This window comes from Brevibacterium sp. HMSC22B09, from assembly GCF_001806795.1.
GTDB classification, from domain to species: Bacteria; Actinomycetota; Actinomycetes; order Actinomycetales; family Brevibacteriaceae; genus Brevibacterium; species Brevibacterium ravenspurgense.
The window spans coordinates 1-56,571 of the sequence record NZ_KV786032.1; the positions used below are offsets into that span (position 1 = coordinate 1).

Annotated in this window: 52 protein-coding genes and 1 pseudogene (1 of these 53 only partly in view); 25 read left to right on the top strand and 28 right to left on the bottom strand. The window is 63.6% G+C overall.

The window, feature by feature from the left end:
• Positions 1–103 precede the first annotated feature (103 nt).
• Entirely contained in the window at positions 104–907 is an 804-nt protein-coding gene (gene uppS, locus HMPREF3087_RS09690; RefSeq protein WP_070428960.1) for a polyprenyl diphosphate synthase, read from the bottom strand.
• A 165-nt stretch (positions 908–1,072) separates the two neighbouring features.
• On the opposite strand from uppS, the gene HMPREF3087_RS09695 reads away from it, so the two are divergent.
• Positions 1,073–1,858 carry a PAQR family membrane homeostasis protein TrhA gene (locus HMPREF3087_RS09695; RefSeq protein ID WP_062019785.1) on the top strand — a complete coding sequence of 262 codons (786 nt, stop codon included), beginning with the start codon at positions 1,073–1,075 and terminating at the stop codon, positions 1,856–1,858.
• Positions 1,859–1,930: 72 nt separating this feature from the next.
• Here the strand turns inward: HMPREF3087_RS09695 and HMPREF3087_RS09700 are convergent, their stop codons facing one another.
• Entirely contained in the window at positions 1,931–2,254 is a 324-nt protein-coding gene (locus tag HMPREF3087_RS09700) for a hypothetical protein (RefSeq protein WP_141738929.1), read from the bottom strand.
• The gene (gene mca, locus HMPREF3087_RS09705; RefSeq protein WP_083272141.1) at positions 2,254–3,252 is read right to left on the bottom strand and encodes a mycothiol conjugate amidase Mca; all 999 of its coding nucleotides are present in this window, start codon (positions 3,250–3,252) and stop codon (positions 2,254–2,256) included. Before mca ends, HMPREF3087_RS09700 begins: the two co-directional genes overlap by 1 nt.
• A 141-nt stretch (positions 3,253–3,393) precedes the next feature.
• Between mca and HMPREF3087_RS09710 the strand changes: the two genes are divergently transcribed.
• Complete coding sequence (locus tag HMPREF3087_RS09710) at positions 3,394–3,753, top strand: DUF4307 domain-containing protein (RefSeq protein WP_141738930.1); 360 nt, start codon at positions 3,394–3,396, stop codon at positions 3,751–3,753.
• A 90-nt stretch (positions 3,754–3,843) separates the two neighbouring features.
• Complete coding sequence (gene greA / locus HMPREF3087_RS09715; protein ID WP_062019779.1) at positions 3,844–4,335, top strand: transcription elongation factor GreA; 492 nt, start codon at positions 3,844–3,846, stop codon at positions 4,333–4,335.
• A gap of 147 nt (positions 4,336–4,482) precedes the next feature.
• Here greA and HMPREF3087_RS09720 read toward each other — a convergent pair whose 3' ends face one another.
• Positions 4,483–5,790, bottom strand: a complete 1,308-nt coding sequence (locus tag HMPREF3087_RS09720; protein WP_070428963.1) for an AI-2E family transporter — start codon at positions 5,788–5,790, stop codon at positions 4,483–4,485.
• A gap of 105 nt (positions 5,791–5,895) precedes the next feature.
• On the opposite strand from HMPREF3087_RS09720, the gene HMPREF3087_RS09725 reads away from it, so the two are divergent.
• From HMPREF3087_RS09725 to HMPREF3087_RS09735, 3 genes are all read left to right on the top strand, one after another.
• The gene (locus tag HMPREF3087_RS09725) at positions 5,896–6,855 is read left to right on the top strand and encodes an SGNH/GDSL hydrolase family protein (protein WP_070428964.1); all 960 of its coding nucleotides are present in this window, start codon (positions 5,896–5,898) and stop codon (positions 6,853–6,855) included.
• The gene (locus HMPREF3087_RS09730; protein WP_070428965.1) at positions 6,852–7,544 is read left to right on the top strand and encodes a Maf family protein; all 693 of its coding nucleotides are present in this window, start codon (positions 6,852–6,854) and stop codon (positions 7,542–7,544) included. Before HMPREF3087_RS09725 ends, HMPREF3087_RS09730 begins: the two co-directional genes overlap by 4 nt.
• Before the next feature lie 204 nt (positions 7,545–7,748).
• Complete coding sequence (locus tag HMPREF3087_RS09735) at positions 7,749–9,536, top strand: acetyl/propionyl/methylcrotonyl-CoA carboxylase subunit alpha (RefSeq protein WP_070428966.1); 1,788 nt, start codon at positions 7,749–7,751, stop codon at positions 9,534–9,536.
• A gap of 316 nt (positions 9,537–9,852) precedes the next feature.
• Here HMPREF3087_RS09735 and HMPREF3087_RS09740 read toward each other — a convergent pair whose 3' ends face one another.
• Positions 9,853–11,277, bottom strand: a complete 1,425-nt coding sequence (locus tag HMPREF3087_RS09740; protein ID WP_070428967.1) for an NAD(P)H-quinone dehydrogenase — start codon at positions 11,275–11,277, stop codon at positions 9,853–9,855.
• Positions 11,278–11,553: 276 nt separating this feature from the next.
• Between HMPREF3087_RS09740 and HMPREF3087_RS09745 the strand changes: the two genes are divergently transcribed.
• A complete protein-coding gene (locus HMPREF3087_RS09745; RefSeq protein ID WP_019175610.1) occupies positions 11,554–11,802 on the top strand; it encodes a WhiB family transcriptional regulator in 249 nt (82 codons plus the stop codon).
• An 87-nt stretch (positions 11,803–11,889) separates the two neighbouring features.
• Here the strand turns inward: HMPREF3087_RS09745 and HMPREF3087_RS09750 are convergent, their stop codons facing one another.
• Both HMPREF3087_RS09750 and HMPREF3087_RS09755 read right to left on the bottom strand, forming a co-directional pair.
• The gene (locus HMPREF3087_RS09750) at positions 11,890–13,368 is read right to left on the bottom strand and encodes a sensor histidine kinase (protein ID WP_070428968.1); all 1,479 of its coding nucleotides are present in this window, start codon (positions 13,366–13,368) and stop codon (positions 11,890–11,892) included.
• Positions 13,365–18,275 (bottom strand): NAD-glutamate dehydrogenase, encoded by a 4,911-nt coding sequence (locus HMPREF3087_RS09755; protein WP_083272147.1) that lies wholly within the window; start codon positions 18,273–18,275, stop codon positions 13,365–13,367. The genes HMPREF3087_RS09750 and HMPREF3087_RS09755 overlap by 4 nt, the downstream gene beginning before the upstream one ends.
• Before the next feature lie 75 nt (positions 18,276–18,350).
• Here HMPREF3087_RS09755 and HMPREF3087_RS09760 point away from each other — a divergent pair, with 75 nt between their 5' ends.
• Positions 18,351–18,818, top strand: coding sequence for a DUF2505 family protein (locus HMPREF3087_RS09760; RefSeq protein WP_083272142.1), 468 nt, complete (start codon positions 18,351–18,353; stop codon positions 18,816–18,818).
• 48 nt (positions 18,819–18,866) lie between these two features.
• On the opposite strand, the gene HMPREF3087_RS09765 is transcribed toward HMPREF3087_RS09760, so the two are convergent.
• The 3 genes from HMPREF3087_RS09765 to HMPREF3087_RS09775 are packed head-to-tail and all read right to left on the bottom strand — an operon-like array spanning position 18,867 to position 21,179.
• Positions 18,867–19,283 carry a DUF6912 family protein gene (locus HMPREF3087_RS09765; RefSeq protein WP_070428971.1) on the bottom strand — a complete coding sequence of 139 codons (417 nt, stop codon included), beginning with the start codon at positions 19,281–19,283 and terminating at the stop codon, positions 18,867–18,869.
• A 4-nt stretch (positions 19,284–19,287) separates the two neighbouring features.
• On the bottom strand, positions 19,288–20,562 hold the full coding sequence (locus HMPREF3087_RS09770) for a CpaE/TadZ family protein (protein WP_070428972.1): 1,275 nt from the start codon (positions 20,560–20,562) through the stop codon (positions 19,288–19,290).
• Positions 20,559–21,179 carry an SAF domain-containing protein gene (locus HMPREF3087_RS09775; protein WP_061944054.1) on the bottom strand — a complete coding sequence of 207 codons (621 nt, stop codon included), beginning with the start codon at positions 21,177–21,179 and terminating at the stop codon, positions 20,559–20,561. The genes HMPREF3087_RS09770 and HMPREF3087_RS09775 overlap by 4 nt, the downstream gene beginning before the upstream one ends.
• A gap of 146 nt (positions 21,180–21,325) precedes the next feature.
• Between HMPREF3087_RS09775 and HMPREF3087_RS09780 the strand changes: the two genes are divergently transcribed.
• Positions 21,326–21,544 carry a helix-turn-helix domain-containing protein gene (locus HMPREF3087_RS09780; RefSeq protein WP_061944051.1) on the top strand — a complete coding sequence of 73 codons (219 nt, stop codon included), beginning with the start codon at positions 21,326–21,328 and terminating at the stop codon, positions 21,542–21,544.
• 19 nt (positions 21,545–21,563) lie between these two features.
• On the opposite strand, the gene HMPREF3087_RS10565 is transcribed toward HMPREF3087_RS09780, so the two are convergent.
• Positions 21,564–22,055, bottom strand: a complete 492-nt coding sequence (locus HMPREF3087_RS10565; protein WP_141738931.1) for a hypothetical protein — start codon at positions 22,053–22,055, stop codon at positions 21,564–21,566.
• Between the two features lie 128 nt (positions 22,056–22,183).
• On the opposite strand from HMPREF3087_RS10565, the gene HMPREF3087_RS09790 reads away from it, so the two are divergent.
• Together HMPREF3087_RS09790 and HMPREF3087_RS09795 are read left to right on the top strand one after the other, a co-directional pair.
• Positions 22,184–22,990: a LysM peptidoglycan-binding domain-containing protein gene (locus HMPREF3087_RS09790; protein ID WP_062019759.1), complete on the top strand. Its 807-nt coding sequence runs from the start codon at positions 22,184–22,186 to the stop codon at positions 22,988–22,990.
• A complete protein-coding gene (locus tag HMPREF3087_RS09795) occupies positions 22,987–23,427 on the top strand; it encodes an Rv3235 family protein (protein ID WP_070424645.1) in 441 nt (146 codons plus the stop codon). Before HMPREF3087_RS09790 ends, HMPREF3087_RS09795 begins: the two co-directional genes overlap by 4 nt.
• A 101-nt stretch (positions 23,428–23,528) precedes the next feature.
• Here HMPREF3087_RS09795 and secA read toward each other — a convergent pair.
• The 6 genes and pseudogenes from secA to mtrA form a co-directional block, all read right to left on the bottom strand.
• Positions 23,529–26,201, bottom strand: a pseudogene (gene secA, locus HMPREF3087_RS09800) (preprotein translocase subunit SecA).
• 219 nt (positions 26,202–26,420) lie between these two features.
• Positions 26,421–27,089 (bottom strand): ribosome hibernation-promoting factor, HPF/YfiA family, encoded by a 669-nt coding sequence (gene hpf, locus HMPREF3087_RS09805; RefSeq protein ID WP_070429029.1) that lies wholly within the window; start codon positions 27,087–27,089, stop codon positions 26,421–26,423.
• Between the two features lie 50 nt (positions 27,090–27,139).
• A complete protein-coding gene (locus tag HMPREF3087_RS09810; RefSeq protein ID WP_141738932.1) occupies positions 27,140–27,904 on the bottom strand; it encodes a ComF family protein in 765 nt (254 codons plus the stop codon).
• Positions 27,853–29,541, bottom strand: coding sequence for an LpqB family beta-propeller domain-containing protein (locus HMPREF3087_RS09815; protein ID WP_070428975.1), 1,689 nt, complete (start codon positions 29,539–29,541; stop codon positions 27,853–27,855). The genes HMPREF3087_RS09810 and HMPREF3087_RS09815 overlap by 52 nt, the downstream gene beginning before the upstream one ends.
• Positions 29,538–31,256 (bottom strand): MtrAB system histidine kinase MtrB, encoded by a 1,719-nt coding sequence (mtrB, locus tag HMPREF3087_RS09820; RefSeq protein WP_070428976.1) that lies wholly within the window; start codon positions 31,254–31,256, stop codon positions 29,538–29,540. The genes HMPREF3087_RS09815 and mtrB overlap by 4 nt, the downstream gene beginning before the upstream one ends.
• Positions 31,253–31,933: an MtrAB system response regulator MtrA gene (mtrA, locus tag HMPREF3087_RS09825; RefSeq protein ID WP_070428977.1), complete on the bottom strand. Its 681-nt coding sequence runs from the start codon at positions 31,931–31,933 to the stop codon at positions 31,253–31,255. Before mtrA ends, mtrB begins: the two co-directional genes overlap by 4 nt.
• A 120-nt stretch (positions 31,934–32,053) precedes the next feature.
• Here mtrA and HMPREF3087_RS09830 point away from each other — a divergent pair, with 120 nt between their 5' ends.
• Genes HMPREF3087_RS09830 through HMPREF3087_RS09850 form a run of 5 tightly spaced genes read left to right on the top strand, consistent with a single transcriptional unit; the run spans position 32,054 to position 37,437 of the window.
• Complete coding sequence (locus HMPREF3087_RS09830; RefSeq protein ID WP_070428978.1) at positions 32,054–33,112, top strand: hypothetical protein; 1,059 nt, start codon at positions 32,054–32,056, stop codon at positions 33,110–33,112.
• Positions 33,109–33,783 (top strand): DUF4129 domain-containing protein, encoded by a 675-nt coding sequence (locus HMPREF3087_RS09835; RefSeq protein ID WP_070428979.1) that lies wholly within the window; start codon positions 33,109–33,111, stop codon positions 33,781–33,783. Before HMPREF3087_RS09830 ends, HMPREF3087_RS09835 begins: the two co-directional genes overlap by 4 nt.
• Positions 33,780–34,982: a DUF4350 domain-containing protein gene (locus tag HMPREF3087_RS09840; RefSeq protein ID WP_070428980.1), complete on the top strand. Its 1,203-nt coding sequence runs from the start codon at positions 33,780–33,782 to the stop codon at positions 34,980–34,982. Before HMPREF3087_RS09835 ends, HMPREF3087_RS09840 begins: the two co-directional genes overlap by 4 nt.
• Complete coding sequence (locus tag HMPREF3087_RS09845; protein ID WP_070428981.1) at positions 34,979–36,145, top strand: AAA family ATPase; 1,167 nt, start codon at positions 34,979–34,981, stop codon at positions 36,143–36,145. The genes HMPREF3087_RS09840 and HMPREF3087_RS09845 overlap by 4 nt, the downstream gene beginning before the upstream one ends.
• Positions 36,145–37,437 (top strand): DUF58 domain-containing protein, encoded by a 1,293-nt coding sequence (locus tag HMPREF3087_RS09850; protein WP_061944011.1) that lies wholly within the window; start codon positions 36,145–36,147, stop codon positions 37,435–37,437. The genes HMPREF3087_RS09845 and HMPREF3087_RS09850 overlap by 1 nt, the downstream gene beginning before the upstream one ends.
• A gap of 77 nt (positions 37,438–37,514) precedes the next feature.
• Here HMPREF3087_RS09850 and HMPREF3087_RS09855 read toward each other — a convergent pair whose 3' ends face one another.
• Complete coding sequence (locus HMPREF3087_RS09855; protein ID WP_061944008.1) at positions 37,515–38,510, bottom strand: stage II sporulation protein M; 996 nt, start codon at positions 38,508–38,510, stop codon at positions 37,515–37,517.
• 53 nt (positions 38,511–38,563) lie between these two features.
• Here HMPREF3087_RS09855 and HMPREF3087_RS09860 point away from each other — a divergent pair, with 53 nt between their 5' ends.
• Positions 38,564–39,385, top strand: coding sequence for an RDD family protein (locus tag HMPREF3087_RS09860; RefSeq protein ID WP_070428982.1), 822 nt, complete (start codon positions 38,564–38,566; stop codon positions 39,383–39,385).
• Between the two features lie 67 nt (positions 39,386–39,452).
• Here the strand turns inward: HMPREF3087_RS09860 and manB are convergent, their stop codons facing one another.
• Together manB and HMPREF3087_RS09870 are read right to left on the bottom strand one after the other, a co-directional pair.
• Positions 39,453–40,910, bottom strand: coding sequence for a phosphohexomutase domain-containing protein (gene manB, locus HMPREF3087_RS09865; protein WP_070428983.1), 1,458 nt, complete (start codon positions 40,908–40,910; stop codon positions 39,453–39,455).
• Positions 40,907–41,224: a DUF3499 family protein gene (locus tag HMPREF3087_RS09870; protein ID WP_019175635.1), complete on the bottom strand. Its 318-nt coding sequence runs from the start codon at positions 41,222–41,224 to the stop codon at positions 40,907–40,909. The genes manB and HMPREF3087_RS09870 overlap by 4 nt, the downstream gene beginning before the upstream one ends.
• A gap of 64 nt (positions 41,225–41,288) precedes the next feature.
• On the opposite strand from HMPREF3087_RS09870, the gene HMPREF3087_RS09875 reads away from it, so the two are divergent.
• Positions 41,289–41,645, top strand: a complete 357-nt coding sequence (locus tag HMPREF3087_RS09875; protein WP_070428984.1) for a hypothetical protein — start codon at positions 41,289–41,291, stop codon at positions 41,643–41,645.
• Between the two features lie 77 nt (positions 41,646–41,722).
• Here the strand turns inward: HMPREF3087_RS09875 and HMPREF3087_RS10775 are convergent, their stop codons facing one another.
• Complete coding sequence (locus HMPREF3087_RS10775) at positions 41,723–42,166, bottom strand: WhiB family transcriptional regulator (protein ID WP_280512867.1); 444 nt, start codon at positions 42,164–42,166, stop codon at positions 41,723–41,725.
• A gap of 351 nt (positions 42,167–42,517) precedes the next feature.
• On the opposite strand from HMPREF3087_RS10775, the gene HMPREF3087_RS09885 reads away from it, so the two are divergent.
• Genes HMPREF3087_RS09885 through HMPREF3087_RS09905 form a run of 5 tightly spaced genes read left to right on the top strand, consistent with a single transcriptional unit; the run spans position 42,518 to position 46,446 of the window.
• On the top strand, positions 42,518–43,306 hold the full coding sequence (locus tag HMPREF3087_RS09885; protein ID WP_070428985.1) for a 2-phospho-L-lactate transferase CofD family protein: 789 nt from the start codon (positions 42,518–42,520) through the stop codon (positions 43,304–43,306).
• Positions 43,303–44,334 (top strand): coenzyme F420-0:L-glutamate ligase, encoded by a 1,032-nt coding sequence (locus HMPREF3087_RS09890; protein WP_141738933.1) that lies wholly within the window; start codon positions 43,303–43,305, stop codon positions 44,332–44,334. Before HMPREF3087_RS09885 ends, HMPREF3087_RS09890 begins: the two co-directional genes overlap by 4 nt.
• 29 nt (positions 44,335–44,363) lie before the next feature.
• A complete protein-coding gene (locus HMPREF3087_RS09895; protein WP_070428987.1) occupies positions 44,364–44,966 on the top strand; it encodes a hypothetical protein in 603 nt (200 codons plus the stop codon).
• 42 nt (positions 44,967–45,008) lie between these two features.
• Complete coding sequence (locus HMPREF3087_RS09900) at positions 45,009–45,779, top strand: CoA transferase subunit A (protein WP_070428988.1); 771 nt, start codon at positions 45,009–45,011, stop codon at positions 45,777–45,779.
• Between the two features lies 1 nt (position 45,780).
• Complete coding sequence (locus HMPREF3087_RS09905; protein ID WP_062019719.1) at positions 45,781–46,446, top strand: CoA transferase subunit B; 666 nt, start codon at positions 45,781–45,783, stop codon at positions 46,444–46,446.
• Positions 46,447–46,606: 160 nt separating this feature from the next.
• Here HMPREF3087_RS09905 and manA read toward each other — a convergent pair whose 3' ends face one another.
• From manA to HMPREF3087_RS09930, 5 genes are all read right to left on the bottom strand, one after another.
• Positions 46,607–47,839: a mannose-6-phosphate isomerase, class I gene (manA, locus tag HMPREF3087_RS09910; protein WP_070428989.1), complete on the bottom strand. Its 1,233-nt coding sequence runs from the start codon at positions 47,837–47,839 to the stop codon at positions 46,607–46,609.
• Between the two features lie 104 nt (positions 47,840–47,943).
• Entirely contained in the window at positions 47,944–49,392 is a 1,449-nt protein-coding gene (locus tag HMPREF3087_RS09915) for an LCP family protein (protein ID WP_070428990.1), read from the bottom strand.
• A gap of 14 nt (positions 49,393–49,406) precedes the next feature.
• On the bottom strand, positions 49,407–50,552 hold the full coding sequence (locus HMPREF3087_RS09920) for an acyl-CoA dehydrogenase family protein (protein WP_070428991.1): 1,146 nt from the start codon (positions 50,550–50,552) through the stop codon (positions 49,407–49,409).
• 11 nt (positions 50,553–50,563) lie between these two features.
• The gene (gene purE, locus HMPREF3087_RS09925) at positions 50,564–51,085 is read right to left on the bottom strand and encodes a 5-(carboxyamino)imidazole ribonucleotide mutase (protein WP_062019711.1); all 522 of its coding nucleotides are present in this window, start codon (positions 51,083–51,085) and stop codon (positions 50,564–50,566) included.
• Between the two features lie 14 nt (positions 51,086–51,099).
• Positions 51,100–52,248, bottom strand: a complete 1,149-nt coding sequence (locus HMPREF3087_RS09930; RefSeq protein ID WP_070428992.1) for a 5-(carboxyamino)imidazole ribonucleotide synthase — start codon at positions 52,246–52,248, stop codon at positions 51,100–51,102.
• A gap of 97 nt (positions 52,249–52,345) precedes the next feature.
• Between HMPREF3087_RS09930 and HMPREF3087_RS09935 the strand changes: the two genes are divergently transcribed.
• Positions 52,346–52,894 carry a GtrA family protein gene (locus HMPREF3087_RS09935; RefSeq protein WP_070428993.1) on the top strand — a complete coding sequence of 183 codons (549 nt, stop codon included), beginning with the start codon at positions 52,346–52,348 and terminating at the stop codon, positions 52,892–52,894.
• Here the strand turns inward: HMPREF3087_RS09935 and HMPREF3087_RS09940 are convergent.
• Positions 52,853–54,016: an alkaline phosphatase family protein gene (locus tag HMPREF3087_RS09940; RefSeq protein WP_070428994.1), complete on the bottom strand. Its 1,164-nt coding sequence runs from the start codon at positions 54,014–54,016 to the stop codon at positions 52,853–52,855. The two genes, HMPREF3087_RS09935 and HMPREF3087_RS09940, sit on opposite strands and share 42 nt — an antisense overlap.
• A gap of 90 nt (positions 54,017–54,106) precedes the next feature.
• On the bottom strand, positions 54,107–54,694 hold the full coding sequence (locus HMPREF3087_RS09945) for a DUF5998 family protein (protein WP_070428995.1): 588 nt from the start codon (positions 54,692–54,694) through the stop codon (positions 54,107–54,109).
• Positions 54,695–54,764: 70 nt separating this feature from the next.
• Between HMPREF3087_RS09945 and HMPREF3087_RS09950 the strand changes: the two genes are divergently transcribed.
• Positions 54,765–56,571, top strand: the 5' portion of a protein-coding gene (locus HMPREF3087_RS09950; RefSeq protein WP_070428996.1) for a bifunctional acetate--CoA ligase family protein/GNAT family N-acetyltransferase. The gene runs 863 nt beyond the window's last position; 1,807 of the gene's 2,670 nt are visible here — the first part of the coding sequence; the start codon lies at positions 54,765–54,767; its stop codon lies off the right edge, out of view.

Genomic DNA, 56,571 nt, shown 5'->3' on the forward strand with positions numbered 1-56,571 from the left:
CCCGCCGGCTCCACACGGAGTCGGCGGGCGCCCGTCTTTTAGCTGCCTTATAGCTTTAGGCGCCACGCCCCGGTGGCGCCACGCCCGGTGCGCATTCGGCCCGTCAGCGGCCGAAGCGGCGTGAACGGTTCGAGAAGTCGCGCACCGCGCGCAGAAAGTCGGTTTTGCGGAAAGCCGGCCAGTAGGCCTCACAGAAGTAGAACTCCGAATAGGCGCTCTGCCACATAAGAAAGCCTGACAGACGCTGTTCGCCCGACGACCGGATGATCAGATCGGGGTCCGGCTGTCCCTTCGTGTACAGGTGCTCTGAGAGCTTCTCTTCGGAAACATCGTCAATTGCACAGCTGAGGTCGCGTCCGGCTTCGAGTTCTGCCTTCAGGTAGGACCGAACCGCGTCGATGATTTCAGCCCGTCCTCCGTAGCCGACGGCAATGTTGACCGCGACACGCGAAGCTGTTTCAGACGCTCCGGCAGACCGTTCCTGTGCCGCCTGCAGTCGGCTGCGCAGATCACCGGGAAGAAGTTCAAGATTGCCCACAAGGTTGACGGAGTACCACTCAGTGTCGGCGATTTCGTCAACAAGGTCGCCGATGATTTCGGTCAGCGCCGCAACTTCTTCTTCGGCACGGGCCAGGTTTTCCTTCGACAAGACGTAGAGGGTAACCATTTCGACGCCGATTTCATCGCACCAGCCCAAGAACTCGATGATCTTCTGAGCTCCGGCCCTGTGGCCCTGTTCGGTGGTTGCGCCGAATTCGCGCGCCCAGCGACGATTGCCGTCGGTGATGACTCCGATGTGACGGGGAATCGCGGTGTCCGGCTGCAGGGATTTGACCATGCGCAGGTTGTACAGCCAGTGCAGCAGGCCCGTGGATGAACCAGCACGCGGTATTCTCGGTGCTTTCATCTTTCGGCCTTCCTCCCGTGCGGACAGTTGACTCATGTGAGCCTTCAGCCCATCGACTTCCGCATCCACCGTGTGCTTGTGGGTGCATTCCTAATCTAATAGATAGCAGGGGCCGCCCTGTGGAATGCCCACGCTTCTGTCAGTCCCAAAACATACACTTCACATATGGAGCACCAAACCGCCGCCTCGGCCCTTGTTCCGGACGATCGGCCACGTGAAGAAACCACTGCCCCCGGCCGCAGGGTCTCTGTGTCGCGCAGCCGCATGTCACGCCGCAGGCGAGCCTTTCTTCGCACTGAGCTGGGCCGTATGGTCGGGCAGAAGAAAACATCGTGGCGCGGGTGGATTCACGTCGGCGCATTCCCTCTGGCCGTCATCGGCGGACTCGCTGCCGTCATCCTCGGTCCGACCATCCCGGTGCGCCTGGGTGCTGCTGTTTTCGCCCTGACCGGCATGCTGCTGTTCGGCACTTCGGCTGTATATCACCGTGGACCGTGGCGCATGCGCATTCGCCTGCTGTTGCGCAGGTTCGATCACGCCAACATCTTCCTCATCATCGCCGGCACCTACACTCCCCTGGCACTGCTCCTGCTGCCGTCTGACGAGGCACTCATCCTCTTGACCGTCATGTGGGTTGGGGCGGCTGCCGGTGTTGCCTTCCGGCTCATCTGGACGTCCGCCCCGCGTGCGCTTTTCGTGCCGGTCTACATCGGCATCGGTGTGGCCGGGGTCGGCTATGTGCCGCACATGTGGGTGGCGAACCTTGCCGCGGGAATCCTCGTGGTGATCGGCGGGGCTTTCTACATTGCCGGTGCTGTCATCTACGGGCTCAAGCGCCCCAATCCGGTGCCGGGAGCCTTCGGCTTCCACGAGATCTTCCACGCCTGCACCGTGGTGGGCTACGGCTGTCATCTGGCGGCTATGCTCACCGCCTCCGCTATGGCCATATAAAAGCGGGGCGACTGCCCTGTCAGGCAGTCACCCCGATCTTTTAGCATTCCTCTTAAAGGCGCCGATCAGCTTTCAGCTGTCTGTGCGGGTGTCTTCGGGTCCGGTTTGTCCGCTGTCGCCGTCCTGCCTCTCTTCCGGCCCCTGCCAGTCGGGGCGGGCTGACTGCTGTCCTTCGAGGTCGCCGTCTTTGCGCAGCGGAATGGTGTATTCGACCCGTGCGCCGTCGCGTGCGCGAATGCGGCGAATGCGGCGTACGGCGTCGCGGATGAGGAAGATCGTTGCAACCACAACAAGCGCTGTGGCGACGAACCCGATTGTGCCGGGGGTGACCAGCACGGGGTCCGGCATTTTCGGCGGCTGTTCCTGTGCCACGGCGAAGACGATGGTGTCGAGCATCATTCTCCTTGGAGTTTCTGGGCGGGTTCGACGATCTCAATTCCGGCTGTGCGCATGGCGGCTTTCAGGTCTCCCGGCGCTACGACGGTGCCGTCTTCGAGTGTGATTCCCTCAAACAGGTCATGTTCGGAGAACTCGCCGAAATCGCCGTCCCTGCCGGTGTTGTCGACGGCGAGTTCGAACTCTTCTGTGGGCCAGTACTGTTCAGCCATCATCTGCACTTCCGAGAAAAACCCGCTGCTGGGGTCGATCTGGGTTGCGTGAGCGCGCAGCGCTTCTGCCGCGGTTTCCAAGAAGGCCCCCGCGGGGATTGATGCGGTCAGCTTGTAGTCGCGTTTGTTCGCCGAGGTGCGGATGCGCTCCTGGCGTTCAGCGCTCAGGGGCGATTCAGCGCCCAGTTTCGCCATGATGCCGTGAATGTGCATCCACTTAGCCGGCGTGAGGTCCATGTTGTAGTAGACCTTCGGCACCTGCCAGGCCTCGCCCAGTTCGGGGTTGCAGTCAGCATCAGCTGCCATCTGGACTGCGAGCATCGTGGCTTCGTGAGCGCGGATGTGGTCCGGGTGAGGGTACCCGCCGAGTTCGTCATAGGTCGTCACCACGTGCGGGCGCAGTTGGCGGATGAGGTGGACCAGCGGCCGTGCCGCGACTTCTGTCGGAGCGGTCCAGAACGTTCCGTGATCAATATCGTCGAAGCCGCCTTCGGGCAGGCCCGAATCAACGAAGCCGATCCACTTGTGCTGGGCACCAAGACGCTGTGCGGCACGCGCCATTTCGTCCCGGCGCAGACCCGCGATGTCGCGAATGGCCGCGGGGCTTCCCTCGAGAGCAGGGTTGAGAATCGAACCCGCTTCCCCACCGGTCATCGTGGCGATCGTGACCTGCGCTCCGAGTGTCGTGTAGAGCGCCGTCGTCGCACCTCCCTTAGACGATTCGTCGTCAGGGTGAGCATGCACTGCAAGCATGCGCAGCTGCGAATACGGCGCGGTTGGCTTCACGTGGACCTCCATGAGGGCGCGGGGTCGCTCCCGGCGGAAATGACTACTCTAGACTAGTACGTCGAAGGTAGACGCTTGACAGAAAGGTCGGCTGTGAGCGAAAGATACGGGGGTCGTGCACCCGGCTATCAGGGCACGAAGATGAATAAGCGCCCTCTGCTCATCGTCGCCGGCATCGTCACCGTACTCATTGCAATCGGGGCTGCTTTCTTCGCGTTCCGCCCGGCCGGCGCACCGACCACAGCGTCCGATGTTTCGTTTGAGGCCCTCGACTCCAACCGCGCGGTCGTGACATTCAACATCCGCCCGGATCGCGAACGGGACTCCGTGTGCTCAGTTGTTGCCAAGAACGATTTCGAAGCCGTGGTGGGCTACCGCGAAGTGACGATCCCAGCGTCACCCGACACCGCCTCGTCAGATCTGTTCCATCAGGAAGTCGAGGTCAACACGACCCAGCGGGCCGTACAGGGACACTTAGAATCCTGCTGGTTCGTCAGCTAAGATAGCCGAATCACCATCCCGGGTCCCCTGCGGACCCGGGATTTCACGTAGACAAGCGCTGCACGGTGCAGCGCCTGAGGAGGAAACAGCATGGCTGAGGAAAACGTCGGCGACAAGACGTGGCTGACCAAAGAGGCCCACGAGCGCCTGACGAAGGAACTCGAGCACCTCCAGGGCCCGGGCCGCGCAGAAATCGCCGAGCGCATTGACGCGGCACGCGAAGAGGGCGACCTCAAAGAAAACGGCGGCTACCACGCTGCCCGCGACGAACAGGGCCAGATGGAAGCTCGTATCCGCCAGCTCGAAGAGCTGCTGCGCAACGCAGAAGTCGGCGAAGCCGATGCGGACGACAAAATCGCAGGCCCCGGCAAGCTCATCGTGGTCGAAATGAACGGCCGCAAGATGGAGTTCCTGCTGGGTTCGCGCGAAATCATCTCGGAAGAGGACAAGGTTGAGGTCTTCTCCGAACAGTCGCCGCTTGGCAAAGCGGTCAACGGTGCGAAAGTCGGCGACGACGTCGAATACGAAGCACCCAACGGCCGGAAGATCACCGTCACCGTGAAGTCGGCCAAAGCTTACTGATCACCTGAAACAGCGGAAAGCAGACTTCCCAAAACACTGACGGCGGGAACAGACACACTGTCTGTTCCCGCCGTCTTTGTGTTCAGTCTGAACCCAGTCAGAACCTCACAGACTCAGTCAGAATCAGCGGGCTCAGAATCACTGAGCTCAGTCAGCCGGTTTGCCCTCTTCGAAATCGGAGATGATGACGGTGCGCCGACGATCTTGAGACGACCCCGCCTGGGTCGATGAGTCATTATCCGGCAACTCGGGGCCCTCCCCGGGAGCAATCACGCCTTCACGCCGGGCGTCGGCAAGCATCTGCTGGGAGGACAGTTCGGCAAGATAGCCGATCGCGGCAGACAGCGAGGCGACAACCGGCACGGCGAACAGGGCGCCGACAATGCCGAACTGGTAGGAGCCGACGGCCACCGCGAGAACAACTGCGAGCGGGTGAACAGAAACCGCCTTGCCCATGAGGAACGGCTGGAGCACGTTGCTTTCGACCTGCTGTACAAAAAGGACGATGGCAAGCATGACGATCGCATGGACAAATCCCTTGGCCACCAGTGCCAGCAGAACCGCGATGATGCCCGTTGCAACCGCACCGACAATCGGGATGAAGGATGCCAGGAAGATCAGCACCGTCAGCGGAATGACGAGTGGCACACCCAGAATGAGCGCGCCGATGCCGATGCCCAGAGCATCCACCGCTGCGACGATCACCTGGATGCGGGCGTACTGGCCCAGTGCCACCCACCCGCGAGTGGCAGCTCCGAGCGCAGGTTCGCGCGCCGGCACCGGCAGCAGACGGGTGATCCAGCGGGCGATGGTGGATCCTTCGAGAAGGAAGAAGAAGGTGGCGAACAGCGAAATCAGCATGCCTGCGAAGAAGCTGCCGACACTCGTCGCAGCACCCACAACACCCGTTGCGATTTTGCCCTTCTGCTCGCTGAGGAAGGTGTTGACCTGCTGTGTTCCGTCAGCAACAGCCTGTGCGATCATGCTTGAATCCAGGCCCAGCGGGTTTGACTGAAGCCACGTGGCAATGGCGTCAACACCCTTCATGGTGGTCGATGTCAGATCGATGATGCCGGTGACAAGCTGCTGGCCGACGAGTGCGAGCAGACCGGCAACCACCAGGATGAAGCTCAGCAGCACCGTTGCGGCAGCAGCTGCACGCGGCCATTTGTGCCGAGCCAAGAAGTTCACCAGCGGAGTCAGCAGCGCCGAAATGAGCAGGGCGACAAGCAGCGGAATGAGAACGTACGTGACCTTCCCCAGGAGCCACAGAAGAACCGCAACCGCTGCCAAAACAACAAGCGAGCGCCAGCTCCACGCTGCGGCCAAGCGCAGTCCGCGCGACACAAAGGGCACGTAGCTTCGCGACTGCAAGCGGTACGCGTCAGCCATAGCGGGATCCGTCAGCGGCTTGACAGCTGCTCCCGGCTGTTCTTTGGAGCTCTTCTTCGTCATGAGACCAGGCTATATCCTGCACGCCGTTTCAGCGCTCCCGGCTTGCCGAACGCGAGGTGTGTCCTGTGCGTAGGCCGCCGTGGGCGGGACGGTTAGAGTGGAATTGTGAAGAACAGCTGGAAAGCGATACTCGCAGCCGGAACGACAGCCGGTGCTGCAGTGGGAGCCGGATCGGGAATTCTGCGCGCACAGTCGAAGCGTGTTCGCCGCGCGTTCCGCGCCGATGCACAGCGGCGAAAATATCCCCATGCCGCCGTCGTGAACGAAGACGGCTCGCGCGGCCCGCTGAGCGCTGAGGACAGCGGCCTGCCCGCCGTTGCCGTCATCGGGGATTCGTGGCTGTCCGGCGTCGGTCTGGAAACAGCTGCCGACCACCCGGCTGTGCGCATTGCCCGGGGCTTTGCCGCTCTGGCACAGTCACCCGTGCGCCTGCGCAGCCTTGCTGTTCCCGCCGTCGGAGCTTCCGCTGTTGCCTCCCAGGTTTCGGAGCTGCTGGCCGATGCGACCATGGAGCGCACACCCGGCGGATCGCAGCTTCGCCTGGCCGTTATCTCAATGGGCACAGCCGATGTGGTCCATCCGGTCAAAGGCACAATCGGCCTGCCGATCCTCACCAACGCCATCAACCGACTGCAGGTTGAAGGCCACTACAGGGTCCTTGTTCTCACCACTCCAAACCTCGGTGGGCTGCCGGGTCTGCGCAATCCCGTGCGTACAGTCCTGCGCCGCTCATCGCGCGTTCTTGCCGGATCGCAGACTGTCGCCGCCCTGTCGACCAATGCGGTCCCCATCAGCCTCACCAACCTGCTTTCCGGCACCTCGCGAGTGAGCCTGCTGGCACCCGAAGGCCGCTACCCATCCCGCTTCGGAAGCGCTCAGATCGCCTCGGGTGTCATCACAACAGCCGCCCGCGTCATGGAGTTCCCCACCGCGATCGCCCATCCTTCCCAGCCCTCGTCCACTCCCCCGGCACCCACACAGGCCTTGGAAAGGCAGGCCGCCCGAGCACCTCGGAACCGTGCGGCAGAAGAAGCCGCGGGGGAAGAACAGGAGAGCACAGTATGACCGCAGTGATCCTCGCATCCGGGTCTCCCTCCCGCCTGTCGATCCTGCGGGCAGCCGGCGTCGAACCGACAGTCATCGTGTCCGGCGTTGACGAAGACGCGGCCCTTACCCGGGCAGAAGAGGAGCGCGGCCGCGAGCTCACCACCGCTGAGCAGACCGCCGTCCTGGCCACCGCTAAGGGCCGTGCGGTCATCAGCGAACTGACCGCTGACAGTCTGCCGGGCCGCACCGGTGAACCGGTTGTGCTCATTGCATCGGATTCCATGCTGGAACTTGACGGGCGGGCCGTCGGCAAACCGCACACACCGGAAAGGGCGCGCGCACTGTGGCGAGACATGGGCGGACGCACCGCTCATCTGCACAGCGGCATCTTCATGGCGCGTTTGAGCCGCGTAAGCGACGGCGGTGCACCTTCTGTTGAGGACTCCGCGGAGGCCGTGGGCTCCACGCTGATCACCACCGCTGAACTCACAGATGCTGAGATCGATGCCTATGTGGGAACCGAGGAGCCTCTCGAGGTGGCAGGAGGGCTCACGATCGACGGCTACGGGGCCGCTTTTGTCACCAGGATCGAGGGTGATCACACCAACGTCCTGGGCATGTCGGTTCCACTGTTGCGCGATATGTGCCGACAGCTGAGCATCGAATGGCACTCCCTTTGGAACAGGGCGTCCGGCGCCAGCGTGTGAGCGCTGACGCTGTCGGTGCCGTGTGAGCGGTCACGTGGATGGCCCCAGCACGCACCGGGCTGACAGGTAGGCCAACCCACAGAAGACACGCGCGCACAATGCTTGCGCCAAAAGCTTTTCCCCTGCTTTTGTCTTCAACACACAAACTATTAGTGCCTATCACTAGATTTGCTGTGTCTATCCCCGATCCCCACAGGAGAGCGAATGTCGTCGACCTTTTCCGCAACGGTGAACACAAAGCCGTTCACGCGGGTGCTCATCGCCAATCGCGGTGAAATCGCCCTCCGGGTTGTCCGGGCATGCCACGATCTCGGCCTGACCGCGATCGCCGCATACACGACACCCGACTCCGACGCCGACTTCGTCCGCTACGCCGACGACGCCTGGCTCATGCCCGGCAACGGCGCAGCTGAAACCTACCTCGACATCGACTCCATCCTCACAATCGCGGAACGCTCCGGCGCCGAAGCCGTTCACCCCGGCTACGGGTACCTGGCAGAAAGCCCCGAATTCGCGCAGGCGGTCATCGATGCGGGGCTCGTGTGGGTCGGACCTCCCCCGGCGGCCATCGCCGGTCTTGCAGACAAAGCCAACGCCCGCGCCGTGGCCCGCGAAGTCGGCGCGCCCACCACGCGCGGCTCCAACGGCCCTGTCGAGAACGTCGGCGACGCTTTGGCCGTGGCCGATGAAATCGGCTACCCCGTCGTCATCAAAGCAGTCCACGGCGGCGGCGGACGCGGCTTCCGCACGGCAGCAAGCCGCGCCGAACTGCCGCATGCCTACGAATCCGCCGGCCGCGAAGCCAAAGCCGCTTTCGGCCGCGACGACGTGCTGGTTGAACAGCAGATCCTCCGCCCCCGCCACATCGAGGTTCAGGCAATTGCCGATGCCGCCGGACGGATCCTCATCGGCTCGACCCGTGACTGCACACTGCAGCGCCGCAACCAGAAGATCATCGAAGAGGCGCCGGCACCGTTCCTCAGCGACGAACAGGTCGCCACGCTGACAGAGGCGACTGAAAACATTCTGCGCGCCGTCGGCTACGTGGGTGCGGCCACGTGTGAGTTCCTCATGGGCGACAACGGCACGCTGTCGTTCATGGAAACCAATGCCCGCATCCAGGTGGAGCACACCATCACGGAAGAAGTTGCCGGCATCGACCTGGTCGCATGGCAGCTGAAGATCGCCCAGGGTGAATCGCTGCCCGAATCCTTCCCCGCTCCCCGCGGTCACGCCATCCAGTTCCGCATCAACGCCGAAGACCCCGCCCAGAACTTCTTCCCGGCAACCGGCAAGATCACGGCTCTGCGCGAACCCGCAGGCCCGGGTGTGCGCATGGACTCCGGTGTGGAGGTCGGTCGTTTCGTCACCTCTGACTTCGACCCCATGCTCGCCAAGCTCATCGTGACCGGCGAAGACCGCCAGCAGGCTCTCGCGCGTGCACGCCGCGCCCTGGACGAATACGTCCTGGAAGGCGTGGCCACACTTCTGCCGCTGCACCGCGCACTGGTGAACGAACCGGCTTTTGCTGACGACTTCTCGGTGTCGACCGAATGGCTGCAGACGGAATACGTCCCGAACTTCGACATTCCCGCCTCAACACCGGGGGAGACCGGTCCCGAAACCAGTTCGGTCGATGTTGTCGTCGAGGTTGACGGACACCGCCTGACGGTCAAGGTTCCCAAGGAGCTTGCCGCTGCCGGCAACGGCAGCCCGGTCCCCGCTGAGCGTCCCGCCCGTCGTCTGCGCCGCAAGGGATCGCGCCGTTCGAACGAATCGGCTGAACTGGCAGCTCCCATGCAGGGCACCATCGTGTCCGTCGAGGTGGCAGCCGGCGATTCGGTATCTGAAGGTCAGACGCTGGCCGTCATTGAGGCCATGAAGATGGAACAGCCGCTCAAGGCCACCCGCGAGGGTGTCGTGAGCGACGTGTTGGTTGAGGCAGGCGCCTCCGTAAAATCAGGGACGACGCTCATCACCTTCGCCTCCTAAGGCCTGCCTGCCGAGCGTACGGGCCAGCTTTCGGCACACCCGTTAGACGGAATCTGCGCCTTAGCCGCACAAAAACACCCGATAGCCGGGATGTGCGCCTTAGCAACCACTGCTAAAGCGTGGATCCGTTGCTAAAGCGTGGGCGGGTGCTGAAGACGAGGTGCCGGGCGGGTGCTGAAGGCCGAGGCGCCGGGTGAGTGCTCAAGACCGAGGCGCCGGGGCCGCACGACCAACAGACAGCAAAAGAGCCGCACTGCTCAGTGCGGCTCTTTTGCTGTGCGGCTCTTCTGCTTTTTGTGGCTAGGTTTTCCGTGGTTCAGAAGTCCAGACCTGCCGACTGGTGCAGACGGCGGGCGGCCTCAGTAATAGAACCAGACAGCGACGGATAAACGGCAAAGGATGCTGAGAGCTGATCGACGGTCAGGCGGTTTTCGACTGCAACCGTGATCGGCATGATGAGTTCGGATGCTTTCGGCCCGACGACAACACCGCCGAGCACGGAACCTGATCCGCGGCGAGCGTAGATCTTGACGAAGCCGTCCTTGATGCCCTGCATTTTTGCGCGCGCGTTGGTGGGCAGCGGCTGCAGCAGCTCTTCGACGTCATGACCGGCTTCAGCCATGTCCGCCTGCGAAAAGCCTACGGTTGCGATTTCCGGTGCCGTGAAGACGTTGGATGCGACATTGCGCAGCTTCAACGGCATAACCGCGTCGCCGAAGGCGTGCCACATGGCGATGCGGCCCTGCATGGCGGCAACTGAAGCCAGCGGCAGCACGGGTGTGCAGTCACCGGCGGCGTAGATGCCGGGAACGGTGGTGCGCGAAACACGGTCGACGACAATGTGGCCGGATTCTTCCACTGCGATTCCGACGTCCTCCAGACCGAGGTCGTCGGTGTTCGGGATCGAGCCGACCGCCATGAGGCAGTGGGAGCACTTGACCTTGCGGCCGTCAGCCAGTTCGACAGTCACGCTGTCGCCGTCGCGGGTGACAGAGGCTGCGCGCGAACGGCTGAGAACGTTCATGCCGCGACCGCGCAGAGCATTCTCAAGCACTTCGGCGGCGTCTTCGTCCTTGCCGGGCAGCACCTGGTCTCGCGACGACACCAGGGTCACTTCGCAGCCGAGTGCCTGGTAGGCCGAGGCGAACTCGGCACCCGTCACACCCGAACCGACAACCACGAGGTGTTCGGGCAGTTCGTCAAGGTCGTACAGCTGCTTCCATGTGAGGATTCGCTCGCCGTCCGGCTTGGCGGTATCGAGTTCGCGCGGGTGCGCACCGACGGCGACGAGAATGGTGTCGGCCTTGAGCTGGTATTCCGTGCCGTCCGGTTCGGTCACGTCGACAAGATCCGGGCCGGCCAGACGGCCGCGGCCCTTGATGACTTTGACACCCGCTTCGTGCAGACCCTGCTTGATGTCGGACGCCTGGGCATCAGCAAGCCGCTTGATGCGCGCGTTGATCTGAGCCAGATCAGCGTCGAGGCCGTAGTCGTCGGAATCGCCGGAGGTGACGAGCCCCAGGTGGGAGGCCGATTCCATTTCGACCATGAGCTCGGCCGTTGCGATCAGGGACTTCGAAGGCACAACGTCGGTCAACACTGCCGAACCGCCGGTGCGATTGGCTTCGACGAGCATGACTTCACCGCCCATCTGAGCGGCGACGAGAGCGGCTTCGTATCCGCCGGGACCACCGCCGATGATGACTACACGGTTCTGCGAGGGATCAAGCACATTCTTCACACGGGCATTATCGCAAACTCCCGCGGCGACCGAACTGGCCGGTCCGGGTGCGCCCATCCAACAGCACCGGCCATCACCCTGCGGTCAACCAGAGTTGTCATGGAGTTCACACAAGAAACCCCTTGTGTACGCGTGCCCGGTGTGTGACCCTTAATACAGGCTGTAAACGCAGGCCATTCGAAGCATCGCCGCTCCCTCCATCCACACCCCTGGATCAGGCATGTTTTGGTGCCCTCACCAGCCGCCTGCCTAACGGCAACCGTACGAAAGGACATCATGGACTGGCGCCACCGCGCAGCGTGCCTCAATGAGGACCCCGAGCTCTTCTTCCCCATCGGAAACACCGGGCCGGCCCTGCTTCAAATCGAAGAGGCCAAAAGTGTCTGCCGTCGTTGCGAGGTTGCTGAAACCTGCCTGCAGTGGGCTCTTGACTCCGGTCAGGACGCCGGTGTGTGGGGCGGTATGAGCGAAGACGAACGCCGCGCCCTCAAACGTCGGGCTGCACGCGCACGCCGAGCACGCTGACATCAAGCAAAGCGCAAGCGGGGACTGAGTGACTCAGTCCCCGCTTCTGCGTGTGTACGGGAATTCCCCGGCTGCCCCGGGCTTCAGCTATTCGCCTTCGCGCAGCGGAACATCAATAACAGCTTCCGTGCCGCCACCGGGGCGTGGCCGCCATTCGATGTTGCCTTCGAGGTTGGTGGTGATGAGCGTGCGCACAATCTGGGTGCCCAGGCCGGAACCCGGACCGCGCTCCCCGGAAATGCCCACCCCGGTGTCGGCGACGATCACTTCGAGGCGATCGTCATAGCGGCGAGGGGTCACGGTCACCGACCCCTCAACTTCTTCGTCTTCGTCGAAGCCTCCGAAGCCGTGTTCCACAGCGTTGGTGACCAGTTCCGTCAGCGCAAGAGCCAGAGCGGTCGAATCAGCTGAGCTGATCGGCCCGAAGCTGCCGCGCCTGCTGACGTCCACCCGAATGTTCGGTGAGGCAAGCTCCGGTGTCAGGCGCAGGCCCTTGTCGACGATCTCATCGAAGTTGACTTCCGTTTCGATGCCCTGCGACAGCACGTCGTGGACAATCGAAATCATCTCGACCCGGCGCATCGCCTCCGAAAGCGACTCCTTGGCGTGCGGTGATTCCGTTCGCCTCTGCTGCAGGCGCAGAAGCGCCGACACCGTCTGCAGGTTGTTCTTCACCCGGTGATGCACTTCGCGGATCATGGCGTCACGGCTGAGCAGATCGCGCTCACGCCGGCGGATTTCCGAAACGTCGCGCAGCAGAACAAGCGCACCCGTGCGCACACCACCGCGCGACAGCGGTACCGAGCGCAGCGAAACGGCAACTCGGCCCGCCTCGACCTCGGTGCGCCATGCGGCCCGCCCCGTGAGCACCAGCGGAAGAGCTTCATCGACCGGCCGCTGCTGTTTGATCAGGCCGGACACGATCTCAGCCAGGTAGAGGCCCTCAATGTCGCCTTCGTGCCCCAGTCTGTGCAGAACCGAAATTCCGTTCGGCGACACGTACCGGACCCGGCCCTCGCGAGCCAGCACAACCAGGCCGTCCCCCACCCGAGGTTCACCTCGGCGGGCAGCAGACGGCGCCTCGGTGCCGGGGAAAGAGCCTTCGGCGATCATCGCCAGAAGAGTCGACCCGCACAGCCGGTAGTTCCGCTCCAGCCTGCTGACACCGCCGCGGCGGACACTCTGCGTGTGGCGGGTCAGCAGCGCAATTGTTCGACCATCGCGCTTAACCGGCACCGCTTCGACTTCGGCCAGGTCACATTCGTCCTCGTGAGTGGCGACAATCCGCCCCTCCGCGTAGGCGCGCGCCAGAAGATCGTGTACCAAGGGCTCAGCGCGCTCCCCCACCTGGTCGCGGTGGAACACCGTCGCCCCCGTGGTGGGCCGGCAGTGGGCGATGATGCGGAAGCTCGCCTCACCATCTACTTCCTCTGGAACCCACAGCACGAGGTCGGCAAAGGACAGGTCGGCAATGAGCTGCCAGTCCCCCACCAGCAGGTGGATCCACTCGGCGTCTTCTTCCCCGCGGATCGACGGTGCCGACTGCAGCTGGTCCGTGAACGTCATCGAACCTCAGACTGGAACTCGGTGGAGCGGACAACCGAACGCAGCATGCGCAGCAGAACCGATATCGGGGCCTGACCGGGGTCATCGATCCGGCTGATCTCGTCAATGAGCTCCACCACCTGCTCCATGGTCGTGCGGTTGGTGTACTCCCACTGCTCCATGCGCTCAGCCGCACGGTCTTCCAGCGTCGGCGCTGTTGTGTGCGAAACATCGAAAACAGACACGACGATTCCGTGCATGGCCTGGTAGAACTCGTCGCGCGTTGCCGCACGCGCCAGAGCCTTCCAGCGGCTGCTGCGGTCGAGCCTGCCGATCATCTTCAGCAGCGACGCCGCCTGGAAGCGAGCCGACATTCCGTAGTAGACGGCGGCCACGTCGAGTGCCGGACGGTCCACGCGGCTGGCGATCTGCACAATGTCCAGCAGCGAGAACTCATCGAGCAGCCCGGCTGCGCGGGCGGCGACGTCTTCCGGGACGCCCTCGTCGATGTACGCCTGTTTGTTCGCTTCGTAGTCCGACAGGTCCTTGCCCTGCAGAACTGCGGGCATGAGATCGCGCAGCTGAGCGACAGTGGCCTGGTAGTACTCGAGTGCGCTGAGCACGTCGAATTCACCCGGCGCCTGCTGGATGAGCCAGCGCGATGCGCGGTCAAGCAGGCGTACTGCGTTGTACTGCAGGCGCTTCTGCACATCGACTGACACCCGGTTGTCGAGAGTGCGGATGTCATCCAGGTGCGCCTCAAGGCTGAACAGCTCGTTGACGACCGTGTAGACGCGGGCAGCGTGGGCGACACTAGTGCCGGTCTCTTCCAGCAGACGGTAGAGATAGCTGATGCCGCCGAAGTCCACAATCCGGTTGACGAGGTTCGAAACCGCGATTTCGCGGGCCAGCGGGTGGGAGGCCAGGACCTCGGAGAACTGCTCGGCAAGCGATGCCGGGAAGTAGCTCTCGAGGTACCGGCGCATAAACGCTTCATCCGGCACCGCCGAGTTGTAGATCTGGCTGCCGGCGTCCATCTTGACGTAGGCCAGGAGCACCGCGGTTTCCGGCGTTGTGATGCCGCCGCCGGCTTCGTGGCGCTCCGTCAGCTCTGCGTCGGTGGGCAGCGCTTCGACTTCGCGGTCGAGCCCCGCGTGCTCTTCGAGGTACCCCATGAGGCGCACGTGGGTCTGCGTCATAGCGCGGGCATTCCACGCGGCGTCGCCCAGGGCTGCATTCTGCGCGTAGTTGTGCTCAAGCACCGACTGTGCGACGTCATCCTGCAGTGAGCGCAGCAGGCCGCTGCGGTCTTCGCGGGCCAGGGCGCCTGCGGCGATGGCCTGTTCGAGCAGCAGTTTGATGTTGACTTCGTGGTCAGATGCGTCAACGCCGCCGGAATTGTCGATTGCGTCGGTGTTGATGCGCACCCCGCTGCGGGCGGCTTCCACGCGTCCGCGCTGGGTGCAGGCGAGGTTGCCGCCCTCCACTACAACGCGGGCGCGCACGTCTTCGCCGTTGATGCGGATCGCGTCGTTGGCCTTGTCGCCGACGTCGAGGTCAGATTCTTCCGTGGCCTTGAGGTAGGTGCCGATCCCGCCGAAGTACAGAAGGTCGACGGGGGCGCGCAGGACTGCGCGGATCAGGTCATCGGGCGAGGTGGAGCCCGGTTCGATTCCGAGGGCCTCGGCTGCCTCTTCACTCACCGTGATGGCTTTGGCGCTGCGGGAGAACACGCCGCCGCCTGAGGAGATGAGCTCCTTCGAGTAGTCCTGCCAGGACGAGCCGGGAAGGTCGTACAGGCGCTTGCGCTCCTGGAACGATGCGGCCGCATCCGGGTTGGGGTCGATGAAGATGTCGCGGTGGTCAAACGCTGCGACCAGGCGGGTGTGGGGTGTGCGCAGCATGCCGTTGCCGAACACATCTCCGCTCATGTCGCCCACGCCGACGACGGTGAAGTCGTCTTCGTCCGTGTTGACCCCAAGCTCACGGAAGTGGCGCTCCGTGGACTTCCAGGCACCTCGGGAGGTGATGCCCATTTCCTTGTGGTCGTAGCCGTTCGACCCACCGGAGGCGAAGGCGTCACCCAGCCAGAAGCCGCGGGCGGTCGAGATTGCGTTGGCCACGTCGGAGAAGCGCGCCGTGCCCTTGTCTGCGGCGACCACGAGGTAGGCGTCTTCGCCGTCGTATATGACGGTGCGCTCAGGGCTGACGGCCGTGCCGTCGGCATCGAGGTTGTCGGTGATGTCCAGCAGCGCGCCGATGAACTCCTCATAGGCAGCCTGGCCCAACTGGGCGCGAGTTTCGGGGTCGCCGACCGGCAGGCCCTTCGGGTAGAAGCCGCCCTTCGCGCCCGCCGGCACGATGAGGGCGTTCTTGACCATCTGGGTCTTCGCCAAGCCGAGGGCTTCCGTGCGGAAGTCATCGCGGCGATCCGACCAGCGCAGGCCGCCGCGGGCGACCGCACCGAAGCGCAGGTGCACGCCCTCAACGCGCGGGGAATAGACCCAGGTTTCGATCTGCGGGCGCGGCAGCGGCAGGAAGCTCAGCTCGTCCGGCAGCAGTTTGAACGCGAGCGCCGTCGGCAGGGTGCCGTCGGTCGGATGGTAGAAGTTGGTGCGCACAACAGCCTTGATGAAGGCCAGCATGGAGCGCACGATGCGGTCCTCATCGAGAGTTGACAGGCCGCGCAGGCCTTCTTCGACACGCTCTTCGAGTTCGCTGACCGCGGCTTCGCGGTCACCGGCGAAGTCCGGGTCGAACTTAGCGGCGAACAGGTCGACCAGGCCGCGGGCAAGGTCTGTGTTGGCCGCGAGCACACGCGCGATGTAGCTGTCGGAGTAGGCCACCGAGGCCTGGCGCAGGTAGCGGACGATTGCGCGCAGAATCTCGACTTCGCGCCAGTTCAGGCCCGCCAGCAGCAGGCGGTCGAGGTTGCCGTACTCGCGTTCTTCCATCCACCCGGCCAGGTAGGCGCCTTCCAGACGGCCGAAATCAGCCTGCGTGATGGGTGTGGGGAACTCGATGCCGAAGTCGTACAGGTAGCGCTGTGTGCCATCGCCGAGCGACAGGCGGAACGGGCGTTCGTCGATGATGTCGCCGCCCATGGACGACAGCAGCGGCAGCATGGTCGACAGCGACGCGGGCTTGCGCTTGTAGAACAGCATGCGCACGCGGGTGAGTTCTGCGTCGTCCGGCAGGGTGTCAGGATCGATGCCTGCCTCGCGCAGATATTCGGAGTCCGGTTCAAAGCGCATGAGTGCGCTGCCCAGACGTTCGCACTCTTCAAAGCGCGCAATATCGGTCAGTGCCTCGTGCGGCGTGTAGGACTCTTCGTAGGCGCCGGGGAAGGCGTTGCCCCACTGGGCCACGCGGGCCTGATCGCTGTGGGATACACGAGTACCCGAAGGTGCGAGGAATTCCTGCACGTCTTCGCTCCAGGACCGCACGGCGGCCCGAATCCTGTCGGCCACTTCTGCGGAGTCGACCGCGGGAAGCGGTTCGCTGCGGGCCACCCGGGCGGTGAAGTGCAGGCGGGCGAGCGCGGACGAGCTCAGCTGGACGTCGAAGTCCACGCTTTCAGCCCGGTAGCGCTGACGCAGGACGCGCTCAACGCGCTTGCGCGAAGCTGTGTCGTAGAGGTCGCGGGGCACGTACACGAGCACGGACACGAAGCGTTCGTATTCGTCACGGCGGATGAAGACGCTGGCTTCGCGCTTCTCCTGCAGGTTGACCACCGGCAGGACGACCTTTTCGATGTCTTCGATGGTCGACTGGAGGATTTCGTCGCGCGGGTAGCTTTCGAGCACCGACAGGAGTTCGTCACCGGAGTGCGATTCGCGGGACATTCCGGAGCGTTCGATGATCGCGCGGACCTTGCCGCGGATGACCGGGATGTCGAGGACTGACGAGGTGTACATGGACGTTGTGTACAGCCCGACGAAGCGCTTCTCGCCAACGATCTGTCCGTTTTCGTCAAAGGTTTTGACACCCAGGTAGTCCATGTAGTCAGGACGGATGATGTGGGAGCGCGAATTGGCCTTCGTCAGGACCAGCACGTGGCGGTCCAAGGCATGCGCGGCAACGGCTTCTGACAGCGGTGAGGTGGTGGCGCTGCGCATAGCGGAAATGCCCAGCGCGGTGGCCTCAATCGGTTCGAGGACAGACTGGCCGTCGACTTCTTTCAGCCGGTATTCGCGGTACCCCATGAAAGCGAAGCGCCCATCGAGCCATTCGAGCAGCGCGGCGGCTTCGCTGGCTTCGTCTGCGAGGTCTTCCGCCGGCGGGTTTGCGCGCAGGCCTTCCGCGATTTCCCGGGCGCGGTCGCGCATGGCCGGGTAGTCGCGGCTGGCCGCACCAAGCATGCTGACAACGCTTGCGAGGGTTTCCTGCAGCTGGCCGAACTCTTCTTCCGGGATCCGGTCGATTTCGATGTGGATCCATGATTCGGGGTTCGACTGTCCGCCTTCGCTGAGCTCAGCCGAGATGATCGGCAGGGCCGAGGTGTCGGTCGTGGTCTGTCGCAGCTGTGCGGGGTCGATCACTTCGAGGGTGCCGCCGGTGCGCACGGTGCGCAGGATGGGGTGGTGCACGGCCCGGATGGCGTAGCCGAGGCTGGAGATCTTGTTGACGATCGAGGACAGGAGGAACCGCTTGTCACCGACGACGATGTCGATGATGGTGCGGTTGCCGGTGTAGTCCAGGGCCTCTGCGTCGGGGTTGTGAATGTCAATCTGCGGCGCTTCGCCGTCGAAGCGCTGGGCAACACCGAAGTGGTAGTCGAGGGTGGCCGCGAGCACTTCTGGGCCGTACACCTCGAAATCGCTTTCGGTGACATTCGGGTAATACGCGCTGACAAGGGCGGCTGATCCGGGATTGCCTGACAGCTGCTGCCAACGCTGTGCGATTTCGGCTGTGTACGCCTGCGTCACGCTCATCACCTCATGAATGGTCTAAAGCTTTCGGTACCACTCTAGGACGTGAATGGCGATCGGTATATTTGCCGAATGAAGAAAATTCGCGTGAGTGAACGACTGAGGGTGGAAACCGACTCGATCCGCTCGATTCTGGCCTCCCCGGACAGCTGGCAGACGGCTGAAGGGTCCACTGCGACAGCCGAAGCGACTGGCTCCGGAACCGTCGTACACGCCCGGGCCTCGCTGGCCTCTTTTGACATTCCCGATGCCGCTGCCGCGTTCGTGAGCAAAGCGGCGCACCTCGAGCAGACGATCACGGTGCCGAACGCATTCCCGGATCAACCGGCCGCCTACAGCGCAGAGATTCCGGGCGTACCGCTTGGCATCACCGCCGACATCACCGCTGAGGGGCTGGGTGACGGTCATTCGCTCATCACGGTCGACGCCGAGGCGGAATCCTCCATCCCGCTGCTGGGCGGCATGATCGAAGAAGCCGCGGCAGCCGCGGTCGAACGTGTCTTCCGCGACCGGTTGGCCACCATCGCCGGCTCTGAGTGAGGCGGAGCTGAGCGAGGGTCGCGCGGCTCTGAGTGAACCTCGCGCGGCTCAGCCGCGGAAGTCCCCCAGCAGGTGATCAATTTCAGAAGGCGCGTACCACAGAAGGTCCTGCTGGATGAGATCGTCTTCCGTGCTTTCGTGCCGCAGATGCTCATCCACGTGGAAGCTCACAACCGACGCCGCGGGAACGCTCGCCGAACCCACCGCTATCTGGTCATCCACTTTCGAGGCGCCGCTCACCTCAACATCGGCAGCCGCCACGATCCTGGCAGTTCCGCTGGAAGCCGCAGAAGCGGCTGCCGCTGTCGCCGCGGCCGTCATCGCACGCCACTCGGCATAATCAAGGTCGTCCCCGCGCAGGGCTGCCGCTGAATCTGTCAGGAAGAACACCGTCCGCTCCCCCAGGTTCGGCCAGGCGGCTGCGAATTCTTCCAAATCACAAGCTGTGTAGACGCGCTTCTTCATACGCCTATTGTCCAATGCCTGCGCGCCCACCGGTGCGAGCCCCGCTGTCGCGCGGTGACTTCTTCAGCAGCTTCGCAAAACCGCGCCTGCGAGGCCTCCCCGCTCTCCTGCGCCCGGCCGGGGCGAGCCCGAGTTGCCTTGCGAAATCCCACAGGGCAATGCTCAGGGGATTCTTCGGAGCGGACTCAATGATCGTGGTGCCGGCAAGAACTGCCCTGTCGAGAGCATCGCGCGCATCCGGCAGCAGAACCGGTGATTCGCACGCGACAAAGCGCTGAAGTGTCTGCTGGATGCGCTGCTCGGGATCGGCTCCCACAGCGCCTTCGCGCACCCGGTTGACGACGACGTGTGTCTTCTCCGCATGCCGAAAACGCTCGCTGCTGAGGACATTCATAAGCCTCACGAGCGCCGGCGGTTCCGCCGCACCGACCACGATGACCTCATCAGCGGCATCCAGAGCCGCCCTGGTTGCCGCATGCCGGTCATAGAAGGGATCTGCAAGCGGGTCATCGGGGTCAACGCGGGCGGAAACATCGACGATGACAACCGGATAGCGCTTGGCCAGTTCCTCAAGAACGGCGGTCAGTGCGCCGGCTCGCACCTCCGGCCACCGATCCGCGCGGCTGAGCCCAGTCACCACATCCAAGCCATCGCGGATGCGGGCAATACAGCGAGAAATCACAGTGTCGTCAAGAGATTCTGCGCTGCGACACAAAGCGGCGATCTTCGATGCGTCGTCCAACAGGCCCAACATGACAGCCTGCCCGGCGTGGACCGTGTCAGCATCGACGAGAACCGTACTCGCCGCCCGCGAACTGATGTCGGCAAGAGCTGCCGCAATCGTTGAGCGGCCGGGAGCACCGTCAGCGCCCCACACGGCGACAATCCGCCCCGGGCTTCCAGCTTCGACCGGTGCGACTGCGGGCGCTTCAGAAACCTCCGCTGGTTCAGCCTGAGCACAGGCGCGCACAGCCTCACACAGGGCTTCCGCCGAACAGCCGGCCTCCACCTCGACAGCCACACCCCAGTCCGCCACCAGCCCCGCGCCATAGCCCAGAATGCGCACACCCAGCCGGCGCGCGCGATCCCGAAACTCAGCATCGACTCCGGGGAAATAGCGGCTCAGCACATAGACTTCCGCGGCACCGGCCGACATCGCGGCAGCAAGTTCAACCCCATCGGCGGGCCGAGAGCGAACCGCTATATCGCCGGCAGCCGAAAGTGCAGCTGCGGCGGAGCTTTCGAACTCAACATCGACCGCCAGCACAACCGAAATCATGGACGGTCCTTCGGAATCGACACGACCGACAGATGGTCTTCAGCCGCAACGGCCTGCAGAACCTTCTGCAGACTGTCATTGGGCACGAACACCTCAACGCTCACACCCGAACTGACAGTGAATCCCCCACCGTCGCGATTCACGGCAAGAACCGCAGCATTGCGCAGAACAGGCTGCGGTTCTCCCCTGTCCTCGCGCATGTCAACCGCCCACACATCGACCCGGGAACCGGCCTTGACATCTGCCGGCAGAGACCGCTGCAGCGGAAGCGAAACTCGTCGACCGCCCAAGCTGTCACCCGAACCGACCTGCGATGCCGGTACAAGGTCGCCGGCCGCAATGGGGCTGAGGACTGTCTGGCCGATGAGGTCGTCATCGGACGCCCGCTTGTATCCGCCGCTGTCCTCCGGCAGTCGCACTTCGACCGGCCGGACGTTCTCGCGCGTAATGACAGTGCCCGGTGCCAAAGGCTCCGCTGCTGCCCACACCGTCGTCGTCTTCGCAACGCTCGTGACCACCAGCCAAGTGGCGACAACGGAGGCGACAAGTAAGAGAACAGCTATGAGAACGCGCGGATCACGCAGCTTGGGAGTGCGGAAACGGGGTGCAGTGTGCATCAGATCTCCATTGATCGATTTATCTGCCGTTAGGTGTACTTTGCTATCATTTGATGCAGTTTGCGGAATATTCTTCTTTGAATATACACGGATACGCCACCCTCGCCCACCCCTTTGCGGTTGGCCGCCAGACCAAGGAGCTCGCAATGGTCGTCGAAACACGCTTCCTCCCCCTGACCGATGTCGCCGAAATGCTCAGCATCTCGACCGCAGGGGCTCGCGCACTCGTCCGCTCCGGCGAACTGCGAGCCATCAAAGTCGGCGGCCGCGGGCAGTGGCGCGTCGAAAAAGCTGAAATCGAAAACTACATTCAGCGCATGTACGCCCAAACCCAGCAGGAAATCGAAGCCGGCACTGACGTGTGAGCACGTCCGCACAGCGGCACTATTGCAGCACCCGGACCACAGAAATCCTGCGCAAAGGCACCAGCTCAAAGGCACCTCGTCTGCGAAGCTGCAGATAGTCACGCGCAACAGCGTGCAGCGTCCCCTCCAGTGTTGTTCCTGCAGTTTCAACCCGTACCTGCTTACGCTCAGCACACCACTGCCCCAGAATTGAACGCGCAGACCTCCAGCGCTCCTGCACCGCGTGCTCACGAGGCTTCAATGCCACACCTTCGACAGCTGCAAGCATCACAAGAACTCCGCCGTCAATACAGCAGCACCCTTCGCCCACCGAGGTCAGCACGCCGGAAACAGCTCCAGACACAGTGCGCAGATCGACGCGCTCACCGACTGCGCCGGCCAAGCGCTCCACAAAGGTGACCTCATAGAAGTTCTCCGCAACAAGGTCACCGAACTCGCCCTCGCGTTCGCGCGCTCTCTCGGCCGCAGCCTGGCCCTCCAAATCAGCAAAAAGCTCATCAAAACGATCCATACCCACATTGTGCCCGCAGTCACACAGCCAAACCATGGCTTGAAGATTTTATTCGCACTTATTCGAACATTCTTGTGTTTTGCGTTTAATCATGTACTTTGGTTGCAGATGATCACAAAGGAGTGAACATGAAGCCAACAGAAATCCATGTGGGAGCATCCGCTCTGCACCTGCTGATATGCGCCGCGCTGCTCACAGCGGGTCCCTCTTTCGCAGACCGAGCGCTCAACGCAGACATCGGTGCCGCGGTAGTCGTAACAGCACTCTGCGCGGCAGCCCTCGCCGGTCTTCGCCTGCAGCTGTCGCTCGTACTCATCGCGGCGGCTCGCGTCTTTGACCTCATCGGCGTGCCGGGCGCAGTCGCACTTGCCACGTGGGCGCGCAGGATCGCCCCCGCCGCACTGAAAGCATCAGCCGCATCCATGACAGCGGTCGTTCTCGCCGCCGGAACAGCCCACGCGGCACCGGCGCAGAATTCGCCCTCACAAGCAGAGGCCGCACACGGTGAGTCCACAGCACCCCAGACCGAGGGCACGCAAACACCCCCGCCGCACTGGCCGACGTCCCCGCCGGGCGACACCCCCTACCCCGAACCGAGCACGGCCCCACCGGCCGATCCCAGCTGGCCAACACAGAAGCCCGAACCGAAACCGCCTCGGACGCAGACCAAGGAACCGAAGGAACAAGAACCTCAACCCGAGCAGCGCAAACAGGACGCGCACGGCAAAGAAGCCGAACACACAGCACCGAAACCCGAATCGCCTCAGCGCGTAACAGTCAAAAAGGGCGACAGCATCTGGAAGATCGCCATCGCCCACCCGAAACCCGGCCAGACAACAGCTGAACGCGTAAGCGCCATCAGCAAAGCCAATGCCGACACCCTGGGCGGCAACCCCGACCTCATCTACCCCGACACCGAACTGGAGCTGCCATGACCGCCGAACCACTCACCCTGACCCGACCCGCGACACCTCGTACCCGCATGTTCAACAAACGCCCGCCGACTCCCGAAGAGCAGACAGCTGCCGAAAAACAGCGCGAAGCAGCAGCCGCAGCCGCCTTTGTGCGCTCAATCGTCACCGCTTTGACCGAAGTCGAATACGGTGTGCGGACCCTGCAGTCCATTGAACGCTGGCTCGACCCGGAAGTCCGCAGCTCCGTGGTCTCCGCACTGCGGATGCGCCGCGCACTGCGATCCGAACAGCAGGTTGACTACATCCGCGGCATCGGCCGGCCGCGCTTGAGCTCACCTGCGCCGAACGTCATAGAAGCCGCTGTGTCGATCGCTCTGCGGCCCCGCACAAAAGCCTGCGCGCTGCGTTTGGAGAAGAATCGCGACCGGTGGATCGTCCGCGAATATCTGACTGCCTGAACCGACAGCAGGCACCCCTGCGGAACGAACACGGCCACAAACAGCGAGCCCCCGCACTGCGATTCGCAGCACGGGGGCTCGTCAGTGCTCAGACCGGGGCCTCAGCGACGCTTCTTCTTGCGGCGTTCTGCGCGGTTGCCCGAACCGCCGTCGTCGTCCGCCGCAGTGTCCGTGCGCGCTTCACTTTCCCCAGATTCGCTGGGGCCGGCCAGCGTCAGCTTGGGCAGCTTGGTGCGGAAGACATCGGACTCAACTTCGACCTCGTCGCTCTTGACGGTCTTGACCTGCACCTGCAGCTTGTTGACAAGGCGCGTGGCGTCTTCCTTGATGCCGTCCTGCATTCGGGTGAACATCTCAAAGCCCTCGCGCTGATACTCCACGAGCGGATCGCGCTGCGCCATAGCGCGCAGGCCGATGCCGTTCTTCAGGTAGTCCATTTCGTACAGGTGCTCACGCCAGCGCTTGTCGATACTGGTCAGCAGAACGCGGCGCTCAAGCTGGCGCAGCGCTTCTGAACCGAGTTCTTCTTCGCGCTTTTCGTAGGCGAGGTCGGCATCCGCCTGGACTTCTTCGAGGATCTTTTCGCGGTTGAGGCTGTTCTTGCCTCCCGCGTCCTCGTAGAGGTCTTCCGGCGTAATCGAGGTGGCGTAGAGGTCCTGCAGCGCAACGAACAGCTTGTCCATTTCCCAGTCTTCGGGATCGCCGACCGTCGCGCCTTCGACGTAGGCGCGCAGGACATCGTCGCGAAAGTCGTGAATCTGGTCTTCGAAGTCGTCGCCTTCGAGAACGCGCTGGCGTTCGTCGTAGATGACGGTGCGCTGGCGGTTGAGAACATCGTCGTACTTCAGGACGTTCTTGCGCTGCTCCGCGTTGCGCTGCTCGATCTGGTTCTGCGCCGACAGAATTGCGCGGCTGACCATCTTCGATTCAAGCGGTTCATCTTCCGGGGTGTTCGCCAGGGCGAGTGCACGCTCTGCGGCACCAGCGCCGAACAGGCGCATAAGGTTGTCGCGCATCGACAGGTAGAAGCGCTATTCACCGGGGTCACCCTGACGGCCGGAACGTCCGCGCAGCTGGTTGTCGATACGACGGGATTCGTGGCGCTCAGTGCCCAGAACGTAGAGGCCGCCGAGTTCGCGGATTTCCTCCGCGGCTTCCTCGACCTGCTTTTCAGCCGCTTCGAGAACGGCTGGCCACTGGGCTTCGTATTCTTCGGAGTCATCGGCCGGGTCCAGGCCGCGCTTCTCCATTTCTGCCACCGCAATGTGCTCAGCATTGCCGCCGAGCATGATGTCGGTACCGCGGCCGGCCATGTTGGTGGCGACCGTAACCGCGCCCTTGACACCGGCCATTGCGACGATTGCGGCTTCGCGCGCGTGGTTCTTGGCGTTGAGGACCTCGTGGCGGATGCCCCGCTTGGCCAGGAGACCCGACAGGTATTCGGACTTTTCCACGCTGGTGGTGCCCACAAGAACCGGCTGGCCCTCTTCGTGGCGCTCGGCGATGTCTTCGACAACCGCGTCGAACTTCACCTTTTCATTGCGGTAGACGAGGTCGGGCTTGTCTTCGCGCAGCAGCGGCTTGTTCGTGGGAATCGGCACGACGCCGAGCTTGTAGGTCGAGTTGAACTCGGCAGCTTCGGTTTCGGCGGTACCGGTCATGCCCGACAGTTTGTCGTACAGGCGGAAGTAGTTCTGCAGTGTGATCGTGGCGTGAGTCTGGTTCTCGGCCTGAACTTCGACGTTCTCCTTGGCTTCCAGCGCCTGGTGCAGACCCTCCGAGTAGCGACGGCCGGGCAGTATACGTCCGGTGTGTTCGTCGACGATCATGACTTCGCCGTCGAGGACGACGTAGTCCTTGTCGCGTTTGAACAGCTCTTTGGCCTTGATCGAGTTGTTGAGGAAGCTGATGAGCGACGTGTGGTCTTCGTCGTAGAGGTTGCCGATGCCGAGGTAGTTCTCAACCCGCTCAATACCGGGCTCGAGAATGCCGACGGTGCGGTTCTTTTCGTCGACTTCGTAGTCGCGGTCCAGTTTGAGGCGCTTGACGATCGTGGCGAATTCGCCGAACCAGCGGTTGGCGTCGCCTTCAGCAGCACCCGAAATGATGAGCGGGGTGCGCGCTTCATCAATGAGGATCGAGTCGACTTCGTCGACGATTGCGAAGTTGTGGCCGCGCTGGACCATGTCGGCTACTTCCAGCGCCATGTTGTCGCGCAGGTAGTCGAAGCCGAATTCGTTGTTGGTGCCGTAGGTGATGTCAGCGGCGTACTGTTTGCGACGCTGGGAGGGCGCCATGTTCGACATAATGCAGCCGGTTTCCATTCCGAGGAACCGGAACACACGCCCCATGAGTTCTGACTGGTAGCTGGCCAGGTAGTCGTTGACCGTCACGACGTGCACGCCCTTGCCGGTCAGTGCGTTGAGGTACGACGGCGCTGTGGCGACCAGCGTCTTGCCTTCACCGGTCTTCATTTCGGCAATATTGCCCATGTGCAGTGCGGCGCCGCCCATGAGCTGCACGTCGAAGTGGCGCAGTCCGACCGTGCGCGTGGAGGCTTCGCGGACAGCTGCGAAAGCTTCCGGAAGAAGCTTGTCAAGGCTTTCGCCGTCGGCAACACGGGCCTTGTAGCGGTCGGTTTCTTCACGCAGCTGCGCGTCAGTCATGTCGCTGTATTCGTCGGACAGGTTGTTGATCGCCGTGGCGTAGTTCCGGAGCCTCTTCAGGGTGCGTCCTTCGCCGAACCGAAGCAGCTTCTCAAGGATGTTGGCCACGTTTCTCCTCTGTCCGTCTCAGCGCAGCGAATCTCGACATGCGCCCGACAAGTCTAACGCGCAGTTGCGCGCATGTCGCGCGGACAGCCTGCGGGCCGAACGAGCCAGCAGGCGACATCGCCCATCGGATTGTCAGTGCTGCCCCACTCCGACTCCAGAAAACAGAACGCGGCGGATGCCGTGAAGCATCCGCCGCGCTGTTTCAGCAGGGCTGACAGGTCAGCTGTTCTTGGAGTCGTCCAGTGCGATCACACCGTAGCTCCAGCCGCGCCTGCGGTAGACGACCGACGGCTGCGAGGTTTCTTCGTCAATGAAGAGGTAGAAGTCGTGGCCGACCATCTCCATGCGGTTGAGAGCTTCTTCGATGCCGATCGGCTCGGCCGGGAAGGTCTTTTCGCGCAGCAGAACCGGAGAATCGCCTTCAGCCTGAATGCGGCCGTTGGTGGGGTCTGCTTCCTCGGCGTCGCTGTCTTCTTCGACTGCCGGTTCGCCGTCTTCGGCGGCTGCGGGGGCTGCCGGGGCGTCGACAACGGGCATTTCGGCGAATGCTTCACCGGTCGACTGGCGACGGTGGCCGCCCTTGCGGGAGATCTTGCGGCGATCACGTGCCCGGCGCAGACGCTCAAGGAGCTTCGCCCAAGCGAGGTCAAGTGCCGCGTACTTGTCTGAAGCGTGCGCTTCGGCGCGCAGAACCGCTCCCTTGCTGAACACGGTGATTTCCACGCGGAAGGCCTCGTCTGGACGACGCACGCTGTCTTCGTGGGTGATGTTGACTTCAACGGCCTGGGCATCAGGGCTGAGCTTTTCGGCCTTGGAGATCTTGTCCTCAATGTGGGTGCGGAAGCTGTCCGAGATGGCGAGGCCGCGTCCCTTGACGACGATGTCCATTGTGCTCTCCTTTGACGTCGGGAAACCATCAACAACGATGGTCACCTTCATTAAACCGCATCGAGCTCAGGCTGACGAGAACTCCCCCGCGCGATTCCGATAACCGCCAGTCCATCCGGTGTGCACCCGGCATTCATGAGTGCGCGCGTCGATTCCGCACCCGTTGCCCCCGTGGTGGAAATGTCGTCGACGACGACGACCTTCGCCCGCCTGCCCCACTGTCGTACCAGGTGAGTGTGTTCGCGGGCGATGGCGTGTGTGCCTTCGACATTTGCCTTCCGGGCCGCACTGCCAAAGCCCACCTGGTCGCGGTGGCGGCTGACGGTGAGAACATCGGCGCACCCAGCCCGCAGCCCGTCAGAGCGCAGCATCTGGGCTGCTGACTCAGCGAATGCGGCAACGTGGTTGCCTCCTCGCCTGCGCACAGCAGACGATGACGAGGGCACCGGAACGAGGATCACCGGCTTGCCGTCAACCTGGCTGTTCTGAAGGGAATCGACGACGGCACGGGCCAGGAGAAGACCCAAAACGGCCACGATGTCACGTCTGCCGTTTTCCTTATAGGCCACGAGCACATTCCGCAGCACACCGTCGTACACGCCCGCCCCGCTGACCGGCAGGTGGCCGAAGCGCGGTTGGCTGCGCACAACGGGTCCATCGAGAGCTTCGATGCAGTCGCCGCACAGCGACACGGTTTCGATCCCGCACCCTGCACACACGCGCGGCAGGAGCAGATCGGCGATGTCAGACAGCAGCTTCACGGTCAGCCCGGGTACGTGGGGTTCCAGGCCTTTGCGCCGACGATTCGCTGCCACGTCCCGGACGTGTAGGTGTAGACATCACCGCTCTCAGCCCCAACCCGCATGCTGCCGAGGTCGCCGGCAGCCGAGATCGTCTGGCCGCCGGAAATTGACCCCAGTCCCACGGACGGTCCGCCGACCCACACGCGGTAAGCACCAGCCGAAGCATCATCCGCGGACAGCACGGCCAGGTAAGATCCGCCGGCCCAGCTGAAGTCCGCAACCTGATCGAATTTCTGGCCGACCGACAGCGGCGCCCCCGCGGTCAGATGGTTGGGCTTTCCGCCTCGGGAGCGGACGATTCCCACCACGTCGATGCGGGTGCCGTCCGCAGCGGAAGTCAGGACGGCCAGCCGGCTGCCTTCGCGGGAGACCGCGATTCGCTTGATGGTGCGGTCTTTGGCGAACGGCACCGCCATCTTCACGAGTTCGCCGTTTTTGCCCACGACGCGGATCTCCGCCGACTTGGCTTCGGCCGTGTACACCCATTCGAAACGGTCAACGCTCACACCCACAAAGTCCTTTCCGGTGATGAGGGTTTCGACGTCTTTTTCTGCGCTGAAGCGCTCGACCTGCTTGCGGTTTTCATTCGTGTAGTAGTAGGTGTTCCCGTCATAGGACTGGGCCGGAAGGACCTTGTCCGACACTTTCGGCGAATTGGGAACCGGTTCGAAGGAGTTGCCCCGAACTTCCGCGATCTTCCCTTCCGAAACCACAACGGCGGGCGCATCGACCGGCAGGTCAGCTGACACGTCGGAGCCCGAGGTGATGTTCGACTGGGGTGTCTGCACGCGCACATCAGAGATCGAGGTGTTGGCCCGCAGGGTTTGGGATATCTGGGAGTACAGGCGCTTGCTTGTCCCTTTGTCGAGGTCACCGGCTTCCTGGGACAGGCCCACGTCGACTGTGCCGCCTTCGACTGTGACGACGGACGGTTCGAGCGTCGTGCCTTCCGGAACGGCCGAGATGACAGCTCCGCGCAGATTGTCCGCGGGTCCCCGAAGCAGCTGGCGGGCCACTTCCGTCAGCGTGCTGTTGCTGCGGACAAACCACCGCACGTCGGGAACAAGATATGAATAGTCCTGCGTGAAGAAGTACAGCGGATATGCCTGGAAGAGCCGATTGAAGTTCGCTTCTGACAGCACGATGCCGTCGGGAGCATCCGAGATCCGCCATTCGCCGTTGACCTGGCGAAGGCTGAACTTCAGCTTCGTCTCTGTACCCGAGGGGCTGTCGCGGTAGACGTGTGCGGAATCGAGGGATGCCTGCACGGGAACCGTAAACGACACACTGCGCGAATCGGTTGTCACAGAAGCTGTGAGGCTCTCCAGCGACAGACCCGATTCGACGATCGAGACGCTTTTGAGCGGGCTCCATTCGCCGGCGAAATCGTCAGTCAAGAAAGAGCGGGCCACTGCAAAGCTGCTGGCAGGGCTCGAACCGGCCGCCAGGAAGCCGCGCACGATCGAGGCGGGGCTGGCACCGGGTGCCGGGCCGTCCGGGTCGGTGCGGGACTGAACATCGTTGTCGGAGTCCTCCACGGCGACCGTTCCGATCTGCCCGCTGTGGGGAATCGTGGCGCAGCCGGCCGCACTGAACGTCAGAAGGCAGGCCGTCACAGCCGCCGCGAGTTTCCGGAGCCTGCTGGTCATGGCTGTCCTCCGTCCTCATCCGCCGCATCAGACGGTGATGCGGTTTCAACGACAATCGGTATCGAGCCGGTCTGCACGCGCACCGCGCCGTCCGAGGTTGCGGGCCCGGCGATGAGCGCAGGTCCGCTGCTCGGGGCGTCTGCCGGCGGCAGCGGCAGCGGTGAGGATGTCAGCTCGGCTCCCTGTTTCCGCGGAAGCGTCAGCCGGAAGCACGCTCCGTCGCCCGGACTGCCCCACGCCTGCAGCCACCCGCCGTGCAGGTGGGCGTCTTCCAGTGCGATCGCCAGGCCCAGGCCGGTGCCGCCGAGCGTACGACGCCGCGATGGATCACCGCGCCAGAATCGGTCGAACACGTGCTCGACCTGATCTGCGGTCAACCCGACACCGTGATCGCGGATGCTGACCGCGCACGACTCTGCGGTCGCCGCAACATACACGTCGATGTTCTTCTTGTCGCCGTGTTCGATCGCGTTGACGATGAGGTTGCGCAGGATCCTGCCGATGCGGATCTGCTCGACTTCCGCGGTTACGGGGGTAGACGGGGTGTGCATGACGATCTGACTGCCGGACTGCTCAGCCACGAAGGTCAGCCCGTCGACCACATTGGACACGATTTCTGTGATGTCCTGTTCAGTGGTTTCCAGCTTGACGAAACCAGCGTCATGCCGCGAAACCTCAAGCAGGTCCGACAGGAGCAGCTCAAAGCGCTCCACTTGGGACTTCAGCAGCTCTAGGGAGCGCTGCCCCGTTTCGTCGAGCTCGTCCTTTTCGGCATACAGCATTTCGGTGGCCGCACCGATCGTGGCCAGCGGTGTGCGCAGTTCGTGAGAAACATCCGACACGAACTGGCGCTGCTGCACGGTGAGCTCTTTCATCCGCACAATCTGGTCCTGCAGAGTGTCCGCCATGTCGTTGAAGCTGCGGCCCAATGCGCCGAGTTCGTCGTGGCTGGTGACGGTGACGCGTTCATCGAGGTCGCCGTCGGCCAAGCGAAGCGCAGCCCGCGCCGTTGAGCGGATGGGTGACACCACAAGCCCTGTCACAAGCCAGGCCACAGCCACGACGAGGACGACCATGACGATGCCGGCAACTGTGAGCGCACGTTGGATGAAGCTCAGCGTGTTCTGCTCTTCCTGCAGGTCGGCAACAACGAACAGGTCGAATTTGCCGCTGCCGGGCAGCGAGACTGTCTGTGCGACCACGATTCCGGGAGAGTGCTGCGCGCCCGGCAGGGTGATCGACTGGTACGTCTGGGTGCCAGCCGGGGTTTCCTGTGCCCGGCTGAGAAATTCCTCGTCGAGCTCTGAGGGCCGAACCGGCTCCTGGCCGTACGGCAGGGCGATGATCGGGGCGACCGAGCGTCCGCGATCCCGCGGTTCCAGGGCGATGCTGCGCAGCGGGGTCGACGACCGGGCCATCATGCCGCGCAGCTGTGTGTTCACGGTTTCGCTCAGCTGTGCGATGCCCTCCGACGTTGCGGTGGCTTCGAGCTCTGATGCGTAGCCGGCAGTCTGCGAGGTGATCGACTGCAGTTTGGCCTCATACAGGCCGCGGGCGATTTCCCGCGATACGTATGAACCGACCAGAAGGACCGCCGCCATCGACAGAATGAGCGTCAGCGCAACGACGCGCACCTGCAGCGAACGGCGGAACAGCCGAACCGTGAACAGGTACGCCCGCAGCGCCAGCCGCCGGACGGTCTTCCAGAGTCTCACGCAGCGTGACCGGCCCGATAGCCCACGCCGCGGACGGTGACGACGATTTCAGGATTCTCAGGGTCGCGCTCGATCTTCGAGCGCAGACGCTGCACGTGCACATTGACCAGGCGCGTATCAGCCGAGTGTTGGTAGCCCCACACTTCTTCCAGCAGCTGTTCGCGCGAAAACACCTGCCACGGCTTGCGGGCCAGTGCAGTCAGCAGGTCGAATTCCAGGGGCGTAAGCGAAATCGGCTCTCCGCCGCGGGTCACGTTGTGACCGGACACGTCAATGGTGAGGTCCCCGACAGTCAGGTGCTCCGGCGCTGTGGGTTCGGTGATGCGCAGTCGGGCGCGCACCCGGGCGACGAGCTCCTTGGGCTTGAACGGCTTGGGAACATAGTCATCGGCCCCGGCTTCGAGACCGGCGACAACGTCGACCGTGTCGGATTTGGCCGTGAGCATGATGATCGGGACATCGGATTCCCGGCGGATTTCACGGCAGACTTCCATGCCGTCTTTGCCGGGAAGCATGAGGTCAAGAAGCACGAGGTCGGGCTTGGATTCGCGGAATGCTCCGAGGGCGCCATCGCCGGTGGCGCAGAAATCGGGGTCAAATCCTTCTGACTTCAGCACAATGCCGATCATTTCGGCCAGCGCCGTGTCGTCGTCTACCACAAGAATCCGTGCGTTCATAGTTTTTATTGTTCCCTACCCACCAAAGGTTTTCACTTCGGCCCGCCGATTTTCGCGCAGCATGATCACGGGAAGCTGTGGAATGATGGGCTGGTCAAATACTCATCCCGCAGGAGTGAAGTGTTCACACAGAACAGCCCTGATTGGGGTCTGACCGTCGACTGGTCGACGGGCCAGCGGGTTCCCGCCAAGGCTCGCCGCCGGCCCCAATGGTCTCCCCCGCCTGTCCCGGGGATTCTGCCCAAGCGCCCCTTGGGCTTCTTCGAGGTGCTCGACGGCGGCTTCCGCCTGATGCGCCGCTTCCCCGGCTTGACCTACGGCAGCGCAGGACTCGGTGCAGGGCTGACCGCCGGCCTCTTTGCTCTTGCGGGAGCCATCACGTGGTACTTCGGGCACAGCTTCTTCACCAAGCTCCTCAATTCATCCGAAGAAGCTCTGAGCGGTCTGAGCTTTGTGGTGCAGATCGGCGCGGGAGTCGTCGAATACCTCACCCTGGCTGCTCTCATCGTCTTCAGCGGACTGGCGAGCATCGGCGCCCGCGAAGCATTCTTCGGCCGCACAATGTCACTGCGCCAGGCCTGGCAGCACCTCCGAGGATCCCGTCGAAAGCTGTTCGGTGCGGCACTGCTTATGGGCACGGCCCACCTCATAGTTCTCGCGGTCTTCCTTGCCGCAGCGATTCTCGCCGGCGCTGTGGGCGGAACTGTCATCGGCCTGACCCTGGGCACAGCGCTCGTCCTCGTCTGGTGGGCGCTGACGGTGTTCTTCGGCATTCGCCTGAGCCTGACGGGATGCATCATCGCCCAGGAGCGAGTGGGGACCTTCACCGCCATCGCCCGGTCCTGGAAGATGACAGGTCGCGGCTTCTTTCAGGTGGCTGGACAGACCGTGTTCGGGTTCTGGCTGGCCAATCAGGTCATCGGCGTCATCGCCACACCGGCTTTCATCTACTTGGGAGGCGTCATCGGCGTGCTCTCGATTCTGATGCTCGGCGGTGGCGAGTTCGAGGGGCCGATTGTCGCGGCTGTTCTCGGCACCATCTTCACGGGGCTGTTGCTGGCTATCGGCGTTCTCCTCTACGCCTACCGGGCGGCTCTTCTGGCAACCGTCTACTTCAACCTGCGCATGCGCTCGGAAGGCTATGACCTCGTCCTCCTAGCAGAAGCGGAGGAAGTGTGAGCGGACTGCAGCAGCCCACCCCGGAACAGGGCCGTGAATGGGCCGAACGCGAACTGTCTGATCCGCGCTACAGCGAGGTCGATATTTCGTTCTTCGGCAAGATCAGGCGCATGCTCGACCTGTTCTTCCAGAAGCTCGCGGACGGGGTCGACAGCGCCCAGTCCCCGTGGTTCATCATCGGCGTCGTCCTGTTCACAGCGGCCGTTATCGGCTTTGTGATCTGGCGGGTTCGCCGCGGCACCGACGACGATTTTTCGAAGCAGCTTTTCCAGATGGACGCCGAATTCAGCGGTGTCGAACCCCGTGTGTTCCGCAAACTCGCGCACGAAGCGGCAGAGAACGGCGATTGGGCAGATGCCACTGCCAACCAGATCCGCGCAGTTTTCGCAGAGCTGAACAAGAAGCGGATCATCGACGTCGAGGCTGCCTCGACCGCAGCTGAGCTTGCAGCAGCGGCTTCCGCGGCAGTGCCGGCTATGAGCGACAAGCTGAATCAGGCTGCCTCGCTCTTCGACCGGATCGTCTTCGGCAGCCACTCCGCAGACGAAGCCGACTACCGCTTCGCCGAGCAGCTCGACTCCGCGGCTCAAGCGCTGCGCACGCCCGCTCAGGAAACAGCTGACTCGGCTGAATCTGCAGACTCCCGCGGTTCTGAGCAGGTGAGCGCATGAGCGCCGCACTCGACGTCGCGGTCCGCGGCACACGCTCGGCTGGCCCCGGACGCAGCCTGAAGTCTCTCGGCCGATCAGCCGGTCTGTGGCTCGTGCTGGTGGCTGTTCTCCTCATGGCCAGTGCGGCCATCACGTTGACCTCCGCGGAACGAGACGAAAGACGTTCCGGGCATTACGACAGCTTCGCCGCAGATGGCACTCACGCCTACGCCAAACTTCTTGAAGACCACGGCGCCAAGCTTAAAAAGACCGACAACTTCGACACGGCTGTAGAAGCCGCCGCCAAACCTGACACAACGGTCGTTGTCATCAACCCGGACGACATATCCGTCGACAGCAGGCAGAAGATGACCGCCGCAGCCCAAAAAGGCGGCCACGTGATCCTTTCAGCCCCGTACGACATGGGCGGCTGGGGAAACACAATTCACCCGACAGAGGAATTCGCCGCCCCCGACGACTTTGCAGAATCTCGCGAACCCGCCTGTGACTACCCCGCAGCCAAGAAGGCAGGCCCGGTCAGCGCGCCCTTCAATCACTACTACTCGACCCAAAAAGACTCGGTGAAGTGCTATTACCGCCCCGACATGGGCAAGCAGGCCTCCGGCCTCGTCCAGGCTCCGGTCGGCAAGGGCACTATGACGGTGATGGGCAACAGCAGTTGGATTGCCAACGATCAGATCGCCCTGCACGGCAACGCTTCACTGGTCATGGGCCTTGTCGCGGATGCAGATTCCGTCGTCCTGTTCTGGCCGAATCCCAATGACTTCATCGACTCCGATATCCAGGAGACCCAGGATTTCGTTCCCCAGTGGGTGTACTTCGCAGTCCTGTGGATCGGCGTGCTCACCCTGGTGGCTCTGCTGTGGCGCGGACGCCGCTTCGGCCCACTGGCCGCCGAGCACCTGCCGGTGACTGTGCCGGCCAAGGAAACCGTGACCGGCCACGCGGGTCTTCTACAGCGAGCCGGAGCAAGACCGGAAGCGCTGCGGCCCATTCAGCAGGCCGCTACCATCACGCTGGCCCGCAAGCTCAGCGTGCCCGCGTCAGCCCCAGCAGAAGACGTCTGCCGCGCCGTCGCGGCCAAACTGGGCGAAAGCCCACAGCGCATCGAACACCTTCTGCTGCACGCAGAACCGACATCAGACGCAGAACTTGTCAGCCTGGCTCAGGCCATCAGCGAACTCGAAAGGCGACTATGACAAACCAGCACGACCCCAGCGCTCCCGTCCCGGACATGCCTGAGAACCAGGCCGGCGCACAGCCGTCCGGTTCGGTGCCCACCCCCGCAGGTTCCGCCTCGGCAGCGGCTCCTGCCCCGGCGAACCCCCAGGCGAGCGCTCAGCCGCCCGGCGCACAGCCCGCATCGTCGCTTGTTGACCGCCTGGCCCAGGATCACCAGCTCACAGACGTCGACCACGAACTGCGTGCCCGCTTCGGTGCCGTCAGCACCGCGACGGCCAACGCGGTTGTCGGTCAGGGCCACGCCACGCACGCTCTGCTCATTGCGCTGCTCACGGGTGGCCACGTGCTGCTGGAAGGTGTTCCCGGTGTCGCCAAAACGCTGCTGGTGCGTGCTCTGTCGCACGCTGTTGAGCTCGATCACGCGCGCATCCAGTTCACCCCGGACCTCATGCCCAGCGATGTGACCGGTTCGACCATCTACGACGCCAAGACCGGCGACTTCGAGTTCCGTCCCGGCCCGGTGTTCACCAACATCCTCATCGCCGACGAAATCAACCGCACCCCGCCGAAAACCCAGTCGGCCCTGCTCGAGGCGATGGAAGAGAAGCAGGTCTCGGTCGACGGCAACACGTACTCCCTGCCCCAGCCGTTCCTCGTTGCCGCAACCCAGAACCCCATCGAGTACGACGGCACCTACCCGCTGCCGGAAGCCCAGCTGGACCGCTTCCTGTTCAAGGTCCAGATGAACCTGCCGCAGCGCGATGCTGAGCTTGACATCTTGCAGCGCCACGCCGGCGGTTTTGCCGCAGACAAACTGGCCGATGCCGGGGTGACCCCGCAGATCGATGCCGAGGGGATCCTCGCTGCCCGCGAGCGCGTGGCAGATGTCTACTGCGCCCCGGAAGTGCTCGGGTACATCGTCGACCTCGTGCAGGCCACACGCCAGGCCCCGTCACTGGAACTGGGTGTGTCTCCCCGAGGCGCCACTCGCCTTCTGTCTGCCGCGCGGGCTCACGCGTGGCTGTACGGGCGGGCGTTCATCACCCCGGATGACATCAAGTTCCTCGTGCCGATTTCCTTCCGCCACCGTGTGCGCCTCAACCCTGAAGCGCACATGGACGGTCTCGACGTCGACGATGTTCTCGAATCGATCGTGTCGACGGTTGCGGTTCCGCGCTGATGGTTCTCACGTGGCGCACCATGGTCTTCGCCGGGATCATCGGCGTAGGCGTTGTTGCCCTGCAGACGACCGCGGCCGCGCTCATCGGGATCACGGTGCTGCTGGTCGGCATTGTCGTCGACCTGCTCATCACGCCGTCCCCGCGCAGGATTGAGGCGGCGCGCACTCCCGGCGGCAAGGTTCGTCTGGGCCAGGAAACGTGGGCCGACCTCACCCTGCACAATCCCACCAAGCGCACGTACAGGCTGCACCTGCGTGATGCGTGGTCGCCCAGTGCCGGTGCTGAGAACAACCGGGACCGCTGTCGTCTTGCCGCGGGCGAATCGCACGTGCGCCGACAGACGCTCACTCCCACGCGCCGCGGCTGGCTGTCAGCGGACAAGGTCACGCTGCGCAGCTTTTCGGTCTTGGGGATTGCCGGCCGTCAGGTGTCATTTGATGTTCCGGCCCAGGTTGCGATCACTCCCCCGTTCCTGTCGAGGCGCCACCTGCCTTCGCGTCTGCACCGCCTGCGGGAACTGGAGGGCCGCACGGCACTCATGGTGCGCGGTATGGGAACCGAGTTCGATTCGCTGCGCGAATACGTGCCGGGTGATGATGTGCGCTCAATTGACTGGCGTGCCACGGCTCGTGCCCAGGAGGTCATGGTCAAGACGTGGCGGCCCGAACGCGACCGTCGCGTCGTGATCGTCATCGACTCCGGCCGGCTCGCAGCCAAGCGTTCTGCCGAGGGCACGCAGTTCGACACGTTCGTTGAAGCTGCCATGCTGCTGACGGCGTTGGCTGGCTCTGCCGGCGACCGTGTTGATGTGATCGTGGCCGACGCTAGGATCCGCACCGCGTTCGGCCCCCTGGCCCGGGAAAAGGCGATCCCCCGCTTTGATGAGGAGATCGCGGACATCTTCCCCAGCCTGTACGAATCCGACTGGCAGGTCATGGCCTCTGAGGTGCTCAAGCGCTGCTCCACGCAGGCGCTCGTCGTGTTCCTCACTCCCCTGGATGCCATCACCATCCAGGAGGACGTTCTGCCGTCGCTGCCGCTGCTCAAGCGCGGCCACCAGATTGCCTTCGCCTCGGTTTCCGATCCGCAGCTGCAGGACATGGCCGACGAGGTCTATTCACCCGCTCAGGTGTACCGGGCCGGTGCTGCACAGCGGGAAATGCTCAATCAGCGTGCGCTCAGTCGCGCAATGTCGGCAAGCGGCGTCTATTCACTCACCGAACCCGAAGAGAAGCTCCCGCCGGCGCTTGCGGACCTCTACATCCGGCTCAAGGCGCAGGGGAAGCTCTGATGAGCGGCACCTCGTGAATTGACGTACGAGGTGCCTGCCCCGTGGTCTGCTGACCACGGCTTTCTCTGTGGTCGGGCTTACTGGACGGTGACGGTGCGGTAGCCTGCGCGCTCCTCGTCGAGGTCACCGTCGAGACCCGCAAGGTAGGCGGGACGGCCCAGTGCAATCGTGTAGGCGACGATGCCTATGGTGAGTGCAGCACCGAAGATCATCTTGATTCCGAAAGGCATGTAGGACGGCGTGATGAAGCCTTCGATGAGGCCGGACAGGAACAGGAAGATCACGAGTCCCATGGCAACCGTGATGAGCGAACGGCCCTCTTTGGCCACAGCCTGACGTCGCGTCATATTGCGCGGAATGATCCAGGACGTGAAGATCTTCAGACCCGCGGCAGCGGCAATGAGGATGCACGTGATCTCCGGGACACCGTGGGGCAGGATGAACTTCCAGAAGTCCTCCGCGTAGCCGGCCTCATACATAACAGCGGCCATGATCCCCGTGTTCGCCGCGTTCATGATGATGCCGTTGATGACGTAGATCCCGGTGATGCCGAGCACCACCCACTGCACGGCAATCCAAGCGTTGTTGACCCACACGCCCAGGGCGAAGACCGAACTGGGGTTTTCACGGTAGTAGGCGACAAAGCCGCGTTCGGCGATCTCCCGCTGTGCTTCCGGCGGCAGCATGTAGTCAAGCAGACCGGGGGTCGTGGCCGCCCAGATGTGGGTGCCCACGGCAACACCCGTGAACAGCACAAAGACGCCGACAAAATACCAGCGCAGCGAATACAGTGCCGCCGGCAGCGACTGCCCGAAGAAGCGCGTGGCCGTCGACTTCGCAGAACCGGGAACAGAGCCGAAGTGGACCCTCGCCTGCAGAACAACCCGGCTCAAGTAGACCGCGGCGTCTGATTCCGGGGCGACCGTCTGCAGATGCGACAGGTCTTTGTTCGCCCTGCGGTACAGGCGGTTGAACTCTGCCACTTCGGCCCCGGACAGGCGCGACTTCTTCGAAAGGCGCTGCAGCTCTTTCCAGTCCGGCGAATTCAAAGCGGCCAGCAGAATGGGATCCATAAAGACCAGATTAAAGCATCTTGACCCGGCGGCGAATATGCGAGGATGTACGGGTGAGCAAACTCGTCACCGGTGAGGCCATCAGCCTCAGCATCCGCCCCGCATCCCTCATGGCGCGGGCGGCATCATGCGCTATTGACTTCGCGATCTACACGGTCGTGTCCATCGCCTACTTCATCGGGCTGGCATACCTTCTGAGCAATGTCGACACCTACAACGGCGAATTGCTTGCAATCACGATCGTCACAGTCGCGTCGATCTTCATTCTTGTGGGCGTGCCCTGCATCGTCGAATTTCTGACGCGCGGCCGTTCTGTCGGCAAGCTCATTGTGGGACTGCGGATCGTCCGCGACGACGGGGGTGCCCTGGCTTTTCGCCACAGCCTTATCCGCGCCCTCCTGTGGCCTTTTGAGATTCTGGGCTCCGGAGGCGGTGTCGCGGCTCTCGTGGGTTTGTTCTCCGCTGACACGAAGCGGCTGGGCGATCACCTGGCGGGCACCATCGCCATCAGCGAACGGGCAAAGCTGCCGGTGACGCGCACCAACCCCGTCAAACCCGAATTGGCAGCCTGGGCGCGCAGCGCTGACATTTCCCCGATCCCCGCACCCCTGCAGCACCGCGCGGCACAGTTCCTCGCAACGGCTCACATGCACACGAAGGAATCCCGGTGGGCGCGAGCAGTGGAAATCGCCGATGAGCTCAACAACTACGCTGCCCCGGCGCCCCCAATGGGCACACTGCCCGAAGAGTTCATTGCCACGATCGTGGAGTTCCAGCGCTGGGACGGCTACCGGCGAGCGCAGAACGCGCAGAAGGCCAAAGACGTCTTTGCCAGCCGCATGGACAGGCTGCCCCACGGCATGCGCCTGCAGTGAGCCATGCGCCTGCAGTGAGCGCGGCAGGCGGCCTTCTGCGCAGGCTGAGTGGGCTTACCGAGCGGGCCTATGCGCGGATGATGGCCAGTGCCGCTTCGACGAGTTCGTCAACCCGCTCCTGGTTGCCGGCTTCCACGTTGAGTCTGACAAGCGGCTCCGTATTGGATGTGCGCACATTGATCCAGAAGCCATCACCGTCGAGCGTGATTCCGTCCAGGCGATCAATTGTCACGGGGCCGAAGTCACCGCGCTGGCCGGCCTCAGCCACGGCCTCCAGCACCGCCTGCTGATCTTCGACGCGTGAATTGATTTCACCGCTCATGGGCCCGGGCGCGTAGTCAGCTGCCAGTTCGCTCAGCTGTTTGCCCGAAGCGTGCACGGCGGCGAGTACGTGTCCTGCTGCGAGCAGACCGGAGTCTGCCCCGAAGAAATCGCGGAAGTAGTAGTGAGCTGAGTGCTCGAACGCAAAGACAGCGTTGTTGGTGCGCATGGCCTGTTTGATGCCGGAATGCCCCACCGCAGTGCGCACGGGCGTTCCGCCGGCCTTTTCCACCCACTGCACTGAAGAACGCGATGTGAGCAGGTTGTGCAGCACAACGGGCTGTTCTTCCGCGCGGACGCGGCGGATTTCGTTGACGGCGGTCATCGCACCGATCGCGGATGCTGACACGGTGTCGCCGTTTTCATCCACAAAGAAGCAGCGGTCGGCATCGCCGTCGAAGGCCAGGCCGATGACAGGTTCGGCTGTTTCGGCACGCGCTGCGATGACAGCTTTCTGCAGGTCGACGAGGTTGGCGGGATCCAGCGGGTTGGCCGGGTGGTACGGGAAAGTGCCGTCGGGCTCCATGTACATGCCGCGCACCGTGATGTTCAGCGCCTCCAGCCCCGCCGCACTTCCGAACACCTGCGGAACCGTCAACCCGGCCATGCCGCTTCCGGCGTCGACGACAATCGTCAGCCCCTGGACCCGGTTTAAGCCGGTGAGGCTGCGGATGCGCTCGGCGAAGCCGCGGGCCGTGCGCTGCGCCAGCGCTTCATCGACGCCAAGCGGCGTATCAGCGGCTGCCGCAGAGTCGGCGGAGCCGGGGTCGTAGGAACATTCGGGGGCGGAGTCCAGCAGTTCGAGTGCTGTGCCCAGAAGGTCTTTCCGGGACACACCGGATGCTCCGGGTCCGCACACTTTGATTCCGTTGTATTCGGGCGGGTTGTGGCTGGCGGTCACCATGAGACCGGGCAGACCGTATTCGCCGGAAGCGAAGTACAGCTGATCGGTCGAGGCCATGCCGATGTTCTTCGGCTGCAGTCCCGCCTGCCGGCTGCCTGCCGCCAGCAGGCGCGCATAGCGCGGCGAGGTTTCCCGCATGTCGTGGGCGATGAGGATCTCCTCGCTGCCCCACTCGGCTTGTGCGGCGCGGGCAACAGCCCAGCCGAAGGCGAAGATGAACTCGTCAGTAAGCTCTTCGCCGACGAGCCCGCGTACGTCATAGGCGCCGACGGCCCGGCGTTCACGCGCAAAGCGAGTCATGTGTCCTCGATGATGGTCAGATGTCCGTGTTTGCGGCCTTCGGGCGCTTCGGGTTCGGCTTCGCGGACGGCATCTGCAATCGCCAGCAGATCATCGCGGGTTCGCTCGATGGGCGGGCCGTCGGTTTCCAAGCGGATGATCTGCCATTCCTGTGGCGGGGTGATCCGATCGGAGTGGGTTTCGCACAGGTCGTGGGCGCCGGGTTCAGGCTGTTGGGAAAGAGGACCGATGACAATGCACGCTTCGGAATGCACATAGGTGAGCGTGCGATTGGCCGGTTCAGAGCAGCCGATTTTGGAACAGGTGCGAAACACACAGGCAGTGTAGTACAGGCCGCTGCGCGTTTGAGCGGATACGCTGGCGCGGAAGGGAGGCCCCGTGTCCAGGCATCGTGATTTTCGCGGTTCGGCTCTGCCGCCGCACGCTCCGGGCGCAGTGACCCGCTGGGACCAGCTGCACAGGGCCGGGTCGGAGCTGCTGGCTGAGCTGCTCACTGCCCGAGGTGCCAATCCAGAAGACTACGAACTGCGGCTGTGCTGGGTGCCGCCGGCTGGCCAGCAGGGGCTGACCACGTCGATGGGCCTTGCGGCTCTCGCCTATGAGCGCACGGATACAAGCCCCGGCATCATCGAGGTCAACTACCTGCCGCTGCGCGCTTTGGCGCGCACTGCCCAGGAGAGGGGCCAGATCCTCGATGCGGAGCTGACGGAGCTGCTGGACCTCATGTTCGGCTGATGCCCACCCGAGGCAGCGGCCCGGAAACGGAAAAGGGGCGACGGCTGGCGCCTCGCCCCTTTTTCAGTCCGTGGAGTTCACACGACCTGCTTCTTCACACGACGTCGTTCGCGTTCTGACAGTCCGCCCCAAATTCCGAAACGCTCGTCGTTGGACAGCGCGTATTCGAGACATTCGGCGCGAACCTCGCAGGAAGCACACACCCTCTTAGCTTCGCGGGTGGAGCCGCCCTTTTCGGGGAAGAAAGCCTCGGGGTCCGTCTGGGCGCACAGCGCCTGGTCCTGCCAATCGAGACCGCCGTCGCCTTCTCCCAGGAGGAGAGCCAGCGGATTGATGCTGGAAATGCCGGCATCGGGTCCGCCGGAAATCGGCTTGAGCTCGGTAGGATCGACAGAGAGCGGATCCGGGACGAAAGACGGGGAGGAGTGCGCAGGGTCGACGAACCAGTCCTGAGCTGCACGCTCGGTGACACTGGGTGCCGGACGCTGCGGAGAACTCTTGTATTTGCGCGCTTCTGACACGTGCTTCCCCTTTCTACGACAGTCCTTGCGGGACGCGTCGTAGTTAAATTACACGTGTGTCATTCCCCTTTAGTCAAGTGGGGTCATGCTATTCAGCCCTCCCAGAACCCGACAATAGAACACGCGTTCCCACCCCACTGGCCACATGAACACAACATGTGGCCACCGACTACCCCGCACACCACAACCTGTGGGACTCGGGCCGATTTCTCATGATTTTTCCCATCCGCTGCACCCTTTCCCCTCCCGCCGGACAGCCTCGTGCTGAACAGATCGGGCCGGCGTCTCTTGACAGAAAGAACACTGTGCACCGATTCGGCGCACACGAACATCGGATGACATGATGAGCCCATGAAGATCACCGTTCTGCCCGTCACCGACGGACTCACCCACGTGCTCGCCGACGTCCGCCAGGCGGGGCTGCAGCATGCCGATACGGACTTGACGGTGATTGCCTCCACGCTCACCGACGTCACCGTCCACGGGCTGCGCTTCTGCCCCGACATCGATGCCTGCCTCATCCCGCCGGCATCGCCGGTTCCCGGTGGCGCAGCAGCCGAACTGGCCGCTTTTCGGGTAGACGCCGAGTGGTTCCGCATGAACGACCTCCAGCTGGCCGCGGCGGTCCTGCGCAGCCGGCTTATGGGGCTGGGCTACGGGCTGGCCGCGGTCACACAGGCCATGAGCAAGCGCTACGCACCGGATTTCACTCTGCTGCCGCTGACCGACACCGCTGTCGAAACGATGGTGGTCGTCCCGGGAACTCAGTCTGAGGAAGCGTGGCCGGCACGTCGCTACATCGCAGAGGGCCGCACGGACGCCACGCGCATTGCCCGCCCTGTATTCGACAGTGCCAAAGCCGCGCCTGGCGTACTCAAAGCAATCCGCGAAGCCGACGTCGTCATCTTCGCCGTCGACGAACGTCCCGAGTTCACGGCCGAACCAGCACTCCGCCTGCCGGGCATGATGGATGCTCTCACCGGCACCCGCGCCCAAGTTCTTACGGTCGGCGCCGACCGACTGGATGCGGAAACCCGCACCGGGCTCGGCGGCGAAAGAGCCGATGAGCGGCTTGCTGAACTCCTCGCAGAGGCCGCCTCGGCACGCCCGGACGACGGGCCGACCACGGTGTGGGGATGATGGCGCGAACATCGCTGGCCACGGCGTTTGGAATCGCCGCGGGCTTCCCGCAGAACCCCCTCGACACTGACCGCACGGCAGCTCTGATCGCCGCCGACATCGACAGGGCCCGAGTGGAAATCCGGGATGACGACATCATCGCCGTGCGCGCAGACTTCGTGTCAGCCTGCCAAGGACGCCTGCTGCCGGCCGACAGCCCTGACCTCGAAACAAGCGTTGCCGAAGCCACCCGCGCGCTCATAGCCTCGCGGACGTTCAACGGCACCCCCGTGCGCCTGACCTTCACCTCCAACGGCACCGTCGAATTCAACGGTGGGCACCGCGCAAAAGGGCAAACAGTCATCGCCCCGGTGCGCCACCCGCACCGGTGGGCAGCTGGGGCCGGCGCATGGCTGCGCTCCTATTTCTCGGCCGATATCGGAGTCGTCATCTTCCAGGACCTCCCCCACCCCTTCCGGCGGGGACAGCGAGCGGGAAGCCTCGCCTCGTACGGGGTTGTCGACCAGAGAACAGCTGACCACGCAGCCGCGACTGCGGCGCTCACTGCAGAAGACTCGACGCTTGCGATCATCCGCGCCCACAGCAGCAGCCCTGTCGTACCGGACGCGCCAACCGAACATCCCGCGGAAACCTTGGACGAAACAGGCGGGCTGGCCCCGTGGTTCCGCCTGGGCTGGGCAGAAGCGTGCCAGAGTGCGCTCGGTGCCCACCCGGAGGGCCTCCGGCCGATCTCCGGCACCCGCCACGACGACATCCTTGCCCACGTCAGCCGCGCAATAGCGACAGTGCGCTCAGGTCCCGCCCGCGTGCCCGGCGAAGACGGCTGGCGCTTTGTGCCCATGGGCTCCGGCGCTCGCGTGCTCATCGAACCGGCAACGCAGACCACAGTGGAAGACCCTCGCGCGGCCATCGGCTTGGGTGCTCTTGTCGAACGCTTCAGTTCGGCGCTGTGGATTGAGGGCCTGCGCGCCGACGCTCACGTGCGCACCGACGGCAGCGGCGCCGACGTGCGGATCATCGTGCCCTGACCCGCCATCCAGACCAACCGAGGAGAACCGTGTTCGCATCGTTCATCGCCCAGCTTGCCGCCCGTTCCGAACCGGCCGTGCGCTGGTCCGGGCCTTCCGGAGACCTTGAGCTCACGGGCGCTGTGTTCGCCAACTGGATCTACAAGTCCACCGCTCTGTGGGAGGACTATGGGGCCTCGGGACTAGCCGTCATCACCGACGGCCACCTGCACTGGCGGGCGGCCGTCGGCATGCTCGCCGCGGCGGGCCTCGGTCTGCCGGTTTCGGTCCTCGAGGCCGATTCGCCAGCCCCCGATGGCGCTCACATGGCTCTTGTTCCCGCCGGCATGGAGCAGGCGAGCGCGGCTGTCGACGCCGATGAGGTCTTCGTCTACGCGACCGAACCGCTGGCACTGACCACCGACGTCCCTGGGGACTTCCTCGACTTCATCACCGAGGTCCGCTCCCTGCCGGACGTGCTTCCTCTCGCCTACACGCAGCAGCTGCGGCTGGACGTGAAGGGCAGGACGCTGAGTGTCCCGATTCCCGAAGAGCCGGGACCGGACGCTGTTCTGCCCGCCTTCCCCACTGACGAGGCGGAGCTCACCAACGCCCTGCGGGCTCTTCTGGGCGGGATTCTCACCTTGGGCTGAAAGCCCTGCAAAGCCAATGGGGTCGCGTGATAAATTCGCACCATGGACAAAGAAGTTTCATCACCCGCTGAAGCGGTTGCAGACATTTTTGACGGCGCCCGCATTGCCGTAGGCGGCTTTGGAGTCGTCGGAGTTCCCGAATACCTCATCCGCGCTCTGCGTGATCAGGGTGCAAAGAATCTCACCTGCGTTTCCAACAACGCGGGAACTGATGGCCGAGGCCTTGGCCTTCTGCTCGAAAGCAAGCAGATCAGCCGCATGATCGCCTCGTACGTCGGCGAAAACAAAGAGTTCGCCCGCCAGTACCTGTCCGGCGAGCTCACCGTGGAACTGACCCCGCAGGGCACTCTGGCAGAAAAGCTGCGCGCTGCCGGTGCTGGGATTCCGGCGTTCTACACCATTACGGGCGCCGGCACCCAGGTGGCCGAAGGCGGCATGCCGTGGCGCTATGACGCCGATGGCAACGTGGTCGAGTCTTCCCCCGCCAAGGAAGAACGGCAGTTCGACACCTTCGGCGAAGAGCAGACCTACGTACTCGAAGAATCCCTGCCGTGCGATTTCGCACTGGTCCGCGCGGCCAAGGGCGACCGCCACGGCAATCTCGTGTTCAACAAGTCAGCACAGAACTTCAATCCGCCGGCCGCGCAGGCCGGGCGCATCACAATCGCAGAAGTCGAAGAGCTCGTCGAACCGGGTGAAATCGCCCCGGCGGATGTTCACCTGCCGGGTGTGTACGTGCACCGGGTCGTGAAGCTCAGCCCAGAAGAAGCTGCTGACAAGCCCATCGAAAAGCTCACGGTGCAGGAGGACTGACATGGCACTTTCACGCAACCAGATGGCTGCCCGCGCCGCGCAGGAACTCGAAGACGGCAGCTACGTCAACCTCGGCATCGGCATGCCAACCCTCGTCCCGAACTATGTTTCCGACGACGTCCAGCTGGTGCTCCAGTCCGAAAACGGCCTCCTGGGCGTGGGCCCCTACCCCACCCGCGAAACGGTCGATCCGGACCTCATCAACGCCGGCAAGGAAACCGTCACCATGCGCCCGGGTGCAGCGTATTTCGACTCTGCGCAGAGCTTCGGCATGATTCGCGGCGGCAAGATCGATGCGGCCATTCTCGGTGCTATGCAGGTCGATGAGAAGGGCGACATCGCCAACTGGATGATCCCCGGAAAAATGGTCAAGGGCATGGGCGGAGCCATGGACTTGGTGCACGGCGCGAAATCCGTTTTCGTCATCATGGACCACGTGGCTCGCGACGGTTCGCCCAAGCTTCTTGAGAAGTGCGAACTTCCGCTGACCGGCAAGGGCGTTGTGCAGCGCATCATCACCGACCTCGCCGTCATCGACGTCACCCCGGAGGGCTTCACGCTCGTTGAGCGCGCACCCGGTGTCACCGTCGAGGAGATCGTCGACAAGACGCAGGCGAAGCTGATCGTCGACGGCGATGTTCCCGAAATGCAGGTTGCCGACGTCTGATCCTGCCGGGATACCCGTCAACCACAGAAACACCCGTCAGCCTTGCTGCTGACGGGTGTTTTGCTGCTGGTGGGTGTTTGCGAGACAAGTGAGAGGGGCGGTCATCTGACCGCCCCTCTCACTTGTCTGCGCCTGCTGGCTGAAGCAGCCAGCCGGTGTGTCAGCGACCGAGGCCGCCGACGAACAGGGCTCCCTGGCCGTTGAACGTGGGAGGGGCTTCGTCAGCGCCGATGAAGTAGGCGTCACCCGGGTTCAGCTGCTGGGTGCCGTGGTCGGTGCTCACCTGGAACTCACCCGAGGTGCACAGGGCGATCGTGGGAGCGTCCTTGCCGAGCTGGAGGTTGTCAGCACAGCTGATGACCTGCATTCCGAAGTCGCGGCATCCGGTGTCGAGCAGGCCGCTGTCATCAGGGTGCTGGATGTGGGGCTTCTGCACTTCGAAGCGCACCAGGCGCTGCAGTTCGGGAATATCGATGTGCTTGCTGGTCAGGCCACCGCGAACGACGTTGTCAGACGAGGCCATGATTTCAACGCCCAGACCGCGCAGGTAGGCGTGCGGAATGCCGGCCTTCATGGCAAGAGCCTGGCCCGGGAGCATGCGGACCATGTTGAGCATGAGCGCAACGAGAGCGCCCGCGTCGTTCGGGAAGTCACCGTTGGTCATCCGCAGGATGTGGATCGGATCGATATCGCATCCGATGCGCGAATCGCAGTCTGGTGCAGCCTCAGGGATATCGGCGGCGGCCAGACGGTCGGCAACCGCACCGAAGTTGGGAGTATCCAGCAGGAGGTTCATGGAGTCCTGCAGCGGGTTGTCCCCCGCCAGGACCTCACGCCACGTGAGCAGTGCCGCGTGGGTGCCCGGCACCTCGGCAGCCAGCAGACGGTCAACGGTGGCCGCAATCGCGTGAGGCTCGCGGAAACCCGTGAGTGCATCAAACGGCGACAGGGCGTAGATGAGTTCGGGCTTGTGCCACGCGTCGCGGTAGTTGCGGTGCGGTGCATCGATGGGAATGCCGGCGGCGTTTTCGCGGGCAAAGCCTTCACGGGCCTGTTCGAGGTCCGGGTGCACCTGAATCGACAGCGCCTTGTCCGCTGCGAGAAGTTTCACGAGGAAGGGCAGACGCGGGCCGAAGGTTTCAACCGTTTCTTCGCCAAGAACAGCGGCGGGGCTTTCGGCAACAACGTCAGACAGGGTGCGCGGAAGAACTGCAATTCCGTAGGCCTGTTCCGATGCGGGGGCGGACCAGACGACCTTTGAGGGCCTGGCTTCGTGCGCTCCGAACCACATTTCGGCAATGGGTTCGCCAGTGGGAGCCTGTTCGAGAAGGGCGGGAATGGCGGTGGTCGAACCCCAGGCGTAGTTGGCCGGCGAGCCTTGTAGCTTCAACATCGTCTCCTTGCAACCTTAGCGTCCGGCTACCGTAGGAGTCCACTGTGAACGCTATGGCCGCAGAAGGCGACATCAAGGTGAAGAGGAGGTTACATTCACCGAAATCACTTGGGAACCGAGCAGATGGAGCTCGCCTTGGGCTTCTTTTCAGCCGCGTGCGCCGGTGCGGGCGCGAACAGCCCCGCTGATGCCTGCTTGTCCTCTTGCTTGGACTTCTCGATTCCCTCTTGGACCAGCTTCTTGGTCACTGTGAAGTCCGGATGGGAAGGTGTGACCTGCGGCGGGGTGAGCTCAACCGAGAGCATCTTCTGCGATTTCGCCTTCATGCCCAGGTTGATGAAGTCGTCGGCCTGCCGCTGCGGAACGTCGGTTGAAATGACATCCGGTGCGGCCGCGGCGAGTTTCGTAAAGCGCGTCATAAGGGTCGCCGGATCCATCTGCCGCAGCATGGCTTCCTGCACGCAGCGCTGGCGGACCATGCGCTCGTAGTCAGAGGAGAATTCGCGGGAACGGCCGTACCACAGGGCTGTGCGACCATCCATTTTGATGTTCTGCCCCGGTTCAATCCATTCCTTCGGCGGATAGTGCTTGCCGGTGGCCGGGTTGATGGGCCTCGAGATGGGCACGCGCACTTCCGAATTCAGCCGAATGCCGCCCATGGCGTCAATGAGCTGTTCGAAGCCCTTGAGGTCGATCATCGCGTAGAACTGGATGTCGAGGCCAGTCACGCCTTCGAGGGCTTCAACCGTGCCCTGCACTCCAGCGGGAACATCGCCCTCGTATTCGTCGGCGTGTTTTTCCGCTTCCTGATAGACGGCGTTGATGAGGCAGTCATTGCCGCAGTTGTAGCCCTGCGGGAAGTGCTTGTGCATGGGCGAAGACTTGGGGAACGGCACGTTCTGGGTGTTGCGGGGAATGCCGATGACAACCGATTTTCCGGTTTTGGCGTCCATCGACACAACCGTGAGGCTGTCGGGGCGGATGCCCTCGCGGCCCTTGCCCGCGTCAGAGCCGAGCAGAGCCACGTTGTACCGGCCCTCGACCGGCTTCTTGAGCTTGCCGGAAGCGAACAGCTGAGACATGAGCGAACGCTGCGCGTTGACCGTCACGCCGCCCCACGCGGTGCCCAGGCCCACGATGAGGGCGGCAGCCAGACCTACAGCCAAGAACTTCGGCCGGGTCTTCTTGCTGAGGCTGACGACCTTCACGCGCCGCATGGTGTCCAGCAGACACACAACCCAGTTGATGCCGGCGGCAAGCACCACGAGCAGAACGACGATCAACAGAAAGGGATCGGTGCCGACGGTCAACAGGAAGCTGCGTTTGATAAGCGTAATGATGACGGCCGCCAGCACCAGCACCCAGGTGCCGAGTGTGATGCCCAGCGCCGTCCGGGTGAACTTCCGCGGGGCGCCGAGCACACTCTGCACGGAACCCGGCATGAGCGCAGAGCACAGCAGCAGCCACCACCCGCGGCGATCCCGGACATACTGCGGGCTTCGCTTGGGGTTGCGGATGGGGTCTGCGTACTGCAGCTGCCTGCGCTGGCTCATGCGGGTGTCGTCTTTCAGCCGAGCAGCTTACGTCCCATGACCAGACGCTGGATCTGGTTGGTGCCTTCGTAGATCTGGGTGATCTTCGCATCGCGCATCATGCGCTCAACCGGGTGGTCGACAACGTAGCCGGCACCGCCGAGCAGCTGCACCGCATCGGTGGTGATCTCCATGGCGACATCGGAAGCGAAGGCCTTGGCGGCTGCGCCGAAGAAGCCGAGGTCGTCGTCATCGCGCTCCGACTTCGCGGCTGCCGCGTAGGTCAGCTGGCGGGCGGCTTCAAGCTTCATGCCCATGTCCGCGACCATGAACTGCACAGCCTGGAAGTCGGACACGGACTTGCCGAACTGCTTGCGGTCCTTGACGTAGTCGATCGCGTAGTCGAGCGCACCCTGGGCAACACCGACGGCCTGCGCGGCAATCGTCACACGGGTGTGGTCGAGGGTGCGCAGGGCGATCTTGAGACCTTCGCCTTCATTGCCGATGATGCGGTCGCCGGGGATGCGGCAGTCTTCGAAGAACAGTTCGCGGGTGGGGCTGCCCTTGATGCCGAGCTTGCGCTCCTTTTCGCCGAAGGTGAAGCCCTCGTCGTCTTTTTCCACCACGAATGCGGTGATGTTGCGGCCGCGGGGACCATCCGGGTCGGTGACGGCCATAACGGTGTAGAAGTCAGAAACACCTGCATTGGTGATCCAGGTCTTGACGCCGTTGAGCACCCAGTCGTCGCCGTCGCGCTTAGCGCGGGTCTTCATGCTGGCGGTATCGGAGCCTGCTTCGCGTTCGGACAGGCCGTAGGAGAATCCGCGGCCCTGCGCCAGCTGCGACAGGTACTTCTGCTTGATCTCTTCGCCGCCGCCGAGGATGACCGGCATGGAGCCGAGCTTGTTGACGGCGGGGATGAGGGACGACGACATGCAGCCGCGGGCCACCTCTTCGATCACGATGCAGGTTGCCAGGGCGTCTGCACCCACACCGCCGTATTCCTCGGCCACGTGCGGGGCGAAGAAGTCGGTGGCCACGAGAGCATCGTGTGCTTCCTGCGGGTAGCGCGCCTCAGCGTCGACTTCGGCTGCGGCGGGGACGATTTTGTCTTCGACGATCGAGCGCACCGCGGCGCGGATCTCTTCGTGCTCTTCGGTCAGCTTGTAGACATCGAACATTGGTTTCCCTTTCAGCTGTGCTCTTCGAGCCGGCGCTTGAGCGCTCGGCCCTTCTCTTCAGCGGCACGCCCCAGTTCGAGGCGGTAGTCGTCAAGGCGACCGCGCAGAGCCGCCGACTCGTCGTCCCGTCCGGCGCCGATGATCCTGGCGGCCAGCAGTCCCGCGTTCTTCGCTCCGCCGATCGACACGGTCGCCACCGGCACACCGGCGGGCATCTGGACGATCGACAGGAGTGAGTCCATGCCGTCGAGGTGTTTCAGGGGCACCGGAACGCCGATCACCGGCAGGGACGTGACCGAGGCGATCATCCCGGGAAGGTGGGCGGCACCTCCGGCACCGGCGATGATGACGGAATACCCCGCCTCGTCAGCACGGGCACCCCATTCGATCATGTCGTGGGGCATGCGGTGGGCGGAAACGACTTCCGCCGTAAACTCAATGCCCAGTTCCTCCAGGACATCCGCGGCGGCGCTCATGGTGGGCCAGTCCGAGTCGGACCCCATGACGATGCCGACTTTCGGCTTGGTGCTCATGTCTGCGTCCTCCCTCAGGGCAGGTCAGGGTGCGGGTTGGTGTCAGTTCCGGCAATGAAGTGCGCCGCGTGGCGGGCGCGTGCCAGAACCGATTCGACGTTGTCACCGCTGATGTTGACGTGTCCGAGCTTACGACCGGGACGTACACCCTTGCCGTACATGTGGACCTTGACCTGCGGGTCGTGAGCCAAAACGTGCAGATAGGCCCGGTAGAGGTCTTCGCGGTCGGCACCGAGGACATTCGCCATGACCGTCACGGGTGCTTTCGGGACCGGGTCACCCAGCGGGAGATCGAGGATGGCCCGCAGGTGCTGTTCGAACTGGGTCGTGATTGAGCCGTCCTGTGTCCAATGGCCCGTATTGTGCGGGCGCATGGCCAGTTCGTTGACCATGTAGCCGTCAGCGGTTTCGAACATCTCCATCGCCATCACACCGGTCACGCCGAGCGATTCGGCGACCGTGAGCACATCAGCGGTGATTGCCTGGGCCTTCGCGGGATCGAGGTCGGGAGCGGGTGCGACGGCCTCAGTGCAGATGCCGCCTTCCTGCAGGGTTGCCACAACCGGCCACACGGCGGTCTGGCCCATGGGCGAACGGCCGACCATGACGGACAGTTCGCGGGTGAAGTCAACGGCCTCTTCGGCCAGCAGCGGACCCTTGCCGAACCAGTCGGCGGCTTCGTCGGCGCTGTTGATGAGCTTGACCCCGTGGCCGTCATAGCCGCCGCGGGGCGTTTTCACGATGATTGGCCAGCCGATCTCATCGCCGAAGGCCTGCAGGGAATCAGTGTCTGTTACTTCGCGCCACGTGGGGTTGGGCAGGCCGAGTTCGTCCATTTTGGCGCGCATCTTGAGCTTGTCCTGCGCGTAGACGAGCGCGTGAGGGCCGGGGTGGACGCTGTGACCGGCTGCCACAAGGGCTTCGAGGTGCTCAGTCGGCACGTGCTCGTGGTCGAAGGTGATGACGTCGACCGTTTCAGCAAACGCGCGCAGCGTGTCGAAGTCCTTGTAGTCCCCGACGGTCACCTGAGAGGAAACCTGCGCGGCAGAAGACCCTTCTGCCTCCGACAGAACATGAAAAGCAACACCGAGCGCTTCGGCAGCCGGCGCCATCATGCGCGCCAGCTGACCGCCGCCGATTACACCAATACGTGGAAAAGACACGCCCTCACTCTAGCGCCCGCCACCCGACCAAGCCCTGAGTGACTCGCACCCAGTGTCGACCAACCCGCAGTGGGTGCAGCCTGCCTATAGTGGGCGCGTGGGCAAGAAGAGACGCGAACTCGTCAAAATCGGCCGCTTCACGGTGGTCGGGACTGTCGCATTCTTCGTCGACGTCAGCGTTTTCAACCTGCTCATGCTGACTGTCCTGCAGGGCCACCCCGTGTGGTCGAAGACCGTGGCGGTTCTGTGTGCAACAGCTGTTTCATGGATCGGGTCGCGGCGCTGGACCTTTGCCGACCAGGAGTCGCGCTACCGGCCCGCTTTTGAGGGCATCCTGTTCTTCACCGTCAATGCCGCGGGGATGGGCATCGCGCTTCTCACCCTCTGGGTCTCCCACGATGTTCTGGGCTTCACATCGCTGCTGGCCGACAACATATCCGGCAATGTCATCGGACTGCTGCTGGGCAACATCATGCGGTACTTCGCCTACCGATCCTGGCTGTACCGCGGAAAGTCGCACAGGCGCGAGGTCCTGGCAGGCACCTCGTCAGATTTCGGTAACCCGGCACCTGCCCCAGAATCAGACTCAGCCCAAAAAGCAGACTCAGCCGTGCAGAACGAGCAGCGGGATGGTGAGCTCGGCTGAGCTCACTCCCCCGTGGTGGCCCAGCAGGCTCAGAGCCGAAGGCGAATCATTGCGCGAATCGACAATGGCGGTTGTTTCGTCACACACCACCACGAGGTCGCCGATGCGGGCGCGGAAGGCATCGGCGACTTCCCCGAACCAGCCTTCGCGGATGGCTTCGTCACGGGTCATGACGCGTCCCCTGCCGGTCAGCTGAGCGCGGAGGGCTTCCGCGGTGTCGTCGCGAGCGCCGTCGCGGGTGTAGAGGTGTGCCGCCCGGGGCTCTCCCCCGACGGCTGTCAGTCCCGCCGCCAGCTCAGGGTGTTCTGCCAGGTCAATGCGGTTGTCGTGGGCGACATCGACCATGCCGTGATCGGCGGTGATGATCATCGTCATGTCCGGCCCGAGCGCTGCCGCGAGGCTGCTGAGCATCTGGTCGACCTGTTCGAGCTGTTCGATCCACTGGTCGGAGTTCCAGCCGGCCTGGTGTCCGGTTTTGTCGAGTTTGCCCCAGTAGAAGTAGACGAGCCGGCGGCCGGGAGCGCGCATTTCTCCGTGTGCGTGACGCACCCGCTGCTCCCAGGAGTCAGAGCCGCGGAAGCGACCCCCGCGCAGGGTTGCCGCATTGAGTCCGCCGCGGCTGAACTTCGGTTCGCCCAGCTGCACGACGTCAAGACCGGCGGCGGTCAGCCTCTCGAACAGCGTGGTGTCCGGCACCCACCGGCTGGGGTCGACTTCGTTCGAACCCGTCAGCTGATTGAACACCTCTCCGCTTTCGGGGTCGAGGAGTTTGTAGCCCATGATTCCGTGCCCACCGGGCAGCATTCCCGTACCGAGCGAGGACAGCGAGTTCGCGGTGGTTGACGGAAAGCCCGCACTGCCGGCCCGCAGGTGCTGGCCGACGGAACGCAGGAACGGCGTGTAGGCCTTCCGGGCGCGCAGCAGTTCAAGCCCCATACCGTCGATGAGCACGACAACCACAACGCGAGCTTCGGCCGCACTGCCGCTGAGAATCTTCTCGGTGCGCAGTCGCTGATCGGCTGACAGCACACCCTGGGCATCGAGTGCGGCGGCCGCTGCCGGAACGATGTCCGACAGCAGCGGGCTGTTCGCGTAGTCCGGCGGCTGAAACTGGTGTGTCACGCTGGGCTTTCTGACGTTGCGTACGGGATTTCTCTGACGAGGCGGAGGCCCGGTTCCGCACTGCCGTGCGGCCTGGGCGGGACGTTGGGTTTATCGACGCTGGGTGCGGGCGGCGTGGATAACCCGGCGCAGTGTGTTCGCGAAGCTGACGGTCGCATCGACGGCCTGCTGGCCTTCGGCCTGGGCGGATACGCGCAGGGCGACGTCTTCGCTGAACGTGCCGCCGCTGAAACCGTGGTCGACGTCGCAGTCGGGGTTGCCGCAGTTTTCGGGGAACACTTCCAGGCGACTGCGCGCACCCCACGACATGACGAGCTGCACTTCGACCGGGCCCACGCCGGGACGGTAGTGAGCGGGGTCAGCGTAGGTGGCGAAGATTGCCGGGGCCGCGAGCTTGTCGAGTTCCACTTCTTCTGTGCTGCACAGGGCACGCGGTTCGCTCCACCCCGGTTCGGGATGTGGTTCGTCGTCAACGCGCGCAAGCACCAGTCGGGTGGGGGTGAGCACGAAAACGCTCACCAACCGGTGGATGGTGTCGAGGTCCATGTGCGTGTCGGTGTAGACCAGGTGGTCGAGCACGGGTTCGTCCAGCAGGGCTTCCGCTATTGCGGTCGCTGCTATCTGCGGGTAGTAGCCGGCGTCTTGGATGTCGGCGATGAGTCGCTGTGGAAGGTCCATTGCACCATTGTCTACTGCCGCCCGCGCGTAGGGCTAGGCGGGAGGCCCCGCGGGGCATAAGCTGGGTGGTATGAGCGCCTATCCACAGTCTTGGGAAGCCGACGTTGTCCTCCGCGATGGTGCGACGGCGCGTCTGCGCCCCATTCTTCAAAGTGATGCCGACGGTGTGCAGGCTATGCACTCGAAGCAGTCAGCTGAATCCATCTACATGCGGTTCTTCGCCCCGATCAAGCAGATCCCGGAAAAGGACCTCGAGCGGTTCGTCAATGTCGACTACCGCGACCGCGTTGCCTTTGTCATGACGATCCGCGACGAGATCATCGGCATCGGCCGCTACGACCGGCTGGATGAGAACTCTGCCGAGGTGGCGTTCAACATTGCGGATGCGCACCAGGGCCGCGGCATCGGCTCAATTCTTCTGGAGCACCTGGCCGCTGCGGCCCGCGAAATGGGCATTGACCGTTTTGTTGCCGAGGTTCTGCCGCAGAACCGCCCTATGCTGCAGGTGTTCGCCGCCGCCGGCTACGAGGTCACCCGCGAATTCGATGACGGGGTTGTGGCTGTTGCTTTCGACATCGACCCCACGGAGAAGTCCCGGCAGGTGCTGGCATCGCGTGAGCATCGTGCTGAGGCCCTGTCGGTGCGCGGCATTCTGCACCCCGAATCGATTGTTGTATTCGGGGCTTCGCGCAGCCGTGCGTCGATCGGCAATCTGCTGCTGCGCAATCTGACCGCCGGCGGCTTCCGGGGTCGGCTCAACATCGTTCACCCGGAGGCTTCCGAGGTTGCGGGCCTGCCCACCGTGTCGAGCTTGGATCAGATTGAGGGCGACATCGACGTCGCCGTCATCGCGGTCCCTGCTGTCTCTGTCCCCCAGGTTGTCCGCGACTGCGCGGAACGAGGCGTCAAGGGCGTTGTCGTGGTCTCCTCTGGTTTTGCGGAGACTTCCGAAGAGGGTGCGCGACTGCAGGAGCAGGTGCTCACCACCGCCCGCACGTGGGGCATGCGCCTGATCGGCCCAAACTCCTTTGGTGTTCTCAACTCTGACCCCGAAGTTGATCTCAACGCTTCACTGTCGCCGTTCCTGCCCGATCCCGGCCACGTGGGCGTGTTCAGCCAGTCGGGTGCTCTGGGCACGGCAATGCTGGCGGCTGCCCGCGAGCGCGGCATCGGCATTTCGACTTTTGTGTCTGCCGGCAACCGTGCGGACCTGTCGGGCAACGACATGATGCAGTACTGGCAGGAAGACCCCGCCACGAACGTCGTGTGCCTGTACCTCGAATCGATCGGCAATCCGCGAAAGTTCTCGCGTATTGCCCGCAGGGTCACCCGCAATAAGCCCGTCATCGTCATCAAGTCCGATCTCACCGGAGGTGAGCTCCCGCCGGGTCACGCGGTGCGCGTGTCGTCCCTGTCTGCCAGCGCCATGGATCAGGTTCTTGCGCAGGCGGGTGTTATTCGCGCCCGCTCGGTCAGCCAGATGTATGACATTGCGCAGGTGTTCGACACGCAGCCGCTGCCGGACGGCAAGCGCGTGGGCATTGTGGGCAACTCCGCGGCCCTGTCAACACTTGTCGAACAGTGTGTGCGCGCAGAAGGGCTGAAGCTCGGCACCGCCCCGGTGTCCATGCACCCGGAGGCCACGGTCGATGACTTCGAAGCTCAGCTGCGGCAGGGGTACGCCAACCCGCACGTGCATTCGGTTGTCGTCATCATCACGCCCTCCCCCAGTGTTTCGTCATCCCAGATGGCGCAGGCCATTGCGGATGCAGCAGCCCAGTCGGGCAAAACCACGGTCGCGTGCTTCCTCGGGGTGTACGGCAAGGACGAAATGCTCACGTCCTACACCCGGTCTGCCGACGGCGAGCGCACCAAGC

Excerpts from the sequence above, each read along its gene's own strand:
- HMPREF3087_RS09730 (WP_070428965.1), top strand. The coding sequence starts at position 6,852 with ATGACCGCAGTGATCCTCGCATCCGGGTCTCCCTCCCGCCTGTCGATC.
- HMPREF3087_RS09885 (WP_070428985.1), top strand. The coding sequence starts at position 42,518 with ATGAAGATCACCGTTCTGCCCGTCACCGACGGACTCACCCACGTGCTC.
- HMPREF3087_RS09750 (WP_070428968.1), bottom strand. The coding sequence starts at position 13,368 with ATGACGTTCACGGACCAGCTGCAGTCGGCACCGTCGATCCGCGGGGAA.
- HMPREF3087_RS09720 (WP_070428963.1), bottom strand. The coding sequence starts at position 5,790 with ATGACGAAGAAGAGCTCCAAAGAACAGCCGGGAGCAGCTGTCAAGCCG.
- HMPREF3087_RS09845 (WP_070428981.1), top strand. The coding sequence starts at position 34,979 with ATGACAAACCAGCACGACCCCAGCGCTCCCGTCCCGGACATGCCTGAG.
- manA (WP_070428989.1), bottom strand. The coding sequence starts at position 47,839 with ATGTTGAAGCTACAAGGCTCGCCGGCCAACTACGCCTGGGGTTCGACC.
- HMPREF3087_RS09855 (WP_061944008.1), bottom strand. The coding sequence starts at position 38,510 with ATGGATCCCATTCTGCTGGCCGCTTTGAATTCGCCGGACTGGAAAGAG.
- HMPREF3087_RS09710 (WP_141738930.1), top strand. The coding sequence starts at position 3,394 with ATGAATAAGCGCCCTCTGCTCATCGTCGCCGGCATCGTCACCGTACTC.
- hpf (WP_070429029.1), bottom strand. The coding sequence starts at position 27,089 with ATGGACATCGTCGTCAAGGGACGCGGCCTCGCCATCTCGGACAGCTTC.
- HMPREF3087_RS09920 (WP_070428991.1), bottom strand. The coding sequence starts at position 50,552 with ATGTTCGATGTCTACAAGCTGACCGAAGAGCACGAAGAGATCCGCGCC.
- uppS (WP_070428960.1), bottom strand. The coding sequence starts at position 907 with ATGAAAGCACCGAGAATACCGCGTGCTGGTTCATCCACGGGCCTGCTG.
- HMPREF3087_RS09790 (WP_062019759.1), top strand. The coding sequence starts at position 22,184 with ATGAAGCCAACAGAAATCCATGTGGGAGCATCCGCTCTGCACCTGCTG.
- HMPREF3087_RS09815 (WP_070428975.1), bottom strand. The coding sequence starts at position 29,541 with ATGACCAGCAGGCTCCGGAAACTCGCGGCGGCTGTGACGGCCTGCCTT.
- HMPREF3087_RS09760 (WP_083272142.1), top strand. The coding sequence starts at position 18,351 with ATGAAGAAAATTCGCGTGAGTGAACGACTGAGGGTGGAAACCGACTCG.
- HMPREF3087_RS09900 (WP_070428988.1), top strand. The coding sequence starts at position 45,009 with ATGGACAAAGAAGTTTCATCACCCGCTGAAGCGGTTGCAGACATTTTT.
- HMPREF3087_RS09905 (WP_062019719.1), top strand. The coding sequence starts at position 45,781 with ATGGCACTTTCACGCAACCAGATGGCTGCCCGCGCCGCGCAGGAACTC.
- HMPREF3087_RS09890 (WP_141738933.1), top strand. The coding sequence starts at position 43,303 with ATGATGGCGCGAACATCGCTGGCCACGGCGTTTGGAATCGCCGCGGGC.
- HMPREF3087_RS09735 (WP_070428966.1), top strand. The coding sequence starts at position 7,749 with ATGTCGTCGACCTTTTCCGCAACGGTGAACACAAAGCCGTTCACGCGG.
- HMPREF3087_RS09745 (WP_019175610.1), top strand. The coding sequence starts at position 11,554 with ATGGACTGGCGCCACCGCGCAGCGTGCCTCAATGAGGACCCCGAGCTC.
- HMPREF3087_RS09765 (WP_070428971.1), bottom strand. The coding sequence starts at position 19,283 with ATGAAGAAGCGCGTCTACACAGCTTGTGATTTGGAAGAATTCGCAGCC.
- purE (WP_062019711.1), bottom strand. The coding sequence starts at position 51,085 with ATGAGCACCAAGCCGAAAGTCGGCATCGTCATGGGGTCCGACTCGGAC.
- HMPREF3087_RS09945 (WP_070428995.1), bottom strand. The coding sequence starts at position 54,694 with ATGGACCTTCCACAGCGACTCATCGCCGACATCCAAGACGCCGGCTAC.
- HMPREF3087_RS09695 (WP_062019785.1), top strand. The coding sequence starts at position 1,073 with ATGGAGCACCAAACCGCCGCCTCGGCCCTTGTTCCGGACGATCGGCCA.
- greA (WP_062019779.1), top strand. The coding sequence starts at position 3,844 with ATGGCTGAGGAAAACGTCGGCGACAAGACGTGGCTGACCAAAGAGGCC.
- HMPREF3087_RS09770 (WP_070428972.1), bottom strand. The coding sequence starts at position 20,562 with ATGATTTCGGTTGTGCTGGCGGTCGATGTTGAGTTCGAAAGCTCCGCC.
- HMPREF3087_RS09775 (WP_061944054.1), bottom strand. The coding sequence starts at position 21,179 with ATGCACACTGCACCCCGTTTCCGCACTCCCAAGCTGCGTGATCCGCGC.
- HMPREF3087_RS09795 (WP_070424645.1), top strand. The coding sequence starts at position 22,987 with ATGACCGCCGAACCACTCACCCTGACCCGACCCGCGACACCTCGTACC.
- HMPREF3087_RS09915 (WP_070428990.1), bottom strand. The coding sequence starts at position 49,392 with ATGAGCCAGCGCAGGCAGCTGCAGTACGCAGACCCCATCCGCAACCCC.
- manB (WP_070428983.1), bottom strand. The coding sequence starts at position 40,910 with ATGACTCGCTTTGCGCGTGAACGCCGGGCCGTCGGCGCCTATGACGTA.
- HMPREF3087_RS09840 (WP_070428980.1), top strand. The coding sequence starts at position 33,780 with ATGAGCGCCGCACTCGACGTCGCGGTCCGCGGCACACGCTCGGCTGGC.
- HMPREF3087_RS09700 (WP_141738929.1), bottom strand. The coding sequence starts at position 2,254 with ATGCTCGACACCATCGTCTTCGCCGTGGCACAGGAACAGCCGCCGAAA.
- mtrA (WP_070428977.1), bottom strand. The coding sequence starts at position 31,933 with ATGAACGCACGGATTCTTGTGGTAGACGACGACACGGCGCTGGCCGAA.
- HMPREF3087_RS09780 (WP_061944051.1), top strand. The coding sequence starts at position 21,326 with ATGGTCGTCGAAACACGCTTCCTCCCCCTGACCGATGTCGCCGAAATG.
- HMPREF3087_RS09850 (WP_061944011.1), top strand. The coding sequence starts at position 36,145 with ATGGTTCTCACGTGGCGCACCATGGTCTTCGCCGGGATCATCGGCGTA.
- HMPREF3087_RS10565 (WP_141738931.1), bottom strand. The coding sequence starts at position 22,055 with ATGGATCGTTTTGATGAGCTTTTTGCTGATTTGGAGGGCCAGGCTGCG.